36 protein-coding genes are annotated in these 41,276 nt (G+C 33.9%); 17 read left to right on the forward strand and 19 right to left on the reverse strand.

The genetic code is table 11. From position 1 onward, the window contains the following. The first annotated feature begins 497 nt into the window (after positions 1-497). Positions 498-716 carry a hypothetical protein gene (locus EA412_04525; GenBank protein TVR80517.1) on the forward strand — a complete coding sequence of 73 codons (219 nt, stop codon included), beginning with the start codon at positions 498-500 and terminating at the stop codon, positions 714-716. Between the two features lie 79 nt (positions 717-795). Here EA412_04525 and EA412_04530 read toward each other — a convergent pair whose 3' ends face one another. Continuing rightward, complete coding sequence (locus EA412_04530; protein TVR80483.1) at positions 796-1,365, reverse strand: N-acetyltransferase; 570 nt, start codon at positions 1,363-1,365, stop codon at positions 796-798. Positions 1,366-1,459: 94 nt separating this feature from the next. Between EA412_04530 and EA412_04535 the strand changes: the two genes are divergently transcribed. Both EA412_04535 and EA412_04540 read left to right on the forward strand, forming a co-directional pair. Beyond that, complete coding sequence (locus tag EA412_04535) at positions 1,460-2,695, forward strand: imidazolonepropionase (protein TVR80484.1); 1,236 nt, start codon at positions 1,460-1,462, stop codon at positions 2,693-2,695. A gap of 38 nt (positions 2,696-2,733) precedes the next feature. Then, the gene (locus EA412_04540; GenBank protein ID TVR80485.1) at positions 2,734-3,768 is read left to right on the forward strand and encodes an agmatinase; all 1,035 of its coding nucleotides are present in this window, start codon (positions 2,734-2,736) and stop codon (positions 3,766-3,768) included. A gap of 2 nt (positions 3,769-3,770) precedes the next feature. Here EA412_04540 and EA412_04545 read toward each other — a convergent pair whose 3' ends face one another. After that, positions 3,771-6,710 carry a hypothetical protein gene (locus EA412_04545; protein ID TVR80486.1) on the reverse strand — a complete coding sequence of 980 codons (2,940 nt, stop codon included), beginning with the start codon at positions 6,708-6,710 and terminating at the stop codon, positions 3,771-3,773. A gap of 129 nt (positions 6,711-6,839) precedes the next feature. Then, positions 6,840-7,721 carry a phosphorylase gene (locus EA412_04550; protein ID TVR80487.1) on the reverse strand — a complete coding sequence of 294 codons (882 nt, stop codon included), beginning with the start codon at positions 7,719-7,721 and terminating at the stop codon, positions 6,840-6,842. A gap of 52 nt (positions 7,722-7,773) precedes the next feature. Between EA412_04550 and EA412_04555 the strand changes: the two genes are divergently transcribed. Continuing rightward, entirely contained in the window at positions 7,774-8,628 is an 855-nt protein-coding gene (locus tag EA412_04555) for a universal stress protein (GenBank protein TVR80488.1), read from the forward strand. Positions 8,629-8,729: 101 nt separating this feature from the next. Here the strand turns inward: EA412_04555 and EA412_04560 are convergent, their stop codons facing one another. The 5 genes from EA412_04560 to pyrF all read right to left on the reverse strand — a co-directional run bounded on the left by EA412_04560 (position 8,730) and on the right by pyrF (position 14,250). Beyond that, positions 8,730-10,676, reverse strand: coding sequence for a hypothetical protein (locus tag EA412_04560; GenBank protein TVR80489.1), 1,947 nt, complete (start codon positions 10,674-10,676; stop codon positions 8,730-8,732). Positions 10,677-10,907: 231 nt separating this feature from the next. Continuing rightward, on the reverse strand, positions 10,908-11,720 hold the full coding sequence (locus EA412_04565) for a hypothetical protein (protein TVR80490.1): 813 nt from the start codon (positions 11,718-11,720) through the stop codon (positions 10,908-10,910). Beyond that, positions 11,720-11,938 (reverse strand): PspC domain-containing protein, encoded by a 219-nt coding sequence (locus EA412_04570; protein ID TVR80491.1) that lies wholly within the window; start codon positions 11,936-11,938, stop codon positions 11,720-11,722. Before EA412_04570 ends, EA412_04565 begins: the two co-directional genes overlap by 1 nt. 134 nt (positions 11,939-12,072) lie before the next feature. Beyond that, entirely contained in the window at positions 12,073-13,353 is a 1,281-nt protein-coding gene (locus EA412_04575; GenBank protein TVR80492.1) for a DUF2851 family protein, read from the reverse strand. Between the two features lie 87 nt (positions 13,354-13,440). Further along, positions 13,441-14,250, reverse strand: coding sequence for an orotidine-5'-phosphate decarboxylase (gene pyrF / locus EA412_04580; GenBank protein TVR80493.1), 810 nt, complete (start codon positions 14,248-14,250; stop codon positions 13,441-13,443). A 120-nt stretch (positions 14,251-14,370) separates the two neighbouring features. Between pyrF and EA412_04585 the strand changes: the two genes are divergently transcribed. From EA412_04585 to EA412_04615, 7 genes are all read left to right on the forward strand, one after another. Further along, positions 14,371-15,165 (forward strand): META domain-containing protein, encoded by a 795-nt coding sequence (locus EA412_04585; GenBank protein TVR80494.1) that lies wholly within the window; start codon positions 14,371-14,373, stop codon positions 15,163-15,165. A gap of 46 nt (positions 15,166-15,211) precedes the next feature. After that, positions 15,212-15,589 carry a hypothetical protein gene (locus tag EA412_04590; GenBank protein TVR80495.1) on the forward strand — a complete coding sequence of 126 codons (378 nt, stop codon included), beginning with the start codon at positions 15,212-15,214 and terminating at the stop codon, positions 15,587-15,589. A 173-nt stretch (positions 15,590-15,762) separates the two neighbouring features. After that, positions 15,763-16,851: a hypothetical protein gene (locus EA412_04595; protein ID TVR80496.1), complete on the forward strand. Its 1,089-nt coding sequence runs from the start codon at positions 15,763-15,765 to the stop codon at positions 16,849-16,851. Further along, positions 16,848-17,654: a polyphosphate polymerase domain-containing protein gene (locus EA412_04600; protein TVR80497.1), complete on the forward strand. Its 807-nt coding sequence runs from the start codon at positions 16,848-16,850 to the stop codon at positions 17,652-17,654. Before EA412_04595 ends, EA412_04600 begins: the two co-directional genes overlap by 4 nt. Then, positions 17,651-18,325 carry a DUF4956 domain-containing protein gene (locus EA412_04605; protein TVR80498.1) on the forward strand — a complete coding sequence of 225 codons (675 nt, stop codon included), beginning with the start codon at positions 17,651-17,653 and terminating at the stop codon, positions 18,323-18,325. Before EA412_04600 ends, EA412_04605 begins: the two co-directional genes overlap by 4 nt. 34 nt (positions 18,326-18,359) lie before the next feature. After that, a complete protein-coding gene (locus EA412_04610; GenBank protein ID TVR80499.1) occupies positions 18,360-19,682 on the forward strand; it encodes a TolC family protein in 1,323 nt (440 codons plus the stop codon). Between the two features lie 8 nt (positions 19,683-19,690). Then, positions 19,691-20,614, forward strand: a complete 924-nt coding sequence (locus EA412_04615) for a hypothetical protein (GenBank protein ID TVR80500.1) — start codon at positions 19,691-19,693, stop codon at positions 20,612-20,614. Here the strand turns inward: EA412_04615 and EA412_04620 are convergent. The 6 genes from EA412_04620 to EA412_04645 all read right to left on the reverse strand — a co-directional run bounded on the left by EA412_04620 (position 20,611) and on the right by EA412_04645 (position 29,021). Next, a complete protein-coding gene (locus tag EA412_04620; protein TVR80501.1) occupies positions 20,611-21,726 on the reverse strand; it encodes a tetratricopeptide repeat protein in 1,116 nt (371 codons plus the stop codon). The two genes, EA412_04615 and EA412_04620, sit on opposite strands and share 4 nt — an antisense overlap. 56 nt (positions 21,727-21,782) lie before the next feature. After that, a complete protein-coding gene (locus tag EA412_04625; protein TVR80502.1) occupies positions 21,783-22,412 on the reverse strand; it encodes a carboxypeptidase-like regulatory domain-containing protein in 630 nt (209 codons plus the stop codon). Between the two features lie 95 nt (positions 22,413-22,507). Next, positions 22,508-23,008 carry a glutathione peroxidase gene (locus tag EA412_04630; GenBank protein ID TVR80518.1) on the reverse strand — a complete coding sequence of 167 codons (501 nt, stop codon included), beginning with the start codon at positions 23,006-23,008 and terminating at the stop codon, positions 22,508-22,510. A 105-nt stretch (positions 23,009-23,113) separates the two neighbouring features. Next, a complete protein-coding gene (locus tag EA412_04635; protein ID TVR80503.1) occupies positions 23,114-24,337 on the reverse strand; it encodes a hypothetical protein in 1,224 nt (407 codons plus the stop codon). A gap of 26 nt (positions 24,338-24,363) precedes the next feature. Next, positions 24,364-27,069, reverse strand: a complete 2,706-nt coding sequence (locus tag EA412_04640; GenBank protein TVR80504.1) for a hypothetical protein — start codon at positions 27,067-27,069, stop codon at positions 24,364-24,366. Positions 27,070-27,125: 56 nt separating this feature from the next. After that, entirely contained in the window at positions 27,126-29,021 is a 1,896-nt protein-coding gene (locus tag EA412_04645) for a tail fiber domain-containing protein (GenBank protein ID TVR80505.1), read from the reverse strand. A 234-nt stretch (positions 29,022-29,255) separates the two neighbouring features. Here EA412_04645 and EA412_04650 point away from each other — a divergent pair, with 234 nt between their 5' ends. The 3 genes from EA412_04650 (at position 29,256) to EA412_04660 (ending at position 32,110) form a co-directional block, all read left to right on the forward strand. Further along, positions 29,256-30,773, forward strand: a complete 1,518-nt coding sequence (locus EA412_04650; protein ID TVR80506.1) for a hypothetical protein — start codon at positions 29,256-29,258, stop codon at positions 30,771-30,773. Between the two features lie 112 nt (positions 30,774-30,885). Beyond that, positions 30,886-31,356 carry a hypothetical protein gene (locus tag EA412_04655; protein TVR80507.1) on the forward strand — a complete coding sequence of 157 codons (471 nt, stop codon included), beginning with the start codon at positions 30,886-30,888 and terminating at the stop codon, positions 31,354-31,356. After that, positions 31,343-32,110, forward strand: a complete 768-nt coding sequence (locus tag EA412_04660) for a hypothetical protein (protein ID TVR80508.1) — start codon at positions 31,343-31,345, stop codon at positions 32,108-32,110. Before EA412_04655 ends, EA412_04660 begins: the two co-directional genes overlap by 14 nt. A gap of 22 nt (positions 32,111-32,132) precedes the next feature. Here EA412_04660 and EA412_04665 read toward each other — a convergent pair whose 3' ends face one another. From EA412_04665 to bioD, 3 genes are read right to left on the reverse strand one after another with little or no spacing between them, the layout of a single operon-like run. After that, positions 32,133-32,828: an RNA pseudouridine synthase gene (locus tag EA412_04665; protein ID TVR80509.1), complete on the reverse strand. Its 696-nt coding sequence runs from the start codon at positions 32,826-32,828 to the stop codon at positions 32,133-32,135. A 55-nt stretch (positions 32,829-32,883) separates the two neighbouring features. Then, a complete protein-coding gene (bioA, locus tag EA412_04670) occupies positions 32,884-34,155 on the reverse strand; it encodes an adenosylmethionine--8-amino-7-oxononanoate transaminase (GenBank protein TVR80510.1) in 1,272 nt (423 codons plus the stop codon). Further along, entirely contained in the window at positions 34,155-34,784 is a 630-nt protein-coding gene (gene bioD / locus EA412_04675; protein TVR80511.1) for a dethiobiotin synthase, read from the reverse strand. The genes bioA and bioD overlap by 1 nt, the downstream gene beginning before the upstream one ends. 128 nt (positions 34,785-34,912) lie before the next feature. Here bioD and EA412_04680 point away from each other — a divergent pair, with 128 nt between their 5' ends. Then, complete coding sequence (locus EA412_04680) at positions 34,913-35,395, forward strand: tryptophan-rich sensory protein (protein ID TVR80512.1); 483 nt, start codon at positions 34,913-34,915, stop codon at positions 35,393-35,395. Positions 35,396-35,448: 53 nt separating this feature from the next. Here the strand turns inward: EA412_04680 and EA412_04685 are convergent, their stop codons facing one another. Further along, complete coding sequence (locus tag EA412_04685; protein TVR80513.1) at positions 35,449-35,697, reverse strand: hypothetical protein; 249 nt, start codon at positions 35,695-35,697, stop codon at positions 35,449-35,451. Between the two features lie 272 nt (positions 35,698-35,969). On the opposite strand from EA412_04685, the gene EA412_04690 reads away from it, so the two are divergent. Further along, complete coding sequence (locus tag EA412_04690; GenBank protein ID TVR80514.1) at positions 35,970-38,087, forward strand: tail-specific protease; 2,118 nt, start codon at positions 35,970-35,972, stop codon at positions 38,085-38,087. A gap of 24 nt (positions 38,088-38,111) precedes the next feature. On the opposite strand, the gene EA412_04695 is transcribed toward EA412_04690, so the two are convergent. Further along, complete coding sequence (locus EA412_04695) at positions 38,112-40,874, reverse strand: response regulator (protein ID TVR80515.1); 2,763 nt, start codon at positions 40,872-40,874, stop codon at positions 38,112-38,114. Positions 40,875-41,013: 139 nt separating this feature from the next. On the opposite strand from EA412_04695, the gene EA412_04700 reads away from it, so the two are divergent. Then, positions 41,014-41,276 (forward strand): DUF167 domain-containing protein (locus EA412_04700; GenBank protein TVR80516.1); only part of this gene is annotated, 263 nt, incomplete at its 3' end.

Raw genomic sequence — 41,276 nt, forward strand, 5'->3', positions numbered from 1 at the left:
TTGAAAGGTAGATAGGTGGCTGAGCGGAGTCGAAGTCAGCGGACTTGAAATTATGAAAAATCTAACTTAAGAAATAGCCCTAGAACATTGAATGCCAGCCGGAGGTTCTATTCAGGAGATTATCACACGCGACTCGAGAGCATCTACAAAATCCAACATTTACGGTAGTCGCGTTACCAATGACGGAAATTTTTTAGGTTGTCTCTTTTATGAGCAGGCTAATATAATTGTTGCCTTTGAATTTTTGATTTCTTGAAATTTGGGTCTTGCAAGCATTTTTCATTATAATTTTGACATAAACTGCCTAGTGCCTACTGCCGCTGCCTACTTTCTTCTTGGGTCTTTCGCCTTGCCTTGCGAAGCATTTCCACATCAGACAAGTTTGAATGTGTGGATTTTACAACTATTATCCATTATTCTGCAACATAATAACCGCAAATTAGATTTACTTTCGCATGGTAATAAAAATATTAAATTACATAATTATACCATATACAATGAACAAGTTAATTTTAACAATTGCACTTCTTTTACCTATTTTTTCATTCATTTCTTGTAGTGAATCCGAATCTCAAAAAGAAACTATCATTATTAAAGAAAGACAAGTTGAATCTAAAGAAAATAAAGGCGCTTTAGAAAGGGCTGCTGAAAAATTGGATGATGAAGCAAACAAAAAAATTGATAAACAAATCGATAAGATAGGCGATGATAAATAAGTCATTTTAGCCCCCTACTCTTTCACATACTTCTTCTTCTTCTGACAGAATAGATTAGCAGACTAAATAGTATTTCTATTTAATTTTCTAAATATTCAGATTTCAGCAGACGGTATTGCAGTAAATCAAAGTATTTATTTTTAATTTTTTCATGCTCTTTTAAATGACCTTCTAAAGTGAAGTTATTTTTGACAGCAATGGCTTTGCTTGCTTTATTTTCAGGGTTGCACTTAATAATCAATTTGTGTAAGTTTAAGACCTTAAATGAAAATTTCACCAATTCAGATAGTGATTTGGTCATTATTCCCCGTCCGGACATTTCTTCTGTAATCCAATAGCCAATGTCAGCTCGGTTGTTAAATAAATCTATTTCCAAACCTATAAGTCCGCAAATCTCTTTATCATACTCTATGAATAAATGCAGTTCTTTATGTGTGAAAAATTGATTGCAGCAGTGCTCTAAAAAGCGCAGGCTATCTTTTTCCGTTTTATTAAATTCTACCCAGGGCAGAAATCTGTCAAGGTAACTGCGATTTTCGTTTATAAGCTCATATAATTTTTTAGCTTCAGAAACTCTGACAGACCTTAAAAAGAGATTTTGATTTACTTGCAGGGCAACTTCACTAAAGTTTATTTGTTTAATAGACATTAAAATATTTCTTTTGCTTAATAATTTTGCAATTTAAAACTATAACATTTTCAAATAGCTTTTAACTAATTTTGAACAAAACTAAAAATATAATATGTCAGATTTATTATTGAAGAATATCGCTTTTCTGGGCGGAGTAGATACAGAAGGAAAATCAATTCGAAAAGGTGCAGAAATGAAAGATTTTACAGTGATTGAAAATGCATTTTTATTGGTCAGTAAAGGTAAAATAATAGATTTTGGTAAAATGGAAAATGCTCCTGAAAGAGCTACAAGGGTGGTGGATGCTTCGGGGAAAACTGTTTTGCCCGGTTGGTGTGACTCTCATACTCACATCGTTTTTGCCGGAAGCCGGGAAAAAGAGTTTGTAGATAAAATAAAAGGATTGAGCTATGAAGAAATAGCCAAAAGGGGAGGGGGCATTTTAAATTCTGCAAAATTGATGGAAACGGCAAGTGAAGAAAGTTTGCTTGAGTCTGCATTTTTAAGACTCGGAGAGATTAAAGATATGGGAACCACATCAGTAGAAATAAAATCCGGTTATGGTTTGAGTTTAGAAAGTGAATTAAAGATGCTGAGAGTTATAAAAAAGCTAAAATCCATCAGCCCTGTGCAAATTAAATCTACTTTTTTAGGCGCACACGCTTTCCCAATGGAGTTTCGGGAAAAGAAAGATGCTTATGTTGATTTGATTATTGATAAAATGTTACCACAAATAGCAGATGAAGGGCTTGCTGATTATTGCGATGTGTTTTGTGACAGAGGGTTTTTCTCTGTTGAGCAGACAGATCGTATATTACAAGCAGCTGCTAAATATAATATGCCGCCAAAAATTCATGCAAATGAACTGGATTTTTCAGGGGGTATTCAGGTTGGGGTAAAAAATAATGCCCTTTCTGTCGATCATTTGGAGTGTGTTGGTGAGGAAGAAATAGCGGTGTTAAAAAACAGCAAAACGATGGCAACTTTACTGCCTTCAACGGCTTTTTATCTGGGAATGGAATATGCTCCGGCCCGAAAAATGATAGATTCGGGATTGCCCGTAGCCATTGCTTCTGATTATAATCCCGGCTCTTCTCCATCCGGAAATATGCCTTTTGTAGTTTCTCTTTCATGTATAAAAATGAAAATGCTCCCGGAAGAAGCTTTAAACGCGGCTACTATTAATGGAGCTTATGCAATGGGCTTTGAAAAAAATGCCGGAAGTATTACTAAAGGCAAAAGAGCTGACTTTTTTATCACAAAAAAGATTCCTTCTGTTGATTTTATACCCTATGCTTTTGGCAGCTCATTGATTGAGTCTGTTTTTATTGAAGGGCAATTGCAATAATAATGAACATTAAACATTTAAGAAGTTAAAAATACAAGATGGATAAAGCTGAAAAAATAAAGAAGTTCGATGCAGATGGGTTAGCATCCAATGATGCCTTATTTGGACTCCCGTTTAATTTTGATGAGTCTGAAATCATTATATTGCCTGTCCCCTGGGAAGTTACTGTCTCATATCGTGCGGGAACTGCTAATTCTGTAAAAGGAATTTTAAATGCTTCTTATCAGGTGGATTTGTATGATTCTGATTATCCGGATTCATGGAAAGCCGGGTTTTTCATGCTGGAGCCATCTGTTGAAATGTTGCGAAACAGTAATTTGCTGAGACCTAAGGCATTTGAGTTAATAAAATTTCAGGAAAAAGGAGGAGATGTAGATAGCCACCCTCAATTCTCTAATATTTTAAAAGAAATTAATGCAGCATCTGAGGAGATGAATAACTGGGTTTTTGAACAAACAAATAAGTTACTGAATAACGGAAAGAAGGTTGCTCTTTTGGGAGGCGACCACAGTACTCCATTAGGTTTCATAAAAGCTTTATCAACAAAGCATGAAAAATTCGGTGTTTTGCAATTTGATGCGCATGCTGATTTAAGACCGGCTTATGAAGGTTTTACCCACTCTCATGCTTCTATTTTTTATAATGCCCTTAAAATTGAAAATTTAGAAAAATTGGTGCAATTTGGTATTAGAGACTTGTCATCAGGTGAGGCAGATATTATACGCTCAAATCCGGATCGTATAAAGTGTTTTTATGACCGGGACGTAAAAAGGGATTTGTTTGCCGGTAAAAAGTATGAAGAAATAGTAGATGAAGTTGTAGAGGCCCTTCCGCAAAAAGTTTACATTTCCTTTGACATAGATGCTTTGGATCCAAAATTATGTCCAAATACAGGCACCCCGGTACCGGGAGGTTACGGTTTAGATGAAGCTTTTTATATTATTCAAAAAGTAAAAGCCTCTGGCCGGGAAATTATAGGCTTTGATTTGTCTGAAGTTGCATCTGAAAAACACGAATGGGACTGCATCGTAGGTGCCCGTACATTATTTAGGTTATGCAATGCATTAGCATAAGATTAATTAAATAATTCGGAGATAGTTTCCTTATCCAATTGCTTAATTGGATTGGAGCTTCCTGAGAAGTCGGCAGAAAGTAGTTTTTTATTAATCTGCATTTTTCTGATTTTCTCCTCAATAGAATCTTTAGTAATAAAGCGAAAAACCATTACTTTATTTTTTCTGCCAATTCTATGAGCTCTGTTTAACGCTTGCTCTTCAGCAGCCGGATTCCACCAGGGGTCTAACATTAATACATAATCTGCAGCGGTTAAGTTAAGTCCAACACCACCGGCTTTGAGACTAATGAAAAATAATTTTCGATTTTCTTCTTTTTGAAATTGTTCCACTTGCTTTTGACGGTCTTTGGTTGCGCCCGTTAGCCATGAAAATTCATAATTCCTCTCATTTGCAACTGCTTTGAAAAGTTCCAGGTGTTTTACAAACTGAGAGAAAATAAGCACTTTGTGGCCTTCCTGTGTCAAAGTGTCTAAAGTATCTATAACAGCATTGAACTTGCCGGAATCACCTTCATACTCACTAAAAGTCATTTGTGGGTGGTTTGCAATCAACCGAAGCTTATTCAAGCCTTCTAAAACGTGGAAGTTAAAATTCCCTGCTTTAGAATCATCACCGCTAATATTTGATAAAAGCATGTTTCTGTAGCGGGACTTTTCTTCCTCATACAATTCGTTTTGAGTTTCACTCATTTCACAAAAAATCACCTTTTCCGTCAATTCCGGTAAGTCTTTGGCTACTTCTTGTTTTTTTCGCCTCAATATGAAAGGCCGAATAATAGTTTGTAGTTTCTCCTTAGTAGACTGACAGTTTAGCTTTTCTATAGGGTAAATAAAACTTTCTTTAAAAGACTTAAAAGAGCCTAAGATACCCGGATTTACAAAACTCAACTGACTCCATAAATCCGATAGTCCATTTTCAACCGGGGTGCCGGTAATTGCGTACCTTCTTTTAGCTTTTAGCAGAGACAAACTCATGAAAATCTTCGCATTCGGATTTTTAAAATAATGGCTTTCGTCTGCGATTACCATATCAAAGGGATACTCTCTGAATAAATCTATATTATTTCTGAAAAGGCCATAGCTGGTTAAAATAAGGTTAAATTTTTTCCAATTGGAACTATTTTGCGTTTTTTTCGAACTGTTATAAATCGAATAGTTGATGTCCGGGCAAAACTTTTCTATTTCATCAACCCAGTTAAAAAGCAAAGAAGTAGGTAAAATTACTAAGGCAGTAAAGTGCTTTTTTTGTTGAATCGGTGTATCAAAAAGGGAAAGCTGTACGTTTGATTCATTTTCTACAGCAATAGTTTTTTTCTCATTATTTTCTGTAAGCTCTTGTTTTGTTTTCTTTATAAAAGCCAGCATTTGTATAGTTTTCCCAAGCCCCATATCGTCGGCAAGAATACCTCCGTGTTCATGTTTATGTAAATGACAAAGCCATTCATAACCTTTAAGTTGGTATGGCCTGAGCTTAGTTTGCCAATTAAGCGGAAGCTCCGTTTTTTCTATTTCAGCATTAAATATTTGTTTGGTTTTTTCTTTATCAAAGGTTAAAAAGTTACCGATTTTACTGTTTTGGTTGAACCATTGCAGATGAATATTTTTAATCAGAAACTCATCCTCATTTTTTTTGCCGAATCTATCTAAATCCTTAAATGCTGCCATCCACTCCTCCGGAATTAAGAAAACAGTAGAATCCGGCAATATATATTGTCTGTTATTGTCTTTTATGTGTCTTTTAAGCATGTAAAAAGGTATGTCAAATTTCCCTATTTGGATAGAGATTTGAACGTCAAACCAGTCCTCTTTTTTATGTTCGATTTTACTTTTAATTTGGGGTTTCCCGGTTTGGTAAATCATCCCATTCCAGTTGGCATCAATGCCTATTTCATTTTCATGTAAAAGGGTTTTATGATCTTGTAAAAATTCCAGATACTTATCGAGTAATTTTTCATTTTCTATGCTGAAATGGAAGTCATCTATTGTTTGTTGAAGACCGGTAGAAACGAGTAAATCAATAGCTTTTTGTTCTATAGGTTTATCTCTGTAGGTAAAGGTAAAACCATTTTTTACTACATTTTCATTTACTTCAACATTAAAATCTGATTTATGGCTATGATTAATTTTTAATTTATTATAAAAAATGTCAAGTTTCAACAAAGGGTTACCATTCCTGATGTCTTCGGTCAAAACCAGCTTAAACTCAGGTTTTGGATATTCTTTTTCAAGTGGAATGTTGATTAATTTACAAGGGAAAACTTTAAGGGTATTAGCAATATAAGTAGTATAATACTTCTCTTCATTTTCTATACCTATTTGTATGTATGGTTTTCTGAAAAAAGGAATCAGTTTTTTACCTTTTAAAGGTTTTTTTACCGGATAAATAGTCTCATTATGGAGCACATAACAGGGAGAATTATTTAAAAGCGTGACATTTTCGTGTAGTTTTACTTCTTCATTGTTCGTGATTTGAATGTAATAGCGAGTGTTTGCCGGTAATCTTTCAAAGTGAAAAACGATATCTAATTCCTGATTTGAAATGCTTTTGAGTTGTAAACCGGGATGCTGGTCCATTTTGTGTCTGTAACCGATTTTTTTATCTTTTAAGATAGTTAAAAGCCTATGCAAATTATTCCCAAAATAGTCTTCCAGTAATTCGGATGTAGCTGATTTTTCGGCTTTAATTTTTACGACCCATTCAATAGGATGCATTTTTACTTTTGGGGCAAATTTCTTGTGGAGGGATACCGGGTTTAGCAGTTCACAAATTTTCACACCTTCTTTAATGTATTCTGCTTCGTTTTCTACTTCATCAGGCATAGCTTTTTCATACTTGAAAGACATCTCATGCTCATCCAAATAGTTTATCCAAAAGGCTTCCGGCCAAATACCGAGATCGGGATGTTTTGACAAACAAAAAATTACAGAAGTTTTTTTCATTAACAGTTTTCTTATTCAACCTGCTAAAATGCAATTTTAGATTTAGATTTCATCACTCCGGCATGAAAAATTAATAACAATCGTTATATTTTTAAAAATACAGATTGAAAGCTTATGAAAAGCAAAGACTTAAATTTTCAATATTATGGGTAGTGCTGATTCAATAAGTCTTTTAACGGTTTTTCCGGGATTGGAGCTGAATTTCCCGTCATGCCTTTGGGCGATGATTCCGTTCAGACTGGTAGAATGGTGACCTAAGAGATTACTGACTCCTATAATCCCGGCAGTTTCCATTTCAAAATTTGTGATTTGACTTTTTTCAAACTTCCATTTAGTGAGCACTTCCAGAAAGTCTTCAGCAGCAGGTTTCGCTCTAAGAGAGCGCTGCTGAGGACCATAAAATCCGGTGCAGGTAGCTGTGACGCCTCTTACAAACTGATCCTCCGGAAAGGCTGAGATTAGCTTAGCCGAGGCCTCTCTAAAGTATGGTCTGAAAATTTGGTTATACTGATTTAAGTATTCGCTTAAATGTTTTTCTGTTTTCTCTTCAGTATCACTTTTGAGGTATTTATAGAAATGTAAAAGACCGTCTAATCCCAGACCACCGGTAGAAATAACAAATGAATCAAGGGGTATATTTTTTTGTAGTCCTCCTGAAGTTCCAATTCGGATGATATTTAAGGATTTTTTTATTTTTTTTTCTGTTCGTGTATTAAAGTCAATATTTACGAGAGCGTCTAACTCATTTAACACTATATCTATATTATCGGTACCGATACCGGTAGAAATTACGGTTAACCTTTTTCCGTTTAAAGTACCGGTATGAGTTACAAACTCTCTGTTTGCAGCCTTTATCTCGATTTTATCAAAATAATTAGTAATCATTTTCACTCTGTCGGGATCGCCAACCGTAATAATTGTGTCAGCAACATCATCAGGGTGTAAGTTTAAGTGATAAATCCTTCCATCCGGATTTATTATCAATTCTGCTTCTGGAATAACTCTTATCATTAGAAATTATGTTATATTTGTCGCAAATTTCGTAAATAAAATTTTAATTCCTATGAAACTATCTATTAATAAGATATTAGTACCGACAGATTTTTCTAAACTTTCTTTAGAGGCTCTTGAATATGCAGCTATTATGTGTAAACATTCTGATGCAGAAATATTGCTTTTACATGTTATTGAGTCTACAGATAACTATAAGCATTTGAATGAAGCGCTTAATATTAATGACGTGATGCAGGAGGCTCTAAATAAGAAGCTGCAACAGATTAAATCTGAAAATGTAAGTTTGCATGATATTGAGATTAAAGTAAGGATGACAGAAGGCAAAATTTATGAGCAAATCGAGAAAATCAGAGAAGAAGAATCTGCAGATTTAATTGTAATGGGAACCCATGGCGCATCCGGAATCACTAATATTCAAAGATACATTTTAGGTTCAAATGCCTATAGAGTTGTACATTTTTCTAACTGCCCGGTAATTGTTGTTAGGGGAGCTAAAGTGCCGGTAGATTTTAAAAAGATTGTAGTTCCTTTAGATACGACTAAGCAGACTACTCAAAAAGTGAATCAGGCAATTAAATTGGCAAAATCCTTTGATTCTGAAATTCATTTAATTTCTGTGTCAACATTTTTTGAGGAGTTTACGCATAATCTAAAGGAAATGAAAGATAAGCTTGAGGAAGCAGCTGAAATAGTTGATAAGGCAGGAATACCTGTGAAAATAAAGATGATCAGGCATGATAATATCGCTAATTCAGTAATTGACTATGCTGAAAATGCAAATGCTGATTTAATACTTATAATGGTAAGGGCGGAAAAGAAAAAAAATGATGTTGCCATTGGTTCCAGTGCAAGAAAAATTATTACCGGAAGTAAAGTACCGGTTTATACACTGCGCCCGGAATAAAATTGAAATCAAATGAAAATTATAAAGCACTCTTGTTATTCAAGGGTGCTTTTTTTTATTATAATATTGGTTGGATAATTTTTTAAAAACAAATAGTTAAGCTAAGCATCATCCTTTTTATTAACAAAATACATTGCAACCTTTCCTTTTCCTTTTACTTCAATTTCACCTCGATATTCACAATTGAAATGTTCTTTTATCAACTTATAGGTAGTTTCAGAAATGTTCACTTTGCCGGTCTCTCCATTACTTTCCATTCGGGCAGCGGTATTTACCGTATCTCCCCATATATCATATTGGAATTTTTTTATGCCGACTATCCCGGCAACAACAGCTCCTGTATGTAAACCCACTCTGGCTTTTAGTGGCTGATTGCCTTTAATTTCCTGTTTTATATTAAATTGATTCAGAAATAATTGAATTTCAATAGCAGCATTTATCATATTGACAGCATGGTTTTCTATGTTTCCATGCATTCCTCCAGCCGCCATATAAGCATCCCCGACTGTTTTAATTTTTTCTATTTCGTATTTTTCCATTATTCTGTCAAAAGCACTAAAACACTCATTAACTATTTCAACTAACTGATGAGGTTTGAGTTGTTCAGAAACTTTTGTAAAACCAATAAAATCTGTAAATAATACGGTAACCTGATTATACTGCTTTGCAACTGCGTAACCCTTTTCTTTGAGTTCATTTGCAGTTTCTGCCGGAAGGATATTTAAAAGTAAATCTTCACTTCTATTGCGTTCTTTAGTTATTTTATTTCGTTGAACAAAGAATAAGCCTGCAAGTAAAATTGTCATGCTAAGACCGGTTAGAGATGCTATAATTTGAAAGTTTTTTCTGCGCATTTCTTCAAAAACCAAAGCTTCTCTTTTTTCCTGTTCCGATTCAATTAAAGCTTTTTTCTTATCATATTCATGTTCTACATTCATTCGAATGGCTTCTCGCTGATTTTCAATGTTTGCAATACTATCCCGCATTTCTATGAAAAGAAGGTGCATTTCAAAGGCATCTTTATATTGCGCCATCTTATGGTATACAGCTGACAGACTTTGGGATGCATTTCGTAAACTTTCTACATTTTCAATCTCCAATGCTATGTCCATAGACTTTTTAGCATACCTAAGCGCTGAAGGTAAATCTCCGGTATGAATAAACAAATTGCTTAAAGAATTAAATGCTTTTGCTATTCCAGACTTCATGCTTACGTTCGTATATCTTAATAAAGCTTCTTTATAATACTTTTCAGCCTGAATGTAGTTACCATCTTTTAGGTACAGGCTACCTAACTTTTCACTGTTAGCAGCAATTGCATCATCTAATTTTTCAGCTTTTGAAATCGATAAAGACTCATAAAAATTTTTAAGGGCATTTTCATAGTCTCCCATTTTTTTAAAGAGGTCTCCGATAAAATAATAAGATATAACTATACCTCTAAAGTTTTTGATTTCTGAGTTTATCTCTTTTGCCTGTCGGTAAAATTTCATAGCAGCATCATAATCGCCCTGTTCGGTATGTATATTTGCGATATTAATTAGATTTGTAGCTATACCTCCTTTATCGCCTAATTCTTCATTTATTCTGAGAGCGCTGTAAAAATTTTCCAATGCTTTGATTGAATTTCCCTGATCCAGATATATATTGCCAATGTTTAACAGATTTGATGACATTCCGCGTTTTCTGTCGTGTTCTTTATTTAACGCATAAGCCCGGTAGTAGTAATCCAATGCTTTTGTATTATCCCCTTTGAAACTACTTAATACCCCTAAGGTTATTAAAGCATCAGCCTGATATCTAATTACATTCTTTTCTGTAGAATAATCCAGGAGTTTATTGGCAAGTATGTAAGCACTGTCAGCATTCTTAAAAGCTAATCCATCCCAAGCAACTGTTTTTAGCGCATTTAATCGGACAGTGTCACTTAGAGTTTCATCATCCCAAATTGATAACAAGGAATCTATATTGATATTAGCCTTTAATGGATTGATAAAGGATAAAAGAATAAAGAGATTAAAAAGAATATAAAATTTAGTTAAACACATTTATATTAAGATTAGTAATTTCTTGATTGCTTATCCTTAAGATTAAACACAATTGACAAATATAGAATATAATTTGAAAAAAGAGAATTTACATCAGTTCGTTTGAAAATATTTGTTCTTTAAAGCTATAAAATTCCCGTAAATATTTAAACTGAACTGAATTTCTATTTTTTATTTAATTCAAAACATGTGATTATTTAATTGCTGAAATTTAAAGTAGTTTACTAAGAATCAATTTTGATTTCTTTCAAGCTTAAAATTTTTAAATCGTTTGATTCGATCCACATTAATTCGGTGTACTCCGGCATCTAATAGTGTTTCCCAGACTTTTTTTCTATTTGTAGCTCCCCAAAATCTGAGTTCAACTCCAATTGAATCAGCTTGTACTACTATTTCCCTTAATAGGGTTAATTCGCTTTCAGGCATACTTGCCCTAATACCTCTCCAATTAAAAAGACTTCTGTAGGCGGCACTAATTCTGGGTACTTCATGAATATTATAGTCGCTGTTTAAATCAGCTAACCTACCGTCAATTGCAGCAAATCTGGGATTGTCTGAAAGTATCTGTTCATAATTTCTTCTACCGGAAATTAAGATGGTAACCGCATTTTTTTTGGTACTTTCCGGAGTAAATTCGGTCAGCATAAACCGGTATTTATCAAACAAAACTTTAAGGCTGTCATAAGTTTCTTCGGCATCAGATTTTACATCAATCATGAGAATAAATCCTTTAGGTCCATTTTTAAACACACTGCCATTATTTTTTCTCACTTTTTCAGCCAAAGGTTTAAAGTACATATCTTCTAATGAGCGCATTCTCAATGCCCCGATACCGGTATGTGCTACGACTAATTGACCTTTTCGCAAAAATACGTCAGCTTCTACACTGCCAAAACCTTTTTCTAGGGCAGCTTCTAAAGGCTTGCACTTATTATAATCATTGTGTACATGACCTACATCAAATAATAGAGGAGACTGAGCAGACAAGGAAAAATGAAGAAAAAAGAAAAAAATGAATACAACTGAAGGCTTACTTAACTGCATTAAAAATCAAAACTACTTTGTTTTTTAATCTTGAAAAAGTTTTTTAACCGAATCAGAAATGCTAAGGACAAATACACTATGAGTGGGGAACCAATGGTTATAAATGAAGTGTAAATAAAAAATAAACGAATCCAGTTACTTGGGATACCTATCTTTTCACCTAAATAGCTGCATACACCGAAGGCGTTTACCTCTATAAAGTTCTTTAATTTATTCATTTTGACAGATTTTTCTGATGATAAATTCAGTATTAAAAGAATTGAATTTTCGTACTTATTTATTATAAAGTTAAACAGTTTTCATTAAATGTGAATTTTTTTCCTCTTTTTTTATTTGTTTTGAAAGTGACTTCTCAACTTTGAGACTCAAGTATTTTAATACCAATGTTACATTTAAGACATTGTTTCGGAGTGCAATAATATTTTTTTAATTCTATAAGTGCCTGACTTTCTAATGCATTTTTAGCTTTTATTCCATTTTCCAGCCATGTTTTTGTAATTGAGTTGTTTTCTGCCGGAATGTTTTCAAGCCATGAAAGAGCTTTATCTTTTAAACTTTCTTTTCCCCTGAAGCTCCCGTATAAAAACATAAAAGGAATCACAACATTTATCAGAATAGAGTTAGCGGTATGTTTACCTAGTTTTTTTTCTTTTTTTCTTGAAGTTTTATTAAAAACATAATGTGTATTCCAGTATTCTGAAGCCGAAACATTGAGAATTTGTCTGGCTACCTTAGGAGAGCTGGCCATCAATAAAGTGTGAAACAGTCGTGGAGAGTGATGATATAAACTACAAAGCTGGGCTATCCGAATGGTAGGAAAATTTCCCGGTCTCAGCCTTAAAAATTGCCATATTTTATTTTCTATAGGTTTAAGATCTTCGGTTTTTTTATAATGAAAATATTCCGCTTTTAATGCTTTTATATAGTCATCGTCAGATTCTATCGTATTTAACATTCCTGACTGTCCAAAAAGCAGACTTTCGAGATGATGAATGCTGTTTTGTTTTTTTTGAAATGTATTATAGGAAATACTTTTGATAAGCAACTCCATTGGTAAACTATTTACCGGCCCTCCTAAATATTTTGATAGAAAAATAAGGAAAACATATTCCCAGTCATTTTTTTCTTTCTGTAAAACATCCTGAATTTCTTTTGTTTTATCTTCAAGTCTTTCGACTATCATCCTGTCCAGGCACTGATCAATAATAAACCTGTCAATATCCGGCAAAAAACTGTGGCAGGGTATTTTAGCTTTTGCCTGCTGCAACAATTTGTATTGTCTTAAAATGCCCAAATCAAGCAGAGGTGAAATGTTCAATGCGGGAACCTTCGTGCCATCTTCACGGAATATGACTTTATCATTTTTAGCAACTACATGTAAAATCACATTGTTGTATTTTTTGTCAAGATGGTGTCCATGAGCATACCAGTCAGAAGCTTTGATATGGATTTCTACATTTCCAGCCCAGGAAGTCTCGTCCAGCATTATGCGCGCATCTAAAAAATCCGGTCCGCCGTCATAATTATGAAAACCTGATTTAGTGATTAGCAGCTTTTGTCCGTCATCTGTTTGTAAATTGACAGGGTTAAATTTTTTATACTTCCATACAAAATGCAAAAAATCCTCTTTCATATCCGGTTTGCTTCTGGTTAAAGAATACTAAAACAGGATAAAAATAAAAATATATATGAATAAAGTAAAATTTAAAGAAAAAACTTGTTAAAATTTTTCGAAAAAAGGAGACATTTGACTTTGATAGTTTTTTGCCGAAAGGGCTGCTTTTTCAGCAAAACCCTTATCTGATGAGGCAAAAATAATTCCTCTGGATACATTTACCAGCATACCTGCATTTTCTTTGTTTGTAAATGGAATTAAATCTTCAATTTTGCCGCCTTGAGTGCCGACACCCGGAATTAATAAAAAATGGTTTGGGCTAATTGATCTTATTTTTTCAAGATACTCCTTTTGAGTAGCACCGACAACAAACATACATTTATCCGGAGTGAAGCGGGAGGCCATTTTAGATAAGAAAAGCTCATACATTTTACCGGAGTGCATATCTGTTTTTTGAAAATCTTCACTACCCGGATTTGATGTCAAAGCAAGAGGGATTATCCATTTATCAGTATAAGCCAAAAAGGGTTCAAAAGTCTCTAAACCCATATAAGGGTGAAGAGTTATCGCATCAAAATTCATTTGTTCAAAAAAAGTTTTTGCATATTGAGCAGCTGTGTTACCAATATCTCCTCTTTTTGCATCGGCAATTTTGAAAACATCATCGGGCAGATAAGCAACGGTTTTTTGCATTACATTCCAGCCTTCAGCGCCCATAGCTTCGTAAAAAGCCGTATTGATTTTATAAGAAACCGCATAAGGAAGGGTTGCGTCTATGATTGCTTTATTAAACTCCAGCATACCTTCTGCATTTGCTTTCAGGTGATGTGGTAATTTTGTGACATCAGTATCTAAACCGACACATAAAAAACTCTTTTTATTGAAAATTGCAGCTTTTAGTGTTTGTAAGTTCATTTTTTTCTTTTTAGGAACAGTATTTGTTCATTGTAAAGCGAAACCTAAGATTGTATTTTGTAAAAATAACTTTAAGAACAATTATCTTTGAAAGTATTCTTATTGCCGAAAATTAATTTTATGCCAAAACTAAACACCTTTTTTCAATCATTCATGCTTTTCGGTATGATGTTTTTTACGTTGATAAGTTGTTCAAACCGAAATTTAGCCTCTGATGATTCCTCAGAAGCATCTTATATAGGAGTTCATAATAGTAAAAATTCACTGGATTGGGCTGGAGTTTACAGAGGAGTTTTACCATGTGCAGATTGTGAAGGGATACAAACTGAAGTTAAAATTAATGATAAATCCGAATTTATCTTAAGTAAGCGATATTTGGGTCGAAGTGCTCAAGTGTTAGTTTCTGAGGGCTTTTTTACATGGGATGAATACGGTGGGAAGATTTTTTTAGAAAATGAGCAAATGTCTTTTATGGTTGGAGAAAACAGGCTAATCTTGCTCGATAAAGATTCTAAAAGAATTAAGAATGATACAGGTGAAGACTTTAATTTAGTTAAAAAAACAAATAATATCAGGAATAAGAAATGGTATCTTGTGGAGCTGAATGGTGAAGAAATTCATATAAATGAAACCCTTAAAAAACTTCCCTATATTCAGTTTGAAGAAGGTGAAAAGGTAAGTGGACATGCCGGTTGTAATACTTTTCACGGAAGCTATAACCTCAGTGATGGTAACCGGATTTCATTTTCGCAAATGGGACTAACACGCATGGCCTGTGCGGATATGGAAACAGAACAAAATCTTATGGAAGTATTAGAGCAGGCAGATAATTATCATGTAAGGGCGGATACATTTCAATTAAATCAGGCCAGGTTAGTTCCGTTAGCCAGGTTTGAATACAGATTTTTTGATTAGCTTAGTCAACTTTTCCAAAAAACGATAACCGTTTGACGGGACTTAAATGTTTATCAAACACCAAGTACAAAAATTAAAATTTATGCAATTATTTATTATTTCTTCTCAACGTTACATTTTATATACTCTCTTTCTGGTTTTATTTGTTTTCATGTTTTCGTCTTGTGCCGGAAGCCGGCAATTGGCAGACGAAGCTGTAGAGGAAGATTTAAGTTCGGAATCTCAATGGACAGAATATGAAAAAAATGCATTTTTGGAATCTTGTAAAAGAGATGCTACTCAAATTGAAGGTTTGAATCCGGATCACTACTGTAACTGCTTTTTAGAAAAACTCCAATATACTTACACCATTGATGAAGTGTTAACATTGCCGGATGAATTAATTTTTGAATTGGCAGAAAAATGCATTGAATCGCAACCTTAAGATATGGTAGATTATTTTCAAATTAGGATAAAAGTTAACTTTTTGAATGATAAAACTCTATTTATTTATTGTTTTCAATTTGCTAAATACCCTATATTTTTTCATATTTGTTAACTTTTTATTAGTATAAGGTTAAGGTTTTGTAATTATTTAAGATTCAGTTCGAATAAAGTGTGAAAGATAGTCAGTTATTTCCAATAGGTAGTTTAGTCGTATTAATAGTTATACTTATACTGGTATTAGTGTTACCGGTAAAGATTCCGTATAACATTGACACAAAGGGTTATATTTTGCCTGCAAAAGAGTGGTACCTTGAGAGAACCCGGGATGGCAGCTTATTATCAACTTTAAAAGATAATGCTACAGAAAAAGTAAATTCTTTTAGAATAACAGAATTTCAAAGAGGCGATATTGCCGGCTTTGAATTAAACCATTTATTGGAACAAAGGGGCGATTTTATATTTCGAGGGGATACTATCGGGTCATTATACTCAAATGACGAACTACGCAGGGAAGCTGAATTATCTGGATTATTGGCCGAATATAAAGCAGAACTGGAATTTTATTTGGCAGGAAGCAAACAAGAAGAAGTTGAAGCTGCATTAGCTAAAGTTCAATTAGCTCAGGAGCGTTTGCGAACCGATCAATTAACTTATGACAGAAACTTGCCTTTAATAGAGGATTCCTTAATAGCACCGTCTGAAATAGAATTATTAGAGCAACGCTTAAAAACCCATAAAAGTGAAGTTGAAATTGCTCAGGCAAATTACAGAGCCTTGATAACCGGAGCAAAGCCGGAGCAAATTGAGTGGAGTATAGCCAGAATAAATAATATAGAAAGACAACTGGAAGTATTATCATCTCGTATGGATGCATTTACTATAAAAGCACCTTTTGACGGTGTATTACATCCCAAAAGAGTAACCAATGAGCAGCATTATCCGGTAATTGGTCTGGCTGATACTTCTTTTTATATAGTTAAGATGCCGGTTGATATAACGGAAAAAGACTACATATTTCCAGGGGCAACTGTTACGGCAAGTATACCGGGTTTCAGCGATAAGCCAATTGGAGAAGTTATTCGTATTGAGCCGGGAGTAAACAGAGTTGATGGCAGGCAAGTGTTTTTTGTGAGTGCTAAGTTTCACGCAGGAGAATTCAATCTTATGCCGGGGCTTTTGGCTGATATGCAAATAGAATGTGAGAAAGTAACGCCCAGAGAATTTTTATACAGATCGGTTAAATTAATATTTGCACAATGAAACTGAGGTATGAAAGAAAATATTTGGTTCACAATGACCTTCAGGAGGTTTTGAGGGAGCGTTTTAAACCTTTCCTCAGGCCTGACAAGCATGCAATAGGTCCGTTGGAATATCCTGAATATACAGTCAGAAGTATTTATTTTGATACCCATGATATGGCGGCTTATTTAGACAAAATAGAAGGCTATAAAAGAAAGAAAAAGCTAAGAATCAGGGGTTATAATGTTCATAGAAATGGCGATAAGGTTGTTTTTGAAATTAAGCGGAAAATTGGAGACAGAATTTATAAAAACAGAGTTTTCTTAGAGTATGAAGAGCTTCCTAAAGTTATGGATCCTTCGCTTGATTCAGGTGGTGAATCATTAAGAAATAAGTCATTTTTGAATGACCCGAGTTATAAAAAGTTTAAGTATAATTTGCTTCGCTATCATATGCATCCGGTGATTTTAATTTCTTATGAAAGGGAACCTTATCATGGCCAGATTGATAGTGGTGTGCGAGTGACTTTTGACAAAAATATAAGAAGTAAGTTTGCACCTTCTTTAGATGAGCTTTATAGTGAAACTTTTATGAGGCCATTGTTTAAAGATCATTTTATACTTGAAATTAAGTATTTTACGGATTTTATGCCAAGCTGGGCTAAATCTATAGTTGCTGAATACAATCTTCGTAGAGAAGCCTTGTCTAAGTTTTCAATAGGTATAGATGCGCATCATGATGAGAGGATGAAGTTGCCTTCTTCTGCATTTAGAAGCTATCGTTTGTCCGGATTAAGTAATTTTGTATTTAAGAAAAAACTATGATAGAAGAATTTCAGGATATATTCGTTTTTTCAATTAGTCTGAAACAAGTTATAGCAAATGTTTTAGTGGCTTTAGTATGTGGTGTTACTATTTCTTTGATTTATCGCTTTTCATACAGAGGTTTAAATTACTCTACTTCATTTGCAAATTCTATAATTATGCTGACCATGATTACATCTATAGTGATTATGGTAATCGGAAATAACTTAGCTCGTGCATTCGGATTAGTAGGGGCTATGTCAATTATTCGATTTAGAACGGCCGTTAAAGACTCTCAGGATATAACTTTTATCTTTTTTGCACTCACTATAGGATTGGCAGCAGGGGTGGGGCTATACGCAGTCGCCTTTGCCGGTACAGCAATTATCGGCTTTATCATTATGGTATTAAGTGCCATAAACTTCAGCAGTAAAACAAAAAAGGAATATCTCCTTCAGATTTTAACAGTACCAAGCGGAGAAAAAGAAACTCCCTATCACGACTATATTAAAAAGTATTGTAGACGATATAAGTTAGTGAATGTAAAAGCAGTTGGAGAAGGTGATAGTGAATTACTTGAGATTTCCTGGTATGTCACTTTAAAAAATGAAGAAGACAATAGCATTTTCATTTCTCAATTAAAAAATATTCCGGGTACTTCTCAGGTTAATTTATTTTTTGATGAAGAATAAGCTTTAGCTTTTCTTTGCAAAAGAATTCTGCATTATGCTCAAATATAAGTTGATTATTTCTTTTCTTTTTTTACTTTATATTTCTATCGGTATCGGTCGTATGGCTAATGCAGAAGTGAATTTAGAAATTCTTTTGCAGGCTGTTTATGATAACAGTCCGGGTATTAAAGCTTCTGAAAAGGGAATAGAAAGGTTTATGCTGGAGCAAAATCGTTCAAAATATAATTTTTTCCCCGATTTACAATTTGATTACAGAAATAGAAATAACAGAGGTCTTTTTGTCGATCCGTCAACCAATATTCTGAGTAGAGATATAGTATTTGGCAATCATGCTTTTTTGTCCAGTGAAATCACCATTTTTAATGGTTTTTATAATCATCATTACAGAGAACTTAGCAGGGTTAGAGTAGAAGTGGCAGAATTAAGAACAGAATTAGAAAAACAAAGTATTGCCAGAAAGGTTGCTGTTGCTTATTTCACAATTGGTTTGCTGAAAGAGGAAATTAGCAGATTGGAGAAGTTGATTGAGCAGTACTCACTTTTGGAGAGATTTACTTCGGCAAGAGTTGAGAGCGGACTATTGCATAGCAGAGACATAGCACTTATTCGTGCAGAAGTTGCTGAAATTAATTATAAAATACTCGAGAGCCGGATCATGATAGACAATCAGGTGATTTTTTTACAGCAAAACAGTGGCTTATCCGGTTGGGAAGCTGAAGATTTGGAGTTTGATTCATTTTTTGAAATGCTGGAAGAAATTGATGATCTAACGGCTCCTGTTGACGCTGATGCATCTCAAATTCCAATAGTTTCTTATTATGAAGCACTGGAAAGAGCTGCCGGATATTCATTGAAAATGAGAAGAGCAGAGTCATATCCAAGCTTGAAAGCGGAGGGAATTATAGGTACAAGGACTTCTACACTGGGAGAAGACCCTTTTTCGAGTCAATTTTCTAATAACAATTATCAACAAATTGGCTTACTGTTAAATGTTCCTATTTTTAATCGTTTACATTACAAAACTGCGATTGAACAGGCTAAAGTAGATATTGAAGTACTTGCTTATGAGAAGCAGGCTGTAACAGATGCCTTTCAGTTAGAGCTGACAGCTCTCGGAAGCAGCTTAAATCTGCTCAAGAGGCGACTGGAAGTATATGAGGTGCGGTCTGAGGCACTTGAAATGCAATATGAGTTCATTTTTGAAAAGTTTCACAGAGGACTTTCAGATATTTTAGACTTAAGTCAGATAAGACATGACTTAACAGAACTACAATCTGATAAATTACAAACTCAGATAGAACTGCTTAAGAAAACAATAGACATGAATTTTTTGAAGGGAGAAATATATTTTGATTAATTTTAGGTATGAAATCTGTTAAAAAAGTCTTTTTATTTACTCTTTTAGCTTTCATAATTATAGCATGTAAAGAAAAAGATAAAGAGGAAGAAGATGAATACATAGAGATTGAAATTGTACCTGAATTAGTAACCGTATTAAGTATGCAGTTTGAAGAAACTTCAGGTCTTATACACTCAGGTGGGCAATTATGGACGCACAACGACAGAGGGTGGTTTAATCATATCTATGCAATTGATAAAAATACCGGAAATCCATATATAACCTTAGTTTTAAATAATGCAGGAAGTGTAGATTACGAGGATTTGGCCAAAAGTGAAATGTTTATTTATGTAGGTGATTTCGGGAATAATACAGGTAATCGAAAAGATTTAAAAATCTATAGAGTACCTAAAATTGAAATAAATTATGAAAACCCGGGGATACAATACTTACATGTTAATTCCACCCGGTTTTTTTACCCGGAACAAGACGTATTCGAATCAGGTAATCAGCATAATTTTGATTGTGAAGCTTTTATTTGGTTTGATAATCATTATTATCTTTTTTTAAAACATCGCTTAGATAATAATACCACACTTTATAAAATACCGGCTCAACCCGGAGAATTTGCTGCAGAAAAACTGGGAAATTTTGAGAGCAGAGGTCAAATCACCGGAGCTGATATATCTCCTGATAGGGATGAAATAGTTTTATTGGGCTATGATAAAGATGAGGATGTATTTATTTGGGTACTTAGTAACTTCGAAGGTGATAATTTTTTTGAAGCAGATTTAATGTATATTAGGCTGGGTACTTTTGATGAGATTGGACAGGCAGAAGGCATTAGTTATACCGATGATAATAAGTTAATTTATATTAGTGCCGAAAAAACCAACGATACACCTCCTTTATTGTATAAAATTTCAGTTGACTCTTATCGCTCAAACTAGTTTTTAATACTGTTTTGAATTAATGTAATAGCTTGTTCCAAAGATTGATTATTGGGATTTAAATCTCTGGCTTTTAGAAAGTAGGGCAGAGCCATTGAATAATATGAATTTCTTTGCTGTAAAAAATTATTTTCTTCTTCCGGATTTAAATTCCTGTTAGTTTTTATTTCATTTATTTCAATGGCTTTATTATAATACAAAACACCTAAATTATAATTAGCATCAAAAAAATCTTTATCTATTTCTATTGCTTTCTTGTAGTATAAAATGGCATCTTCAAACTTATTAAACCCACTTAATAGACTGGCTTTTATAAAATATAAACCCTTTTCATTAGGAAAAGATTTAATTAGTTTTGTAAGGTCTTCAATCAGTTCATTCTCTCTTCCCAGATAATGAGCTATATTTACAGCTTCAGCTAATAAATCATTATCACTTGGAACTACAGCAGTTCCTTTTCTTACTGTTTCAAAAGCAGCTTCAAAATCTCCTTTTATTTTATGAATCTGAACCGCAGCTAAGTAAATTTCAGGATTACGGGTGTTGTTTTTAATGAGCTCATTGTATAGATTTAATGCTCTTTCGGTTGAGCCCTCCTCCTGAAGTATTTTTCCGTATTGAGCTATCCCTTGATTAGGGGTGTTTCTATAATTCCTTTTTTTAAGAAAGTCATAAATTTCCATATATACCTGATACAAAACTAATCTATCGTCTATTTTAGCGCTTAAACCATGTTTTATTGACCATTCATCAATTAACAACATTATTTTTTCTGAATTTGAAAGTATCTGAAACAGATATTGATTTGAACGATCTCTCTTAATTGCAGCTTGTAGAGAAAACCATGCATCCTTAAGATTATTTATGTTTGGATTACCAAATCTTTTGGCATTTTCTTCTTCAAAGGAAGATATAAGAATTAAGCTTTGAATGAGCCAGGGATAAGCCCGGACATTAAAATAAGAATCTGATACAGCCTTATTTATTTCAGCTAAAGCCTTATCATTTTGACCTAAAATGTAATGCCTGTATGCTGCTTCTGTAGCATTATTTTGTGCAAATGAATTCAGGAAAAAAATGGTACAAATGAGAACCGAAACAGAAAGTTTCATTATTTTTTATTTCAAATATAATATGTAAAAACAGGAAAACCTGTTATTCGAGGAAATTAATCTCTCCGAAAATCACCGTTTTGCCATGCTTCTATAAATTTTGCCCATGCAAATGGGTTGAAAATATTCATAGGTGGTCTTTGTCCGGCATAGTAGAATTTTTCAGCTTCTCTTCTTAAGTAATAGCTTTGATTTTCCCTGGGATCCATTGTCATTGCAGCACCCATTTCTCTCAATATTTCCCTGTCAAGGTTTCTTTTAGCTCTTTCTAAATCATCGTCAGGTAAGTCAAGACTCAAAAAAGCTTCTCTAAACTGTTCCTTTGTTGGCCATGGATAAACTATTGTTTCAGATAAATGAACGGTATCTCTGGTCATAAGCTTTATGATTGAATACCTCTTCTCATCCAAATTCTCCGGAATAACATATTTTTCATCATTATAACCTAACGCACTAAAAATAATAGTATCACCCGTCTCAGCTACAAAAGAAAATACTCCTTCTGCATTACTGGCTGTACCCCTTAATTTATTTTTAATAATAATGTGGGTGTAAGGTAAGCCAATTAAGCTATCACTTGACATAATTACACCACTGAACTGTATTATTTTTCCGGAGTTTGAGCCGGTATTAGCATGAATAATACTCGTACTAAAAAGAAAGAAAAGTAAAAAAAGGAGTCTCATTAAAATTATTTTTACAACCAAAATTATTAAAACTATTTGAGTATTTAACTTCCTTTAAGCTATTATAATTGTGTAATTAACATTTTACCTGAAATTTACTCTTTTAAAAGCTGATCAATTTTAGTTTTTACCCTATTGGCTGTAGGTTTTGTGAAGGTGTAAAAATAGTCTCTTACTTCGCCGTTTTTATCAATCAGGTATTTATGAAAATTCCATCTGGGTGTAGAGTTTATTGAACCATTTTGTTTTTTATCTGATAAAAACTTAAAGAGTTCAGACTGATTTTTGCCTTTCACTTTTGTTTTGTCAAAAATGGGGAAAGTTACCCCATAATTTATTTCACAGAAGGATTGAATATCATAACCTTCCAAAGGTTCTTGTTCTGAAAAGTCGTTAGATGGAAAGCCAAGTATTTCAAATTCTTTTTCATTGTATTCTTTATAGAGAGACTCTAGCTCTTTGAATTGGGGAGTAAACCCACATTTAGAGGCAGTATTTACTATCAATAAAACTTTTCCTTTATATTCAGATAAACTTACTTCTGTCCCGTCAATTTTTTTTACCTTAAAGTTGAAAATGTTTTTCTTTTGACTCATAAAATTAATTTTCATATTTAACACAAACAACTATAAAATGTTTTTTGAAACCGGAAAGTGAAGGTATTAAATCTCATTCTCTGCATTAAACACTTCCAAAAAACTTTATTTCAAACTGACTTTATCTTGATTTTCTTTTGTGTGCTTCTGGTTTGAGTTGATTTTTTCTATCTCTGCAAAAATTTTATCCACGTCATTTCTTAAGGCATTATAGTCATTTTGTTGCTCTTTAATAGCTTCAATTAATAAAGCAACTAAAACAGAGTATTGAATAGATTTATAGCCTTCATTATCAGTATCCACTACTTCGGGGATAATTTTTTCAACTTCCTGAGCAATTAGTCCTATTTTTGAACCGCTTTCAGCAAGTTCATCACCGGCATATTTATTCCAGGAATAGCTTACACCTCTTAACTCCATTACTTTTGATAAAGCATATTGCAAAGTTTCAATATCCTCTTTAAGTCTTTCATCAGAGGATTCAGTAATACCATCCGACTTAATTCTACCACCGACGTGCAGGCGGTATGCGGGGTTATTATTATTAATACCAACATTACCGCCATTATTGTATATGTTGCTGCTGTTAACTACCCATTGGCTTCCATTCCAGTATGTAGTGTTACCTGCTGCTGTTCCGTTTGGTAGCAATCCGTCTTGTCCGGCCGGCCCTTGAGGTCCTGTTGAACCTTGTGGTCCCTGAGGTCCTGTGGCTCCCTGTTGCCCGGTCGGTCCTGTAGCACCTTGCTGTCCGGTTAAATCTATAGTGGTAAAGCTAGAACCATCGGAATAATTAATTGTAAAAGTACCGTTTTGATTATCTGTAGTTGAGACAATTCCTACGCCATCAGTGCCATCTTGTCCATCTGAGCCAGAAGTTCCTTGTGGACCTGCCGGTCCCTGAGGGCCTAAAACCTGACCGGCATTCACTGTAGTATTGTCTGAATAAGTCAGAATTAAATCACCATTAAAATTGACTACAGCATTAATTATTCCGACTCCATCTTGTCCGTCATTTCCGTCTTGTCCATCTATTCCGGCAGGACCTGATGGTCCGGCAGGGCCAATAGCTTCTACCCATTGAGTGCCGTCAAAGTACCAAAACTGATTAAAATCTGTATCATAAACAAATAAACCGGTAGCCGGATTATTTATATTATTTCGTTGCAAAGTTGTTACACGAGGTATTAGTACCCCTTTATCGGAAGATTGTATTTCAAGAATAGCAGAAAGGTCAGGGGTAGTTGTTCCAATTCCTACATTATCCTGGGCAAATAAACTGAAATGGGAAAAAGAAACAAATAAAAAACAAGAAATTAGTTTTTTCATAGCATTAAGTGATATTAAGTATGTTATTATTGATGAATTTCAAGAGTAGCACCGGAGGTTGTTTGAACTTCCAAATGTCCACCATTTGTGGTGTTAATGTCTAAAGTATAACAATTTGCATTATTCCCTGCATGTATAACAGGGTTATTGGGAGTTCCACCCGGAATAACTACCGGCGAGGAGGATGTTGGGACGCTGACTTTATCCCAATTACAGGCTTCATGCCAATCATCGTTGATACTGCCTGTCCATGTCCAGATACCCGCAGGACCACCCGGGGTACCTCCGGGAGTGACTGTTACAGCTACACAAGAAGACCAGCAATTATTAGCTCCCAGAGCATTAAAGTAAAAAGTGCCACCGGATGTTACGTTAAAAGTTCCACTAAGCGGATTAGCCGTGCTGGTTCCGCAGGAAGTTCCCTGATAGTAATATGTAACACCGCTTGGAGGTGTTGGGAATGTTATTGAAGCTCCACTGCAATCTTCTACTACAGTTGGATCCGGAGGAGCCGGAACTATGCTAAATTCCCAGATTGAAAAGCTACTGGTACTTGAACCATCGTTCGTCGGGTCAAAGTAAGCACCTCCACCCGGGTCTGTAGCCGGTAAAGTTGTTGACCAGGTTGGAGATGTATAATAAAGTCTGTTTTCAAATGGTGTATAAGCTATTTTAGGCCTTGAAGAGTTTTCTCCAATATATGATGACCATATAGCCTGATAGTTTGAGTTAAATCTCATCATGAAATTCGAGCCAAAGCTTGGAGATGTTTGATTATAAAAACCACTGTATGGAATAGCTATAGCATTATTTGTGCGGGCTGATAAAATAAAGTCTCCGCAATCAGTAAGAATTGGATCCCAAATAAAGTCTCCACCTCCATCATGCCCCCAATAGGTAGCCCATTGGCGCGCACCACTGTTGTTAAACTTTAAAATATAACTGTTGAAATTATCAAAACTGCCTCCACCACCTGAAGCATTGGCAGGGGCTGTAGTTTTGTTATAAGCGCCGGACATGCTTTGAGTTGGGAAGTTGATACTGTTTGTACTTCCGGTAATAATAATATTGTCACTGTTGTCTGTAATGATTTGCAACCCGTTACCAAATGATGAACGTGTACCATCATTATGTGCTCCTCCATACATGGTATTCCACATCATGGCACCATTTTGATTAAAACGGGTTATCATTAAGTCAATTCCACCGGCATTAAACATTTGATTATAAGCACCGGACATGCTCATTAGTCTTTCATTTGTAGCATTACTGGATGAATTCCATGTTGACTCAGTTACTATATAAATATGATTATTGCTATTAAATGCTATGTTTGAATTGCTTTGAGATCCGGGGCCACCAAGAAATGTTCCCCAGATTTGATTGTATGAACTATTAAGTAATAAAATAAACACCTCCCAGCCACCTCCACTAGTTGATTGATTATAAGCACCAGACCTAAACATTACCGGAGGGTTTCCAAAATCATAGGTATTATATACAATTCCAACCAATCCACTATTGCTGATTGCTATACTGGGATGAGCTGAGGAATGTCCACCAATATTTGTAGAGTGAAGTAATGATCCGGTATTTCTGTTAAACCTCAGGTAAAAAGGTCTTTGTTGTGCAGTATTTTCAAAATAACCACCCCCGTTAACCAGTGGCATTTCAGTACTACCACTACTGCCAACTATGTGTAATATATTACCGTGTATAGCCATCGGACTGGTTCCTAAAGCCCAAACTGTACCTGTTCCTCCAAAATATGTAGCCCATTCTAAAGCTCTGTTTGCATCAAATTTTGCTATATAAGCATCAATGTTTCCTCCAAATGCTTGCTGATAAGAACCTCCGGGTCCGACTACAGGATAGTCTGTTGAAGGTGAAGATATTGCATGAGTACTTGCAAGTAAAAACATATTACCATCTTCATCAGCTACTATATTGTTTCTCTCCATAGAACCGGCACCGGAAGCTGTTTCAAAATATGTTGCCCAGGTAAGTGTTGGGTCAATTGTCAGTTTTTCAAAATAATCTGCATCAGTTTTGAAACCAATCACTCCATCATTTAAAACATATTCAACTGTGACTTGCTGCTCTTTATCTCCATTAATAAACGAAACAGGAATATCCTCAATGATTTCTTCAAAAAGTGTAGAAATATATACTTTGCCGTCTCTTAAACTTATACCTTTCGCACCCTCGTAATTAAGTTGCACATCTTCAATATTTGCACCCTTATGGAGAATGATATCATATTTTATTCCGGATTCTAGTTGATAAAAAACGATATCAATATGGTCATATACATTTTTGTATCTGATTTGATTAAAGGTATTTACTCCTTCAATTAGCTGTTTATTAAGGTAAAAGTTCTTATAGTGACTATTTTTCCCTTCACCGATGATCTCAACATTTTTATTTGCATTTAAAAAGCGCAAATCAATTCTATGCATAGTTGTTTGAAGCAATGGAATCAGACTGTCGATTTTGTCTTGTTGTCCTTCATATTCCGTAAAATCAAAATCTTCCAATTGTCCGAAGTTGTAAACGACTCTATCTTTCTCAAAAAATAAAGCGGCATTATTAGTCCCGTATGAAAATGCAACCTGAGGTTGTAATTCCAGTTTTTTATTCATCACTTGCCCTGAATTTTCAATAAACTGGGCTTTTGAAGTTAGATTTAGAATAAAAAAAGATATAAAAAGTAAAACTAAATGTTTTGTCATCTATCTGTTATTTAAAGAAATGTACTATAAAAATTTTTAAAAAAATCGACAAGCTTTTACTCTGTCAATAATGATCTAAACTCAGGATTATCCATCATTATCTCAATCAATTTTCTCTGTAGTTTGATTTCAGATTGTATTTCAGCTACTACTTCAGTGAGAGCTGCATATTGACTATTGCCGTATTGTATCATTTCCTGCTGCTCTTTTATAGCTTCGATTAATAAGGCCACTAAAACAGAATAATGGACAGATTTTATTCCCTCTTCATCTGCATCTACCACTTCAGGAAGAATTTTTTCAACTTCTTGTGCAATTAATCCGATTTGCAACCCTTTTTCCTGATTTTCAACAGAAGATTTTTCATTCCATGTATATGAAACGCCTCTTAGAGCCAGCACTTTTGCCAAAGATTCTTTTAGGTCGTTTATATCATCCTTTAGTCTTTCATCTGAGGATTCTGTAATTCCGTCAGAACGAATTCTGCCGTTAACATGTAATCTGTAGGATGGATTGGTGTTGCTGATTCCAACATTCCCATTGTCACGTATGGTAATACGTTCATTTAAGGTTCCTGTATTACTTACATAAAAACTTAATCCCGCATTGTATCTTGCAGTTGTTGAGTACCAGCCTGTTCCGGCAGTATTATAGTTTTTAGTGGCAATTTTCGCATATACATAATCCTGAGAGCTGCCGGTATAGTGAAAGTCAATTGCTTTTATTTCAGTGCCACCAACAGCCATACCATCAGTGACTCCACCTGCATTTCTATTGTCAGTATGGTCGAATCTGACATTACCGCTGTTACTTCCTCCAACTAAGTGTAATGTAGCTTGAGGAGCTGCATTGCCTATACCAATATTACCATTGTTTAAAATGGTCATTACCTCATCACCGTCAGCTGTTATTCTATAAGCAGTACCTTGAAAATTCCATCTCGGACTTCCGCTTAAAGTAAAAGTAGTGGAAGCCCCACCTAAAGGCTCTATAAGCATACTTCCTGCACTGGTTTGAACTTTAAAATTGCCCTCTACATGCAATCTTTCATCCGGAGAGCCGGTTCCAATACCAACATTTCCGGAGTTTTTATTATAAATATTATTTCCGTTTTGATTCCACTTACTATCATCAAATGGAGGAACACCTGTTAAATCTGACCAAGGTATAGTAGGTGTAACAGATAGAACTCCATTGTTATTAGATCTTACATATCCGCTAGATAATGCTCTTACCCTTAGATTTCCTTGCACATCTAATCTTTCAGTAGGTGAAGTTACACCTATACCTACATTACTATTTGAGCCTCTCATATATATCCAGCTACCGGATTGTGCATTTCTGAATTCTATATCTCTGCTACTTTCGCTGGTTTCAAAATAATACGGACTCCCATAATCATATCCAAGCTCTAAAGTATGTCCTGTGTTATAGCCATGCCATCTAAACATAGTATAACTTTGACCGCTACTAATGCTTCCGTCACCACGGTGAATAATAATGTTGCCCGGTTCAATTCTTAGATTCCCATCAATATTCGTGTTGCCACTTATATCTAATGGGTAAGAGGGAGACATGTTTCCAATTCCCACGAAACCATTGTTCATTAAGGCAATTCTGTTTTGGTTATTGGAAGTAAGAAAAAACGAATGATTGGAAAAAGTACCAATTCTTCGATCACTGCCAACCATTCTAATATTTCCACCTATATTAAGCCGTTCACTTAATGTAGTGGTACCAATACCGGTTCTCTGATCATCCCGAACAATAAACATGGAAGTACCGGAACTGTTAATAATTTCAAAACCTTTACTGGATGCTGTGTTTCCTGTTGTCCTAATCTCTAATTTTGCATCAGGTGCAGCCGTCCCAACTCCAACATTTTGAGCTGTTGAGTATTTGCAAATAGTAATAAAAATTAAAGAGAGGAATAAAAAGTAAATCTTTTTCATATTAAATTGATTATATGGTGAAGTATATATCCTAGATACTAACTTAATACATTTTTTAAAAAGTGTAAAATTTAATTCGGCTATATTTACGCTCTGTAAATAATTAATTTTACGATTCTGAAAATAAAAAGGTTCTAATTATTAAGCTTTTATAATTTTTTTGTAAGAAAATTGTAATAGTTTTTACGCTCTGCTAATTCTAAATTTAAGTAACTTTATACTTAAAGTTTTATAATGAAAAAAAATAGGAACCAGTTTTTAGAGGAATTATTTAATACACTATCTAAGCAGGAAAAAAGGTGGATAAGCCACAAAATTAAAGAAGCTAAAACTGAAGATACAAAATTCGTAAATTATTATTTTGACAGTTTTCTGAAGAATTCAAAAACTAATGTAAATTTTAATGAGAAGCAAATTCATAATTACAGAAATAAGATTTACAGTTTTGCAATTGATGAACTGCTGATTTACAATCGCAAAAGTGATTATTTGGATCATCTGCGATCTGAAATTAGTAAAGCTCGTTTGCTGTACCAAAAATCCCTGCTTAGTCAGGCCGAGGTAATTTTATTAAAAACATTAAAAAAAGCCAGGCTGAATGAATGGTTTATACAGGAATATGAAATACTGGTTTTATTGGAATCTATTCTGATTAAAAAAGGTGAAAATTCAGGTAAGTTTATTAACTCTGAAGAGTTTATGATGCGGTTGAATGAATTAGAGAAAGATAAACTTGCAGCTATTGAAAAATGTAAAAGCGAGGCTGAACTTGAAACCTTAAAAAATAAAATTTTTGTTCAAATACGTATTGACAGGTTTAGTAACAATAATAGGCTAAAAGAGGAGTTTCCTAATATTTCAATATTAGAAAAAGAGCAGTATCCCCGTACAAAAGAAAGTTTTCGTTTAAATCTCATTTATCACTCAATTTTAGGCATTTATCTTATTTCAATAGGTAAAGAGGAAGAATCAATCAGCCATTTTAAAAAGATACTGGATATTTTTGATGAAAATGAGGTGCTGTTTGAACTAATGAAGCCAACTCATGAAATCTACTTGTATAACTATATTTTAAATGCGCACAGAATCAAAAAGTATGACGATTATTTTCATTTAAAAATGGAGTATTTAAAAGCTTTATCTGATGAAAAACCGGAAATGAAAGTATCTTTTCATTGCATGAATTTGATTTGGAAAAGTACGATTGTTGATGTAAATGGTCTTCAAAATGCGATTAAGGAAGCAACCCTAGATTATAAAAATAAAAAGTTTGAATTCCCCGGCATTTATTTGGAAATGGATTTCTACTTTGATTTATGTACTTCAAACTTACTAATCAATAATATGGAGGAGGCGCTTAATTGGCTGAATCAAATCTTGAATCATGATAACTGTAAAAAAGTGATGGACTTATATTCAATAGCACGAATAATGCAAATTATTTTACACTATGAAATGGGAAATGTCATCTATCTGCAATCACTAATTCCATCTGTACAAAAAAGCTTTCAAAAAAGAGATAAAGTATATGAAGTAGAAAAGCTTATGGCTACTTACATTTTAAAAATTGTAAAAAGCAAAACAAAGCAACAAAATTCAATGTTTAAAGATTTACATGATAAGCTAAAAATTCTGGAAAACTCAGAAAGTGAGAGTCAAATCATGAATTATTTTAACTTTACAGATTGGACGGAATCTAAAATAAGCGGGTTAAGTTTTTTGGAAACTGTTAAAAAGCAAACAAACAATTAAAGTAAAAAATACCTTAAAAGTTATTTAAACGTTGGATACATTGAAATCTTTATTTTCATTGTAGTTCATACTTTATTAATAAATTTGCGATTTCTAAATTTTAATTTTTTCTATGAGCATACTGCGATTTAAACTAAATATATTAACTGCATTTATTTTTTCATTTTTAGTTGTTTTGGACTCTGCCATAGCACAGCAATCTCATGACCCTACTCACAGGCGAATTGATTCTGAATATTGGCAGGCTTTAGCCGGATTGAATTATGTTTTCAGAGATGGGCAGTGGGTCCCGGAATTTAATGAAACTATGCTTGAGCTTGAAGGGCAGGAAATAACTTTAAGAGGTTATATCGTTCCTTTTGATCATGGTAATAGATTTGATAATTTTGGTTTGTCAGTTTTGCCAATTGCTCAATGTCATTTTTGTGGTCGCGGGGATATACCGGAAATAGTGGAAGTAATGGCTAACAAAAGAATTTGGTTTACTACTCGCCCAATTACAATACGCGGTAGACTTCGATTAAATTATACTGATGAAGACAGAATGAGTTTTATTCTTTGGGATGCAGATGAATCAGATTAAACAGAAACATTCTAAAGTTTTTGAAGCATTTTTTAACTTTGTCCACTTAGTTTTTACAAAGTTTTTTCAAAAAATAAAAATCGGTATGTCCGGCCTAAAGGTATTTTCATTGATTTTTCAAAAAATAAAAGTTGCCGGTAATTCTCCACTTTTTTTGTTAACCCTTTTTGCATTTTCAACATTTTCCTGCTCTGATAGTTCTAAAGATTTTGTTAGTGAAACAGAAACTTTGAGTTACACTAAGCCCAAAAGATTGACGGACGGACCTGTTTTACAAAGAGATTCAATGGCAATTTTTTTAGACAGATCTTCTACTTTTAATTTTGAAGCCGATACCACTAATCCATTATGGATTCAGCATGATACATCATTATTGCATCAAGCAGTGATGACACCGGTTTGGGATATTTTAAATTTACTGGAATATGAGAGAGAGTATATAAACGGAACACCCTGGTATGTGCCCAGATTTCCCCGTGAAATCAGAGAATTAGAAGGAACAGTAATTGAATTAAAAGGATACATGGTTCCAATGGATCCGGGTATCATGCACGATAATTTTTTGATAAGTGTATTGCCTTTGATGCAATGTCATTTCTGTGGACAAGGCGGAATACCTGAAATGGTTGAAGTCTTTTCTAACAGACAAATTCGATATACAGAAAGTATAATTAGTATAAAAGGCCGGCTACGATTAAATGATTCTGACGAAAAGCATTTTACATTTATTCTTGATGAGGCCTCTTTACTTTAAAAAAACATCTGATTTAAGCTGATTAAGATCTCTTATTGAATTCAGCTTTAATGATGTCTCCAAATTCACTCCAGTAAGAACCTTCCGGTAATACTTTAATTATCACTTTTTCCTTTTTTACGGGATGAACAAACTCCAGTTTTAAAGCATGCAGGTAAATTTGATTTTTATCATCAGCTTTTTGACCGCCATATTTTACATCACCTAAAATGGAATTTTTATTTTGAGATAATTGAGCTCTTATTTGATGAGATCTGCCAGTTTCAGGGTAAACCGCTAACAGGCTTTTACCATGCAAATTACCTAAAAGTTTATATCGCAAAATGGCTTCTTTACTATCTTTTTTTTCTTTGTTGAAGGCTTTTACTGTATTTTTCTCATTATCTTTTACTAAAAAATGTTTTAGTGTTCCTTCAGTTTCTTTCGGAAATCCATGCACTATAGCAAGATAAGTTTTTTTTACTTCTTTATTTCTGAATAATTCCTGCATCCGGGTAAGTCCTTTGGATGTTCTGGCAAATAAAATAACACCGCTCACAGGGCGATCAAGTCTGTGAACAACACCTAAAAACACATCTCCCGGTTTGTTGTATTTCTTTTTAATATAGTCTTTAACGTTTTCACCTAAAGGCATATCCCCACTACTGTCTCCTTGTGATAATTCACCTGATTTCTTTTGAATAGCAATGTAGTGATTGTCCTCATATAAAACTTTCATATTTCGATTTTTTGAATCTTGCGTTAATTGATAAAATTACTCTAAGTTTTCGAACTTAAACCTTGTCGATGAGTTCAAGTGTATTTTTTTCTAACTTCTGAAGAGATTTTTCTTCTATTACATAGGGCGGCATAAAATAAATAACATTCCCCAGAGGTCTGACCATCAACCCCTTTTCTATATAAAAGTTATAAATAAAATCTCTTATATTATTTAAATAGGAAGTTTTGTTATCGGTTTTTATGTCAAAAGCCAGTATTGTACCACATTTTCTTAAGTTTTCAATTTTGCGGTTATTGGCAATTTTCTTTGAAAATGAATCATAAAAATCCAGAATCTTGCTTTGATATTCAACAAGACTTTTTTCTTCAAAAATTTCAATGCTGGCTAATGAAGCGGTACAACTGAGAGGATTTGCGGTAAACGAATGTCCGTGAAACAAGGTTTTTTGTTTAGATTCATCTAAAAAAGAATCATAAACCTTTTTATTTGAAATTGTAACGCCCAAAGGCATGCAGCCTCCGGTAATTCCTTTTGAAAGACAAATTATGTCGGGTAAAGACTGAGTATGCTGAAAAGCAAACATTTTACCGGTTCTGCCAAATCCGGTCATAACTTCATCTGCTATACTGAGAGCCCCGTATTTTTTTGAACTATTAATCATAAATTCCAGCACTTCAGCCGGGTACATTTTCATCCCTCCGGCTCCCTGTACTAAAGGTTCAAATATAAAGGCAGCGACATTACCTTTTTCAAGCTCTTCGATTACTCTTTTTTTAAAATTTTCAATATTTTTTTGATCCGGGAAAGGCAGAAAATCTACTTCAAAAAGATAGTCATTAAATGACTGCGTAAAAACACTTCTTTGACTTACGGACATAGAACCAAAAGTGTCGCCATGATAAGCACCTTCCAAAGCTAATATTCTTTTCTTTTTTGGTTCGCCGGTGTTTTGAAAATATTGTATGGCCATTTTTAAGGCAACTTCAACAGCCGTTGAACCATTGTCAGTATAAAAGACTTTCCCATCATTGATTTTAGTCAGTTCAATTAACTTTTCAGCTAAGTTCACTGCCGGTTCATGTGTGCAACCGGCAAATATTATGTGCTCTAATTTGAGAAATTGTTCGTAGATTCTTTCAGCTATCAGGGGGTGGCTGTGTCCGTGTACATTTACCCACCAGCTACTTACGGCATCTATAAATTCTTTTTCATTTTCATCCCAGAAAAGTGCTCCTTTAGCTCTCTTGACAACAATGTTATCGGGAGCATTTTTCATTTGTGTATAAGGATGCCAGACATATTTTTTATCTCTTTCTTTTAGCATTACAATAATATTTTTTCCCAGTTTTTTTGAGTTTTTAAATAGGATGCTGCTTTTATAATTTCAACTTTATTGATGTTTTTTATATCAGGAATATCAAAAAATAAAAGGTCATTATATTTATTAATCAGAAAGCTGCTTGCATGACTTTTCCACTCTCCATTTAAAATCACAGCGTTTATTTTAACATTACTTTGTTTAATTATTTCAATGCTTAGTAAAGTGTGATTGATTGCTCCCAAATAATATCCTGCAACTAAAACAACAGGTAAATTATATAGCTTAATATAATCTAAGAAAGTTTCCGTTTCATTCAGAGGTACTAATATGCCACCGGCTCCTTCAATAATTAGTTTTTGATTGGTTATTGGTGGCTGCAGTTTTGAAAGCTCAACCGTCGTATTTTCAAGTTTTGAAGCATAGTGAGGCGATTCCGGTGCTTTGAAGATATGCTTTTCGGGTATAAAATCACTTTCGGGAAGCCCGGTATTTAACTTTACCCATTCAGTATCGGTAGATGGTTCTAAGCCTGCCTGCACCGGCTTCCAGTAATTGCCTTGAGAAGCAACTAATAAAATTGAAGAAATTAGTGTTTTCCCAACACCTGTCCCTGTTCCGGCTATAAAAATCATTTTTGGACAAAGTTAGTCAGAATTAAATAAGCAGTAAAGAAGCTCAGCCAATATTTTGAACATTTTAAAAACTGTAGATAATTTAAAAATTAATAGCTTACTTTAGATGTATAAAAAATACAAGATTTATGGACCGGAGTTTTATTTTAACTTTTGTTTATTTCCTGATAATTAATTTCTCTGCTCTGGCTTTGGGCTCTATTTTAATGGGAGATGGGGCGAGGGGTGAATGGTATCTCAGTCTAGAGTTGGCGCCATGGACTCCACCGGGTTGGGTATTCGGTTTTGCCTGGTTTACGGTAATGACTCTGTTTAGCTATTTTATGGCTAGTTTGAAAACAGAAGGCATTTTTAAGTGGAAAGTATATAATACCTTATTTATTTTATTTTCTATACAGTGGATTTTAAATGTCGGATGGAATTTATTCTTTTTCAGGATGGAATTAGCTGTACCTGCATTATTGATTATGGTGCTCTTGTTTATAAGTTTGTTTTCTATAATGTTTTATTCGGCTTCGCTAAGTAAACTCAAACTCTTCTTTATATTACCGTATATTATTTGGCTTTTCATTGCACTTTCATTAAATGCTTACGTTGTTATTAAAAATTAAAAAAGCTGATCCTATTAGAATCAGCTTTCCCTATTTTAATATTTTAACAAATTTTACTCATCTTCTGATTTTGCCTGAGCTACTGCTGTTGAAGATGAACCTGAAGAGCATTCTTTCTTCTTTGCTTCTGCAGTCTTTTCTTTACCTGCGCAAGAACGAGTAACTTCAGTAGTTGATTCCTGACTAGCGGCTACAGATGTAGTTTCTTTGTCAGCGCTTGCTTTAGAACCTCCACCGCATGCAACGGCAGTATTAAAAGAGAAAAATCCTACAATTGCGAATGCGAAAAATAATTTCTTCATAAAAATAATTTTTGGTGATATAATTAATAATAAAACGCAAGTAAATGAAAATAGTTGTTGTTTTCTTTAAATTTCACAATGTTTTTTCTATGTTATAAATCAATAAATTTATATGATTTTGAAGCTTAGTTAGATAGTAGTGTTTAATTTTTTTTAAATTTGAAATATTAAGCAATTTTAGAGCTTTTAAAAACAAAATTGACTGAAACACCGTTTTTAAATTACATAGCAAGTAAAGCACTAAATTTTACATTTAAAATATTTTCTTAAATATGAATCAAATATCTTTTAAAAGATTGTTAACACTCGGATTAGTTGTTGTTTCAGCTTTTCTACTTTTCAATTTTGTTACGAACACTTCTGCAGAAGCATATAAATTACAAAAAGACAGAACACTTCTGTCACTTATTCAGCAAACCATTCATGAAGGACATTACGAGCCCCGAGCTATAGATGATGATTTTTCTGAAAAGGCTTTTGAATTGTATTTAAGAAGACTGGACGGTCAAAAGCGTTTTTTTACTCAGTCTGATGTTGAAATATTGAAAACCCATAAGAGATCTTTAGATGACGAATTTACTGCATTGAAATTTGATTTTTTTGACCTTTCTGTGAGTTTGATGGAGGACAGAATTAATTTAGTTTCTGAATGGATTGATGATATTTTAAAAGAACCTTTTGATTTTGATAAAGAGGAATGGATAGAGTTAAACCCTGATAATTTAGAGTTTGCAAAGGACGAGGAAGAATTGAAAGACAGATGGAGAAGGGTTTTAAAATATCAGGTTTTAACAAGGTTGTATAATTCTATGGAAAATGAAGATGAAGATTCAGATTCAGATGAACCTGCTAAGACTTATGAAGAATTAGAAAAAGAAGCACGTGAAGGAGTAAAAACCTCACAAAAAAATCTAATCAGAAGGTTGGGGCAGATGGAGCGTTCTGATTGGCAAGCAATGTATATAAACTCATTGACCGGTGTTTTTTGTCCGCACACAGCTTATTTCCCGCCGGAAGATAAAGAGGATTTTGACATAAGTATGTCCGGTCAATTAGAGGGAATTGGAGCTCAACTTCAGGATAGAGATGGCGAAATAAGGGTAACGAATATTGTTCCGGGTAGTGCATCATCCAGGCAGGGAGAGTTGGAAGTAGGGGATGTAATCCTAAAAGTTGGTCAGGGCTCTGAAGAGCCTGTTGAAATTACCGGAATGCGTTTAGACAGAGCAGTTCGATTAATTAGAGGTCCTAAAGGGACAGAAGTAAGGTTGACTGTTAGGAAAGTAGATGGAGGCGGGCAAACAGTGATTCCAATTATCAGAGATATAGTAGTCCTTGAGGAGTCGTATGCCAGAAGTTTTATTTTGGAAGATCCGGCGTCGAAAGAAAAATACGGTTACATCAAACTACCTAGTTTTTATGCAGATTTTCAGGGTAGGGGTGGCCGAAATAGCAGTGATGATATTGAATCGGCAGTCAAGAATTTAAAATCAGAGAATATGGATGGAATAATTCTCGATTTAAGAAATAACGGCGGAGGTTCTTTACAGGATGTAGTAGATATAGTAGGTTTGTTTATAGAGTCCGGACCGATCGTTCAGGTGAAATCCAGAATGGGACCTGCACAGATATTAGCTGACAGGTCTAATGAGTTATTGTTTGACGGAAAATTATTGGTACTTGTAAATCAGTTTAGTGCATCTGCTTCAGAAATTTTAGCTGCCGCAATTCAGGATTATGAAAGAGGTGTTATTGTTGGAAGTGAAGGTACTTTTGGAAAAGGTACGGTTCAAAGATTTTTTAATCTGGATCGTTTTTTAAGTGGAAATAACAGAGCGCTGGCACCACTCGGCTCAATAAAGCTAACAACTCAAAAGTTTTATAGAATTAATGGCGGTGCTACTCAGTTAATTGGTGCTGTACCGGATATTATTTTGCCGGATAATTTTATGTTAATTGAGACCGGTGAAAGTGAGCATGATTACCCACTTTCCTGGAGTGAGATTGATCCGGTACAGTATAATAAATGGAAAAATCCGCCTCATTTAGATGATTTGAGAGCTTCCAGTACTAAAAGAGTGCAGGAAAATGAATTATTTGGTCTTATAAAAGATAACGCACAGAGATTGCACAGACAAAATGAAGAAAGACGTTTTCCTTTGAAATATGATTCTTATGTTGAGCATCGCAAAGCACAGAAAGAAGAATCTGAAAGATTTGATGCTATAAATAAAACAGAGCTTGAAATTAATGTTCTGAATTTATCTGTAGACAAGGCAGATATTAAAGATGATGAATCAAAGAAGGATAGAAATGAAAGCTGGATAGAAGAGATAGTTAAAGACCCTTATGTTTTTGAATCATTCCAGATTATTAAGGAAATGAATTAAAGGAAGTTTTAGTCCTCCTTTACTTTAGATTTCTTGTTTTTTAGTTTTTACTAATTGAGCTAATAGTATATCAATAGTATGGTTTATTACGGATATTTTATCTGTCAATATTGCCCAATCAGGCTCTTCTGAGTTGAGGGCAATATTTTCAACTTCTTCAATTTCTTTTTTTGTCTTTTCAACGCCCAGATAAACAGCGGCAGATTTAAGTTTATGTGCTGCTTTCCCTAAAGACACCGCGTTTTTTTCTCTTAAATATTTATTAATCATATCCAGTTCTTCCGGTGTTTCTTTGATAAGCAAATCAATTATTTTTTGCTTAAGAACTTCATTGTTTTTTGAAATTTTGTCTAAATAATTTAAGTCTATGGAAGTATTTATCAATTGATTTGATTTCTCAGCTGTGAAACTACTTTCCGACTTTTTCATGATTTTTTTGTTTGCAGGTAGAAGCTCAACAATTTTTTCAAACAAATAATCGGGTTCAAATGGTTTAGAAATATAGGCATTCATCCCTGACTGTAAACATTTTTCGGCCTCTCCGGTAGTTGCATATGCCGTTAATGCCAAAATAGAAATATCCTTTATTTCTCTAAACTCATTGTTTGATCTGATAGTTTTAGTAGTTTCAAGGCCATCCATTTCAGGCATTTGGACATCCATTATAATAAGATCATATCTGCTTTCTCGCAGCTTTTGCAGCGCTATTTTTCCATTGTCTGCTATGTCTAAAGAAATATCCGGCCAATGCGTTTTTAATGTTTCTGTCAAAACTACCTGATTTAGTTTTTTATCCTCAGCAATTAATATCCTTACGTGGGGAGCAGGAGAGTATATGCTGATTTTATCATTTACTTTATCATTGTTTTGGTTTAAGGGTGCATTTTTTCTAACTAAAAACGGAATGTTAAAAGTAAATTCAGAGCCTATGCCTACCTGACTTTTTACAGATATTTTACCGCCTAATAATTCTATTAGTTTGTTTGTAATGGCTAAGCCTAAACCGGTTCCTTCAATAACTTGCTTAGCATGCTGATGTATTTGAGTGAAACTATTAAAAATAAATTCAATTTTTTCCTTAGGTATGCCAATTCCGGTATCGGTAATTTTAAATTCTAACCAGGCTTTATCTCCTTCAAATTTGGTGGCTTTTACACTAAGTTTAACATATCCTTTATTGGTAAATTTCAAAGCATTACCTAATAAGTTGAAAAAGATTTGATTGAGCCTGAGAACATCGCCTTTTAGATAAGTTGGGATATCAGAAGATATCTCTTTAATCAGTTTAATCTTTTTTTCCTTTGATTTGAACTCAATGGTTTGAAAAACTCTGTTAATGGTTTCAACCAAATTAAAATCTTCTTCCTCCAACACTAATTTTCCGGCTTCGATTTTACTGAAATCAAGTATATCGTTTATCAACTCAAGGAGATGTTCCACTGAAGTGCTTATTGAATCCAGGTATTGTTTTTGACGTTCATTTAACTCGGTATTTCTGAGGAGGTGATTCATTCCGGAAATAGCATTTAAAGGTGTTCTGATTTCATGACTCATATTTGCCAGAAATTGTTCCTTTAATTTGGCTGAACGCTGTGCGATTTCTTTCTCTCTTTTTAGGTTTTCGTTCTTTTTTACTTCTGTTATATCTCTTACAATTCCCTGATATCCATAGTGTGAACCGTCATTGGCTTTCCATAGTGTAGATGTTACCAGACAATTTAATGGAGTACCTTTTTTCGTATGTAAAATAACTTCAAAGTCTCTTACGTAGCCTTTTAATTCAATTTCTTTTTTAAATTTTTGTCTTTCAAAAGGGTTTTTATATAAAATCCTTACATCCAGGTTTTTGAGTTCCTCTCTGGTATAGCCAAAAAGTTCTAACATAGAATTATTGAAGTCTATAAAGCGACCGTCTTTGGTGGTTATATAGATTGGGTCGCGGGAAGCTTCAAATAATGTGTGATATTTTTCCTCACTTTTTATTAATGCTTCCTCAATTTCCTTACGGGAACTTATGTCTTGTATAGTTCCTATAATCTTTTTGGCTTTATCTTTAACTGATTTAAGCCTGAGGTTGATATACTTTAATTTTCGGGTTTCCTCTCCTGTAACGATTCTGAAATCAATATTAAACTCAGATTCATGCTTTAGACTATGATTAATAATTTCATCCAGAAAATCCCTGTCATTGGGATGTGTCAGTTTAAGTAAAGTCTCTAAGTCAGGTTCAAAGTCTGCTTTGTTTTTTTCAAAAATATTATATATTTCATTTGACCATGCCATGGATAAGTCATCCGTGCGGAGTTCCCAATTGCCTATTTTTGCGATTTCCTGAGCATCTAAAAGCTTTTCTTCACTTTTTTTTAATCTGGCTGCATAGTTTTGAAGTTCTTTCTGAAGGTTGTGTCTTTCAATTGCATAGCGAATAGATTTGGCTAATAGATTTCCGTCATATTCTCCTTTTACCAGATAATCCTGCACACCGGTTTGAAAACCGGAAATACCTTCTTCCGGATCTTCATATCCGGTTTGTATTATTATTGGGAGATTTAGCTCTAATTCGTTTATTTTACGGATGGCATCAAACCCAACACTATCAGGTAAGTTTAAATCTAAAACAATTAAATCAAACTTTTCTTTTTTAAGCGTTTCAATGCCGTCAGCCAGATAAATGCAATTAGTGATTTCAAAGAAGCCCGATAAACTGCTTTCATTAAGCAGCTCAATCATTAATCTGGCATACTCACGACTATCCTCAATCAATAATATTTTAATTTCTTTTTGCATAATATATGTGTGAGCTTATTCAAATTTACATATATTTTATTGAATAATTATGATAATTGATATTTAGCTTAGATTTACAGAACAGTTTAATTTTGCTTTTAATTAACAATTCAAAAAAATCATTCTATTCACAGAAATTATGATAAAGGTAAAAATATCCACTAAACCGGGAAGTAAAATTGAAATACTTCAATATGATAAGGAAAAAGGCCTTTCTGCCAAGATAAAAGCATTACCGGTAGAAGGAAAAGCGAATAAATACATTATATCATTTATTTCAGAGAGAATGAACATCCACAAAAGCAAAATTGAATTGGTATCAGGTTTTAAAAGCAGAAACAAAACATTGTTAATTCATATTGACGAATCGGAATGGTTATCTAAATTGGGGGAGTTAAGTTA

It is taken from the genome of Chitinophagaceae bacterium (genome assembly GCA_007695095.1).
In the GTDB taxonomy this organism is placed as follows: domain Bacteria; phylum Bacteroidota; class Bacteroidia; order Chitinophagales; family REEL01; genus REEL01.

What these genes read in the sequence shown, in the direction of transcription:
- EA412_04555 (TVR80488.1), top strand. Translation starts at nt 7,774, where the DNA reads ATGAAACTATCTATTAATAAGATATTAGTACCGACAGATTTTTCTAAA.
- bioD (TVR80511.1), bottom strand. Translation starts at nt 34,784, where the DNA reads ATGATTTTTATAGCCGGAACAGGGACAGGTGTTGGGAAAACACTAATT.
- EA412_04690 (TVR80514.1), top strand. Translation starts at nt 35,970, where the DNA reads ATGAATCAAATATCTTTTAAAAGATTGTTAACACTCGGATTAGTTGTT.
- EA412_04655 (TVR80507.1), top strand. Translation starts at nt 30,886, where the DNA reads ATGAGCATACTGCGATTTAAACTAAATATATTAACTGCATTTATTTTT.
- EA412_04635 (TVR80503.1), bottom strand. Translation starts at nt 24,337, where the DNA reads ATGAAAAAACTAATTTCTTGTTTTTTATTTGTTTCTTTTTCCCATTTC.
- EA412_04530 (TVR80483.1), bottom strand. Translation starts at nt 1,365, where the DNA reads ATGTCTATTAAACAAATAAACTTTAGTGAAGTTGCCCTGCAAGTAAAT.
- EA412_04570 (TVR80491.1), bottom strand. Translation starts at nt 11,938, where the DNA reads ATGAATAAATTAAAGAACTTTATAGAGGTAAACGCCTTCGGTGTATGC.
- EA412_04590 (TVR80495.1), top strand. Translation starts at nt 15,212, where the DNA reads ATGTTTATCAAACACCAAGTACAAAAATTAAAATTTATGCAATTATTT.
- EA412_04660 (TVR80508.1), top strand. Translation starts at nt 31,343, where the DNA reads ATGAATCAGATTAAACAGAAACATTCTAAAGTTTTTGAAGCATTTTTT.
- EA412_04560 (TVR80489.1), bottom strand. Translation starts at nt 10,676, where the DNA reads ATGTGTTTAACTAAATTTTATATTCTTTTTAATCTCTTTATTCTTTTA.
- pyrF (TVR80493.1), bottom strand. Translation starts at nt 14,250, where the DNA reads ATGAACTTACAAACACTAAAAGCTGCAATTTTCAATAAAAAGAGTTTT.
- EA412_04545 (TVR80486.1), bottom strand. Translation starts at nt 6,710, where the DNA reads ATGAAAAAAACTTCTGTAATTTTTTGTTTGTCAAAACATCCCGATCTC.
- EA412_04550 (TVR80487.1), bottom strand. Translation starts at nt 7,721, where the DNA reads ATGATAAGAGTTATTCCAGAAGCAGAATTGATAATAAATCCGGATGGA.
- EA412_04540 (TVR80485.1), top strand. Translation starts at nt 2,734, where the DNA reads ATGGATAAAGCTGAAAAAATAAAGAAGTTCGATGCAGATGGGTTAGCA.
- EA412_04695 (TVR80515.1), bottom strand. Translation starts at nt 40,874, where the DNA reads ATGCAAAAAGAAATTAAAATATTATTGATTGAGGATAGTCGTGAGTAT.
- EA412_04630 (TVR80518.1), bottom strand. Translation starts at nt 23,008, where the DNA reads ATGAGTCAAAAGAAAAACATTTTCAACTTTAAGGTAAAAAAAATTGAC.
- EA412_04680 (TVR80512.1), top strand. Translation starts at nt 34,913, where the DNA reads ATGGACCGGAGTTTTATTTTAACTTTTGTTTATTTCCTGATAATTAAT.
- bioA (TVR80510.1), bottom strand. Translation starts at nt 34,155, where the DNA reads ATGCTAAAAGAAAGAGATAAAAAATATGTCTGGCATCCTTATACACAA.
- EA412_04525 (TVR80517.1), top strand. Translation starts at nt 498, where the DNA reads ATGAACAAGTTAATTTTAACAATTGCACTTCTTTTACCTATTTTTTCA.
- EA412_04600 (TVR80497.1), top strand. Translation starts at nt 16,848, where the DNA reads ATGAAACTGAGGTATGAAAGAAAATATTTGGTTCACAATGACCTTCAG.
- EA412_04610 (TVR80499.1), top strand. Translation starts at nt 18,360, where the DNA reads ATGCTCAAATATAAGTTGATTATTTCTTTTCTTTTTTTACTTTATATT.
- EA412_04565 (TVR80490.1), bottom strand. Translation starts at nt 11,720, where the DNA reads ATGCAGTTAAGTAAGCCTTCAGTTGTATTCATTTTTTTCTTTTTTCTT.
- EA412_04575 (TVR80492.1), bottom strand. Translation starts at nt 13,353, where the DNA reads ATGAAAGAGGATTTTTTGCATTTTGTATGGAAGTATAAAAAATTTAAC.
- EA412_04535 (TVR80484.1), top strand. Translation starts at nt 1,460, where the DNA reads ATGTCAGATTTATTATTGAAGAATATCGCTTTTCTGGGCGGAGTAGAT.
- EA412_04620 (TVR80501.1), bottom strand. Translation starts at nt 21,726, where the DNA reads ATGAAACTTTCTGTTTCGGTTCTCATTTGTACCATTTTTTTCCTGAAT.
- EA412_04605 (TVR80498.1), top strand. Translation starts at nt 17,651, where the DNA reads ATGATAGAAGAATTTCAGGATATATTCGTTTTTTCAATTAGTCTGAAA.
- EA412_04665 (TVR80509.1), bottom strand. Translation starts at nt 32,828, where the DNA reads ATGAAAGTTTTATATGAGGACAATCACTACATTGCTATTCAAAAGAAA.
- EA412_04645 (TVR80505.1), bottom strand. Translation starts at nt 29,021, where the DNA reads ATGAAAAAGATTTACTTTTTATTCCTCTCTTTAATTTTTATTACTATT.
- EA412_04625 (TVR80502.1), bottom strand. Translation starts at nt 22,412, where the DNA reads ATGAGACTCCTTTTTTTACTTTTCTTTCTTTTTAGTACGAGTATTATT.
- EA412_04685 (TVR80513.1), bottom strand. Translation starts at nt 35,697, where the DNA reads ATGAAGAAATTATTTTTCGCATTCGCAATTGTAGGATTTTTCTCTTTT.
- EA412_04640 (TVR80504.1), bottom strand. Translation starts at nt 27,069, where the DNA reads ATGACAAAACATTTAGTTTTACTTTTTATATCTTTTTTTATTCTAAAT.
- EA412_04585 (TVR80494.1), top strand. Translation starts at nt 14,371, where the DNA reads ATGCCAAAACTAAACACCTTTTTTCAATCATTCATGCTTTTCGGTATG.
- EA412_04650 (TVR80506.1), top strand. Translation starts at nt 29,256, where the DNA reads ATGAAAAAAAATAGGAACCAGTTTTTAGAGGAATTATTTAATACACTA.
- EA412_04615 (TVR80500.1), top strand. Translation starts at nt 19,691, where the DNA reads ATGAAATCTGTTAAAAAAGTCTTTTTATTTACTCTTTTAGCTTTCATA.